This is a genomic window from Methanobrevibacter sp. UBA412 (genome assembly GCA_002495685.1).
In the GTDB taxonomy this organism is placed as follows: Archaea; Methanobacteriota; Methanobacteria; order Methanobacteriales; family Methanobacteriaceae; genus Methanobrevibacter_A; species Methanobrevibacter_A acididurans.
Window position 1 is genome coordinate 238807 of the sequence record DAGJ01000021.1, and the last position, 57671, is coordinate 296477.

General features: G+C 26.9%; 54 protein-coding genes and 5 tRNA genes (2 of these 59 only partly in view). 34 read left to right on the forward strand and 25 right to left on the reverse strand.

The window, feature by feature from the left end:
• Positions 1-173 carry the start of a DUF447 domain-containing protein gene (locus BP997_RS06625; protein WP_413825118.1) on the reverse strand. 460 nt of this gene lie to the left of the window's left edge, so only the first 173 of its 633 coding nucleotides appear in the window; the start codon lies at positions 171-173; its stop codon lies beyond the left edge, outside the window.
• Positions 174-373: 200 nt separating this feature from the next.
• On the opposite strand from BP997_RS06625, the gene BP997_RS06630 reads away from it, so the two are divergent.
• The gene (locus BP997_RS06630) at positions 374-1381 is read left to right on the forward strand and encodes an SIS domain-containing protein (protein WP_413825115.1); all 1008 of its coding nucleotides are present in this window, start codon (positions 374-376) and stop codon (positions 1379-1381) included.
• A 124-nt stretch (positions 1382-1505) separates the two neighbouring features.
• Here the strand turns inward: BP997_RS06630 and BP997_RS06635 are convergent, their stop codons facing one another.
• The 4 genes from BP997_RS06635 to BP997_RS06650 form a co-directional block, all read right to left on the reverse strand.
• Positions 1506-2075, reverse strand: a complete 570-nt coding sequence (locus tag BP997_RS06635; RefSeq protein ID WP_413825113.1) for an Hsp20/alpha crystallin family protein — start codon at positions 2073-2075, stop codon at positions 1506-1508.
• A 146-nt stretch (positions 2076-2221) separates the two neighbouring features.
• Positions 2222-3244, reverse strand: coding sequence for an NOG1 family protein (locus BP997_RS06640; RefSeq protein WP_413825110.1), 1023 nt, complete (start codon positions 3242-3244; stop codon positions 2222-2224).
• 165 nt (positions 3245-3409) lie between these two features.
• Positions 3410-3976, reverse strand: coding sequence for a TIGR00296 family protein (locus BP997_RS06645; protein ID WP_413825108.1), 567 nt, complete (start codon positions 3974-3976; stop codon positions 3410-3412).
• Between the two features lie 25 nt (positions 3977-4001).
• The gene (locus BP997_RS06650) at positions 4002-5372 is read right to left on the reverse strand and encodes a TldD/PmbA family protein (RefSeq protein WP_413825105.1); all 1371 of its coding nucleotides are present in this window, start codon (positions 5370-5372) and stop codon (positions 4002-4004) included.
• A 337-nt stretch (positions 5373-5709) separates the two neighbouring features.
• Here BP997_RS06650 and BP997_RS06655 point away from each other — a divergent pair, with 337 nt between their 5' ends.
• Positions 5710-6924 (forward strand): GMC family oxidoreductase N-terminal domain-containing protein, encoded by a 1215-nt coding sequence (locus BP997_RS06655; protein WP_413825102.1) that lies wholly within the window; start codon positions 5710-5712, stop codon positions 6922-6924.
• Between the two features lie 22 nt (positions 6925-6946).
• On the opposite strand, the gene pyrI is transcribed toward BP997_RS06655, so the two are convergent.
• From pyrI to hisA, 7 genes are all read right to left on the reverse strand, one after another.
• Positions 6947-7408 (reverse strand): aspartate carbamoyltransferase regulatory subunit, encoded by a 462-nt coding sequence (gene pyrI, locus BP997_RS06660; protein WP_413825099.1) that lies wholly within the window; start codon positions 7406-7408, stop codon positions 6947-6949.
• A 114-nt stretch (positions 7409-7522) separates the two neighbouring features.
• Positions 7523-8752 carry a preprotein translocase subunit SecD gene (locus BP997_RS06665; RefSeq protein ID WP_413825096.1) on the reverse strand — a complete coding sequence of 410 codons (1230 nt, stop codon included), beginning with the start codon at positions 8750-8752 and terminating at the stop codon, positions 7523-7525.
• The gene (locus BP997_RS06670; RefSeq protein WP_413825094.1) at positions 8749-9591 is read right to left on the reverse strand and encodes a protein translocase subunit SecF; all 843 of its coding nucleotides are present in this window, start codon (positions 9589-9591) and stop codon (positions 8749-8751) included. The genes BP997_RS06665 and BP997_RS06670 overlap by 4 nt, the downstream gene beginning before the upstream one ends.
• 329 nt (positions 9592-9920) lie before the next feature.
• Positions 9921-10412, reverse strand: coding sequence for a flavodoxin family protein (locus tag BP997_RS06675; protein WP_413825296.1), 492 nt, complete (start codon positions 10410-10412; stop codon positions 9921-9923).
• Between the two features lie 51 nt (positions 10413-10463).
• Complete coding sequence (gene argC, locus BP997_RS06680) at positions 10464-11483, reverse strand: N-acetyl-gamma-glutamyl-phosphate reductase (protein ID WP_413825091.1); 1020 nt, start codon at positions 11481-11483, stop codon at positions 10464-10466.
• Between the two features lie 141 nt (positions 11484-11624).
• A complete protein-coding gene (locus tag BP997_RS06685; protein ID WP_413825293.1) occupies positions 11625-12068 on the reverse strand; it encodes an adenylyltransferase/cytidyltransferase family protein in 444 nt (147 codons plus the stop codon).
• Between the two features lie 10 nt (positions 12069-12078).
• Positions 12079-12825 carry a 1-(5-phosphoribosyl)-5-[(5-phosphoribosylamino)methylideneamino]imidazole-4-carboxamide isomerase gene (gene hisA, locus BP997_RS06690; protein ID WP_413825088.1) on the reverse strand — a complete coding sequence of 249 codons (747 nt, stop codon included), beginning with the start codon at positions 12823-12825 and terminating at the stop codon, positions 12079-12081.
• A gap of 133 nt (positions 12826-12958) precedes the next feature.
• Between hisA and truA the strand changes: the two genes are divergently transcribed.
• A complete protein-coding gene (truA, locus tag BP997_RS06695; RefSeq protein ID WP_413825086.1) occupies positions 12959-13828 on the forward strand; it encodes a tRNA pseudouridine(38-40) synthase TruA in 870 nt (289 codons plus the stop codon).
• A gap of 55 nt (positions 13829-13883) precedes the next feature.
• Here the strand turns inward: truA and BP997_RS06700 are convergent, their stop codons facing one another.
• A complete protein-coding gene (locus BP997_RS06700; protein ID WP_413825084.1) occupies positions 13884-15005 on the reverse strand; it encodes an acyltransferase in 1122 nt (373 codons plus the stop codon).
• 332 nt (positions 15006-15337) lie between these two features.
• Here BP997_RS06700 and wecB point away from each other — a divergent pair, with 332 nt between their 5' ends.
• The 4 genes from wecB to BP997_RS06720 all read left to right on the forward strand — a co-directional run bounded on the left by wecB (position 15338) and on the right by BP997_RS06720 (position 19589).
• Positions 15338-16663: a non-hydrolyzing UDP-N-acetylglucosamine 2-epimerase gene (gene wecB / locus BP997_RS06705; protein ID WP_413825082.1), complete on the forward strand. Its 1326-nt coding sequence runs from the start codon at positions 15338-15340 to the stop codon at positions 16661-16663.
• A 71-nt stretch (positions 16664-16734) separates the two neighbouring features.
• Positions 16735-17814, forward strand: a complete 1080-nt coding sequence (locus BP997_RS06710) for an ATP-grasp domain-containing protein (RefSeq protein ID WP_413825080.1) — start codon at positions 16735-16737, stop codon at positions 17812-17814.
• A 28-nt stretch (positions 17815-17842) separates the two neighbouring features.
• On the forward strand, positions 17843-18865 hold the full coding sequence (locus BP997_RS06715; RefSeq protein ID WP_413825078.1) for a hydantoinase/oxoprolinase family protein: 1023 nt from the start codon (positions 17843-17845) through the stop codon (positions 18863-18865).
• A 28-nt stretch (positions 18866-18893) separates the two neighbouring features.
• Positions 18894-19589 (forward strand): hypothetical protein, encoded by a 696-nt coding sequence (locus BP997_RS06720; RefSeq protein ID WP_413825076.1) that lies wholly within the window; start codon positions 18894-18896, stop codon positions 19587-19589.
• 380 nt (positions 19590-19969) lie between these two features.
• Here BP997_RS06720 and BP997_RS06725 read toward each other — a convergent pair whose 3' ends face one another.
• On the reverse strand, positions 19970-20536 hold the full coding sequence (locus BP997_RS06725) for a CDP-2,3-bis-(O-geranylgeranyl)-sn-glycerol synthase (protein WP_413825073.1): 567 nt from the start codon (positions 20534-20536) through the stop codon (positions 19970-19972).
• 429 nt (positions 20537-20965) lie between these two features.
• Here BP997_RS06725 and tes point away from each other — a divergent pair, with 429 nt between their 5' ends.
• From tes to BP997_RS06765, 8 genes are all read left to right on the forward strand, one after another.
• The gene (tes, locus tag BP997_RS06730; protein ID WP_413825070.1) at positions 20966-22483 is read left to right on the forward strand and encodes a tetraether lipid synthase Tes; all 1518 of its coding nucleotides are present in this window, start codon (positions 20966-20968) and stop codon (positions 22481-22483) included.
• 65 nt (positions 22484-22548) lie between these two features.
• A complete protein-coding gene (locus BP997_RS06735; protein WP_413825068.1) occupies positions 22549-23535 on the forward strand; it encodes a beta-ribofuranosylaminobenzene 5'-phosphate synthase in 987 nt (328 codons plus the stop codon).
• 37 nt (positions 23536-23572) lie between these two features.
• Positions 23573-24061, forward strand: coding sequence for a homoaconitase small subunit (gene hacB, locus BP997_RS06740; protein ID WP_413825065.1), 489 nt, complete (start codon positions 23573-23575; stop codon positions 24059-24061).
• Positions 24062-24196: 135 nt separating this feature from the next.
• Positions 24197-24823, forward strand: a complete 627-nt coding sequence (locus BP997_RS06745; protein ID WP_413825063.1) for an HVO_0476 family zinc finger protein — start codon at positions 24197-24199, stop codon at positions 24821-24823.
• A 38-nt stretch (positions 24824-24861) separates the two neighbouring features.
• A complete protein-coding gene (locus tag BP997_RS06750) occupies positions 24862-26139 on the forward strand; it encodes a tRNA (N(6)-L-threonylcarbamoyladenosine(37)-C(2))-methylthiotransferase (protein ID WP_413825060.1) in 1278 nt (425 codons plus the stop codon).
• A gap of 465 nt (positions 26140-26604) precedes the next feature.
• Positions 26605-26805, forward strand: a complete 201-nt coding sequence (locus tag BP997_RS06755) for a histone family protein (RefSeq protein WP_409198691.1) — start codon at positions 26605-26607, stop codon at positions 26803-26805.
• Between the two features lie 322 nt (positions 26806-27127).
• Positions 27128-27199, forward strand: a tRNA-Val gene (locus BP997_RS06760).
• A gap of 3 nt (positions 27200-27202) precedes the next feature.
• Positions 27203-27276, forward strand: a tRNA-Phe gene (locus BP997_RS06765).
• Positions 27277-27455: 179 nt separating this feature from the next.
• Here BP997_RS06765 and deoC read toward each other — a convergent pair.
• Positions 27456-28208, reverse strand: coding sequence for a deoxyribose-phosphate aldolase (deoC, locus tag BP997_RS06770; protein WP_413825058.1), 753 nt, complete (start codon positions 28206-28208; stop codon positions 27456-27458).
• 106 nt (positions 28209-28314) lie between these two features.
• Positions 28315-29985 (reverse strand): tRNA uridine(34) 5-carboxymethylaminomethyl modification radical SAM/GNAT enzyme Elp3, encoded by a 1671-nt coding sequence (locus BP997_RS06775; RefSeq protein WP_413825056.1) that lies wholly within the window; start codon positions 29983-29985, stop codon positions 28315-28317.
• 135 nt (positions 29986-30120) lie between these two features.
• Between BP997_RS06775 and BP997_RS06780 the strand changes: the two genes are divergently transcribed.
• The 4 genes from BP997_RS06780 to BP997_RS06795 all read left to right on the forward strand — a co-directional run bounded on the left by BP997_RS06780 (position 30121) and on the right by BP997_RS06795 (position 31848).
• The gene (locus tag BP997_RS06780) at positions 30121-30429 is read left to right on the forward strand and encodes a PRC-barrel domain-containing protein (protein ID WP_413825054.1); all 309 of its coding nucleotides are present in this window, start codon (positions 30121-30123) and stop codon (positions 30427-30429) included.
• Positions 30430-30465: 36 nt separating this feature from the next.
• Positions 30466-30768, forward strand: a complete 303-nt coding sequence (locus tag BP997_RS06785; RefSeq protein WP_413825051.1) for a DUF2098 domain-containing protein — start codon at positions 30466-30468, stop codon at positions 30766-30768.
• Between the two features lie 137 nt (positions 30769-30905).
• Positions 30906-31406 carry a DUF308 domain-containing protein gene (locus BP997_RS06790; RefSeq protein WP_413825048.1) on the forward strand — a complete coding sequence of 167 codons (501 nt, stop codon included), beginning with the start codon at positions 30906-30908 and terminating at the stop codon, positions 31404-31406.
• Between the two features lie 133 nt (positions 31407-31539).
• Positions 31540-31848: a hypothetical protein gene (locus BP997_RS06795; protein ID WP_413825575.1), complete on the forward strand. Its 309-nt coding sequence runs from the start codon at positions 31540-31542 to the stop codon at positions 31846-31848.
• 49 nt (positions 31849-31897) lie between these two features.
• On the opposite strand, the gene BP997_RS06800 is transcribed toward BP997_RS06795, so the two are convergent.
• From BP997_RS06800 to cbiD, 4 genes are all read right to left on the reverse strand, one after another.
• Positions 31898-33967 (reverse strand): DEAD/DEAH box helicase, encoded by a 2070-nt coding sequence (locus tag BP997_RS06800; RefSeq protein ID WP_413825572.1) that lies wholly within the window; start codon positions 33965-33967, stop codon positions 31898-31900.
• A gap of 116 nt (positions 33968-34083) precedes the next feature.
• Positions 34084-34554, reverse strand: a complete 471-nt coding sequence (gene moaC, locus BP997_RS06805) for a cyclic pyranopterin monophosphate synthase MoaC (protein ID WP_413825570.1) — start codon at positions 34552-34554, stop codon at positions 34084-34086.
• Positions 34555-34627: 73 nt separating this feature from the next.
• Positions 34628-35725, reverse strand: a complete 1098-nt coding sequence (locus BP997_RS06810) for a glycosyltransferase family 4 protein (RefSeq protein WP_413825568.1) — start codon at positions 35723-35725, stop codon at positions 34628-34630.
• Between the two features lie 30 nt (positions 35726-35755).
• Positions 35756-36859, reverse strand: a complete 1104-nt coding sequence (gene cbiD, locus BP997_RS06815; protein ID WP_413825565.1) for a cobalt-precorrin-5B (C(1))-methyltransferase CbiD — start codon at positions 36857-36859, stop codon at positions 35756-35758.
• A gap of 126 nt (positions 36860-36985) precedes the next feature.
• On the opposite strand from cbiD, the gene BP997_RS06820 reads away from it, so the two are divergent.
• Positions 36986-38446: a sodium-dependent transporter gene (locus BP997_RS06820; protein WP_413829044.1), complete on the forward strand. Its 1461-nt coding sequence runs from the start codon at positions 36986-36988 to the stop codon at positions 38444-38446.
• Positions 38447-38481: 35 nt separating this feature from the next.
• Here the strand turns inward: BP997_RS06820 and BP997_RS06825 are convergent, their stop codons facing one another.
• Positions 38482-39243, reverse strand: a complete 762-nt coding sequence (locus BP997_RS06825) for a nitroreductase family protein (RefSeq protein WP_413825560.1) — start codon at positions 39241-39243, stop codon at positions 38482-38484.
• Positions 39244-39380: 137 nt separating this feature from the next.
• On the opposite strand from BP997_RS06825, the gene BP997_RS06830 reads away from it, so the two are divergent.
• From BP997_RS06830 to BP997_RS06855, 6 genes are all read left to right on the forward strand, one after another.
• Positions 39381-39454: transfer RNA gene (locus BP997_RS06830), tRNA-Gly, on the forward strand.
• 2 nt (positions 39455-39456) lie between these two features.
• A tRNA-Gly gene (locus BP997_RS06835) sits at positions 39457-39530 on the forward strand.
• A 280-nt stretch (positions 39531-39810) separates the two neighbouring features.
• Positions 39811-40851, forward strand: a complete 1041-nt coding sequence (locus BP997_RS06840) for a hydroxymethylglutaryl-CoA synthase (RefSeq protein WP_413825557.1) — start codon at positions 39811-39813, stop codon at positions 40849-40851.
• 36 nt (positions 40852-40887) lie between these two features.
• On the forward strand, positions 40888-42048 hold the full coding sequence (locus tag BP997_RS06845; RefSeq protein WP_413825555.1) for a thiolase domain-containing protein: 1161 nt from the start codon (positions 40888-40890) through the stop codon (positions 42046-42048).
• A 182-nt stretch (positions 42049-42230) separates the two neighbouring features.
• Positions 42231-43235, forward strand: coding sequence for a M48 family metallopeptidase (locus BP997_RS06850; protein ID WP_413825552.1), 1005 nt, complete (start codon positions 42231-42233; stop codon positions 43233-43235).
• Between the two features lie 500 nt (positions 43236-43735).
• Positions 43736-44194 (forward strand): GNAT family N-acetyltransferase, encoded by a 459-nt coding sequence (locus tag BP997_RS06855; protein ID WP_413825550.1) that lies wholly within the window; start codon positions 43736-43738, stop codon positions 44192-44194.
• Positions 44195-44233: 39 nt separating this feature from the next.
• Here BP997_RS06855 and cobQ read toward each other — a convergent pair whose 3' ends face one another.
• Positions 44234-45784: a cobyric acid synthase CobQ gene (gene cobQ / locus BP997_RS06860; protein WP_413825547.1), complete on the reverse strand. Its 1551-nt coding sequence runs from the start codon at positions 45782-45784 to the stop codon at positions 44234-44236.
• Positions 45785-46230: 446 nt separating this feature from the next.
• On the opposite strand from cobQ, the gene lonB reads away from it, so the two are divergent.
• The 7 genes from lonB (at position 46231) to BP997_RS06895 (ending at position 52774) form a co-directional block, all read left to right on the forward strand.
• Positions 46231-48111: an ATP-dependent protease LonB gene (lonB, locus tag BP997_RS06865; RefSeq protein WP_413825578.1), complete on the forward strand. Its 1881-nt coding sequence runs from the start codon at positions 46231-46233 to the stop codon at positions 48109-48111.
• Positions 48112-48283: 172 nt separating this feature from the next.
• Positions 48284-49183 carry a ribose-phosphate diphosphokinase gene (locus BP997_RS06870; protein WP_413825545.1) on the forward strand — a complete coding sequence of 300 codons (900 nt, stop codon included), beginning with the start codon at positions 48284-48286 and terminating at the stop codon, positions 49181-49183.
• A 37-nt stretch (positions 49184-49220) separates the two neighbouring features.
• The gene (gene hypA, locus BP997_RS06875) at positions 49221-49601 is read left to right on the forward strand and encodes a hydrogenase maturation nickel metallochaperone HypA (protein WP_413825542.1); all 381 of its coding nucleotides are present in this window, start codon (positions 49221-49223) and stop codon (positions 49599-49601) included.
• Between the two features lie 36 nt (positions 49602-49637).
• A complete protein-coding gene (gene hypB, locus BP997_RS06880) occupies positions 49638-50297 on the forward strand; it encodes a hydrogenase nickel incorporation protein HypB (protein ID WP_413825539.1) in 660 nt (219 codons plus the stop codon).
• 58 nt (positions 50298-50355) lie between these two features.
• A complete protein-coding gene (locus tag BP997_RS06885; RefSeq protein ID WP_413825536.1) occupies positions 50356-51390 on the forward strand; it encodes a DUF354 domain-containing protein in 1035 nt (344 codons plus the stop codon).
• Between the two features lie 71 nt (positions 51391-51461).
• Positions 51462-51534, forward strand: a tRNA-Ala gene (locus BP997_RS06890).
• A gap of 157 nt (positions 51535-51691) precedes the next feature.
• Entirely contained in the window at positions 51692-52774 is a 1083-nt protein-coding gene (locus BP997_RS06895; RefSeq protein WP_413825533.1) for a hypothetical protein, read from the forward strand.
• A gap of 236 nt (positions 52775-53010) precedes the next feature.
• Here the strand turns inward: BP997_RS06895 and BP997_RS06900 are convergent, their stop codons facing one another.
• Both BP997_RS06900 and BP997_RS06905 read right to left on the reverse strand, forming a co-directional pair.
• The gene (locus tag BP997_RS06900; RefSeq protein ID WP_413825530.1) at positions 53011-53802 is read right to left on the reverse strand and encodes a zinc ribbon domain-containing protein; all 792 of its coding nucleotides are present in this window, start codon (positions 53800-53802) and stop codon (positions 53011-53013) included.
• Positions 53803-53844: 42 nt separating this feature from the next.
• On the reverse strand, positions 53845-54324 hold the full coding sequence (locus tag BP997_RS06905) for a hypothetical protein (protein ID WP_413825527.1): 480 nt from the start codon (positions 54322-54324) through the stop codon (positions 53845-53847).
• A gap of 67 nt (positions 54325-54391) precedes the next feature.
• Here BP997_RS06905 and BP997_RS06910 point away from each other — a divergent pair, with 67 nt between their 5' ends.
• The gene (locus tag BP997_RS06910) at positions 54392-55969 is read left to right on the forward strand and encodes an MnmC family methyltransferase (protein ID WP_413825524.1); all 1578 of its coding nucleotides are present in this window, start codon (positions 54392-54394) and stop codon (positions 55967-55969) included.
• Positions 55970-56068: 99 nt separating this feature from the next.
• Here BP997_RS06910 and BP997_RS06915 read toward each other — a convergent pair whose 3' ends face one another.
• A protein-coding gene (locus BP997_RS06915; RefSeq protein ID WP_413825521.1) for a DUF2070 family protein crosses the window boundary here: on the reverse strand, positions 56069-57671 show its 3' portion. Its footprint extends 215 nt past the window's final position; 1603 of the gene's 1818 nt are visible here — the last part of the coding sequence; its start codon lies beyond the right edge, outside the window; it ends in the stop codon at positions 56069-56071.

Genomic DNA, 57671 nt, shown 5'->3' on the forward strand with positions numbered 1-57671 from the left:
ATATTATTTAAAGTTGTACTTCCTTGAAAGATATGATTAACAATTTGGTTTGTTCCTTTAACTATTGTCCCAAAAGGTGCAGCATTTTGACTACCATCATTATTTTTACTAGTTAAGATTACTTCGTATTGTTGCCCATGATTCATTCCAATATCTTTAAGAGTCATTACCATATTTTTTCAAACCTATAAAATTTTCATAAAATATAATTAATATTTTGATTAATAATACTTTTATAATTTTTTAAAACTTATATAATTTAATTACTTTTTTATATTAGTTACTACAAAAATAGATTATAATATTATTAAAATATATTTAAAAATACCACCATTACAAATTTTTAAAAATTAATTATACTGAAGGAATATTTATGGTTTATAAAATGCGTACAGAACTGTTAGAACAACCCAACGCTTTAAGAAAAACTTTTAAAGAAGAATCTTCTAACATGAAAAGAATTTCAAAAGAGTTAGAAGATGTGGATAAAATATATTTAGTTGGTTGTGGAAGTTCATTATCTACACTTTATTCAGTTCGTGATGCTTTAGGTATGGTTTCAGATTTCCCTGTAGTTGTTGCTACAGGTTATGAATTTACTTATAGTAAAAATTTAGGCGATCAAAATGCCGCTGCAATTTTCGCATCACAGTCAGGAGAAACTGCTGATACTTTAGCTGGTTTGAAAAAAGCTAATGAATTAGGTTTCAATACTATTTCAATTTCAAATGAACAAAATAGTTCTATGTTAAAAGAAGCTAAAAATCCTATTTTAACTAGAGGAGATAAAGAAGAAGCTATATTAGGGACTAAAACATATGTTACACAATTAGCTTGTCTTTATTACCTTTTATTTGCATCATCTAATTATGAGAAAAAAAATGAAATATTAAATGATTTAAATAGATTACCTGATCTAATTGAAGAACTATTAAAAACAACTGAAGAAGAAAATAAAATATTAGCTGAAAAATATAAAGATGAAGATATCTTTTACTGCTTAGGTGGCGGACCTAATTTTGGTTTAGCTTATAAATTAGCTATGACTATGCTTATGGAAGGAGCTATTAAACATGCTTGTCCTTTATATGCTGCGGAATTTCGTCATGGTTTAATTGAAAGAGCAGAAAAAGATGTTCCTATGATATTTTTGGAAGCTAATTATCCAGTAGATGCTTTAACTGAAAAGGCAATAAATTTTTCAAATAAATTGGAATGTAAAACTATCACATATAAATTAAAGGATTATGCAAATATTAATGATTTACTTGCACCTCTTATTTTAGTAGTTCCTTTAGAATGGTTTGTATATTACCTTGCTCACTTTAATGGTGAAAATCCTGGAAGTACTAGACATATAGGTAAAGTTCGTTATGAATAAAAAGTTTTAAACTTTTTATTTTTAAAATCTTTTTTTAAATAAAAATTAATAGTTTACAATTAAAAAAATAAGAACTATTTTTTAATTAAAAAAATAGTTAAAAAAAATTTAATTTTATATTTGTTTATTCTAAATCAACAGTATATTTTTCTTCTTGAACTTTAGGAATTTCTAAGAAGATTGTACCTGCATTTGTTTTTGCAGAAATTTCTTTTATTTTTATTTTTGCAGGTAATCTAACTGATCTTTTAGCTTCACCAGTTTTTCTACCTTTAATTAAAAATTCAGGTTGAACATCAGATGGTTTTTCAATGTCTTCAAGTGTTGATGGGAAATTTGCTTTAATTGTAATTTCATTTTCAGATGCTTCTATTTCAATTTGGTCTTTTTCAACACCAGGTAAATCTACTTTTAAGTAATAACAATCACTTACATCTATTAAATCTAAATCAAGTTTGGAAGGGGTTGTTTCTTTATAATCTTGGATTTTTCCATCCATAGTTTTTTGAACTCCTCTAATACTTACCATTAAATCTTCCATGGATTTTCCAAGGTCTGTAGATACTCTATCAACAACATTTTTACCTTTTTCAGCTCTTTTTTCTGCTCTTTCTTTTCCAGTATTAATATCTTCTTTTACTTTTTCTCTGTGAAGATGTGGTTTTTCTTCGTTTTGTTGTTTGTTTTCAACCATTAAATTCAACTCCTTTAAAATTTTATTATAATTTTATTTTATATTTTTATCTATTAAATTTTTTTGCATTATATTAAGTAACTTTAAGTTACTTTATTATATTTAAAACTTTTGTTTTATTAATTTTCATAATTTAATAAATTTATTTAGTAATCATCATTGTTTCGATTAATTTTTTTGACAGAATCAAAAACTTTTAATATTTTATCAATACCTTCTCCTTCGGATGCAGATATTAATAATGGATTTTCATTCATTTTTATAAATTTATCAATATAATCAAATCTATCAGAACCAGTTTCATATTCAGCAATATCAATTTTATTAAATAAAACAATTATTGGGGCACTGAAAACTTTTTGAATTTCTGTTAATAAATTATTTTGATGTTCTAAAGTATAACCACAGGTTTCAGATGCATCAAAGATGAATAAAATAGCATCAGCTAAATCTTCAAGAGCAACCATAGCATTCATTTCAATATCATTCATATCACTAATAGGACGATCTAATAATCCAGGAGTGTCAATAATTTGGATATGTTTCCAATTTCTTTCAATATGTCCAATTTGAATTCCTTTTGTAGTAAATGGGTAATCAGCAATTTCAGGTTCTGCATCTGTTAATTGGCGAAGTAAAGTTGATTTTCCTACATTTGGGAAACCTGCAATTACAATAGTTGTAGCATCAAAATCGATAGTTGGCATATTACGTAATTGGCTTTTAGCAAAATCTAAGAAATCTAAATCTTTACTAATTTTTTTAGCTACACTAGCAACACGACCATAAGCTTGACTTCTAAGTTGTGAAGCCTTCTCTGGAGGGTATCTTCTAATTTTTTTAGCATAATCCTTTTCTAATTGAGTTATAATGCCATATGCCCAATTTAAAGCACCTAATGATTTTTTCAAATCATCAATACCTACAGTTATATCAATATAATCTTGGTAAAATATAGGTAACTCTTCAACAGTTGGTGTTCGATCATTTATCATTTTTAATCGATCTTTAATTACTTGGCATGCAGTTACTACTCTAACTTCTTCAATTCGTTTAGGTTTTAATCTTCTAGGCATTTTTGATGATCTAACTTCATCAGCAGCCTTTTTCCCTCTTCTAAATCCTTTATCTAAAAGTTCATCTGGAGTAGGGATTGTTGGTATCATCATAATTATCACTAATAATCTTTTCTGTAAATATTTATTAAATTTTGTAAAAATTTTTTATTTCATAATTTAAAATAATAAAAAATAGTGCTTAATATTTAATTATGTTTTAAATATATATAAAATTAATATAAAAAAATAGAATTTTAAAAAAATTTTAAAAATTTTTTATTCTTTAAAAATTTCTCCTTGAAATTTAAATATTTTAATATTAACGTCTTTTTTCCAAGTATCTGGATACAAACCTGCTTTAAGGCAAGTATGTGATAAAAATTCTTCTTTCCCCATATTAAATTCTGTTGCTACTTGTGGTAAAAGTAATCCACTATTAAAACCTTTTTTAATAATTAACCCATCTTCACCTAAATTAATTTTTTCAGGATATTCTGAACTTTTTAAAACATTTATTAGTTCAGGTTTTGTTAAAACTGTAATTTCTAAATCAATCTTTTCTAATTCTTCTTTTTTAAGCACAGGAAATCTAGGGTCTGCTGTTGCTGCAGATATAGCTACATCAATAAGTGCTGAAATTAATGGCTTAATTGGTTCAGGATAACCGATACATCCTCTTAGCTCTGAATTTTCATTTATTGTACAAAAAACTCCTAAATCTTCTTTTAAATGTTCGGGACAATCTTGAGGCATATCCATTTTTACATTATTATTTATCTTATCTTCAATAGCTTTTCGAGCAATTTTTAATAAATATTTTCCATCATTTTCACTTATTGTCATTTTTATCAAGCCCCTTATAATTTTTTTAATTACTGCCTCCAACCATAGCATTCAATATTCTAGTGTTAGGACCACCATCTCCAACAGGAGCAATTTGACCATTCTTTCCACAGAATCCAACACTAAATTTAAAATCATTACCTATTGCATCAACATTTTTTAAGGTTTCTAAAATATTTCCTGATAATGATACATCTCTTAATTCTTGACCAATTTCCCCATTTTCTATTTTATATGATTCTACAGCATTGAACTGGAATATTCCTTTTCCTGTATCTACTTGACCTCCTCTAGAACCTTTTAAATAAATTCCTTCAGGTATATCTTCAATCAATTCTTCAAATGAATGATCTCCAGGTTCCAAATAAGTATTACTCATTCTTACAATAGGTTGATCATTAATTGAACTTCTTGCATTACCACTAGATTTCATTCCTAATTTTGAAGCAGATTCTCTTGAAGAAAGTAATGAAACTAATTCTCCATCTTTAACTAGTTGATTTTTATGAGTTTTCACACCTTCTACATCATATTCATAATATCCAAAACCATCCTTATTTGATGGATCATCATAAATATTGATTATATCAGATCCAATTTTATCCCCTAATTTTCCTTTTAAAACAGAATCATCTTGTAAAATTAAATCTGCTTCACTTGCATGACCTAAAGCTTCATGGATAAATACACCAGTTAACTCATTATCCGTAATTATTGGAAATTTTCCAGAAGGCGCAGTACTTGCATTTAAAAGATTTGTAGCTTTTTCCCCTATTTTTCTTCCAAAACTTTCAATATCAGCATTTTTTAGTATTTCATAACCTTTTGCTCCTCCTAAACTTCCATGTCCAAATTGTATTAAATCTCCAGATGATGCTACTGTGTTTAACCATAATCCAATTCTAGTTTCATCTTGTATAATTTCAGTACCTTCACTTGTTACAATTGCAGTTTCAGATTCACTATCTTGATAATTTACGGTAGTACTTATGACTTTACCTACTGATGCGCTTTTATTTGCATCTGCCATTAATTCTTTTTTTTCTTCAATATCTACATCGTTTACTGATATTTTTCTAGGAGTTTTAACTTTATCTTTAACAATATCTGCTTCAGATAATTCAACATCTCCTTTTAAAGATTTTGAAATTTTTATAGCTGTTTGTGTAATGTCATCTAATTTGTTTAAATCATTTGTATAAGCAAATCCCCAAGCTCCATTATTTAGTACTCTTATTCTTGCACCATTAGATATTCCAGTATTAATTTCTTGAATTTTATTATCTTTCATTATAATATTAGTATTATTCCCAGTTCCTGCACGAATATCTGCATAATCTACTTTATCTTGAATTTTAGCTATTATTTTTTCAAAAATGTCTATTTTTGTTTCCATTTTCTACCCACTTTTTAATTTTTATTATTATTTATAACTTTAATTTTTGTTTTTTCTTTTATTTCTTATTTTTTCTTAAGTTTTTTATTAATTTAATTTTTTCATTTACAAATAGTATTCTCTTAAGATTATATATATTATTAATTTAATTTTATATGTAAATAAAATTTTATATATTATAAAAAAAGATTTTAATTTTTCTAATTATTTGTTTTGTTAATTTTGAGTTTGTTTTTTTTAGAAATGTTTATAAACATAATTAATAACAATAGTTATATAGAGATTTTTTTAAACATATAAAAAAATATTATTAAATATAAAAACTTGGAGTGAAAAAATGGTTATAATAATTGGATCTGGGGCTGGAGGAGCTATAATTGCAATGGAATTAGCAAAATCCAATATACCAGTCACAATAATAGAAAAAGGACCATACATAAAAACTAAAGATGCAATCAATTACTATGATAAATCATATGAAAATATGGATTTATTAAAAACAACATGTGTTGGAGGATCCACAATAGTCTCAGCAGGAAATGGAGTAAGAATCTTAGAAAAAGAATTCAAAAATATTGGAATTGATTTATCAAATGAATATAATCAAGTTGAAAAACTTCTTAACATCCATGAAATGGATGATGACCATATAGGCAAAGGAACTCAAAAATTCATCGATATCTCAAAACAATATGGTTTTAAAACACAAAAAATGCCTAAATTTATAAGAGATTCAGAATGTAAAATTTGTGGAAAATGTTCATTTGGGTGTCCGCAAGATGCTAAATGGAGTTCAAAAGATTTTATTGATATAGCTATTAAAAATAATGCAGAATTATTAACAAATACCGAAGCCACAAAAATAATAATAGAAAATGGACAATTAAAAGGAGTAGAAATTAAAAAAGATAATAAAACAAGAATCATAAAATCTAAAGAAATAATACTCGCAGCTGGAGCTATAAATTCTGCAATAATACTTCAAAATTCAGGAATAAACGCAGGAAGAAAATTATTCATAGATCCATTTGTAACTGTAGGAGGATTATTAAAAGATATTCATTATAATACAGAAGTTCAAATGAATGCTTTAGCCATAGGAAATGATTATATTTTATCCCCACACTTTTCTACATATGCTGCATCATTCCTTAAAGAAAATGGTTATGATATTGAGAATAAAGATATATTAAGTATAATGGTTAAAATTCCAGATGATGGACTTGGAAAAATAGAAAATGGGAAAGTAATCAAATATAATTCTATAAATGATATAAAGCGTTTAGCTGAAGGTTCAGCTGCTGCGGGTGCAATATTAACTACAGCAGGAGTAGATCCAACAACAATTACTTCAACCGTTTTTAGAGGAGCACATCCTGGAGGTACTGCTGCAATTGGTGAGGTTGTTGATAAAAATCTTCAAACCAATATAACTGGTTTATATGTAGCGGATGCAAGTGTTATACCTTGGTCCCCTGGAAAACCCCCTATATTACTCATATTAGCTTTAGCATTAAGATTAGCAAATCATTTAATTGAAGAATATTCATAATAAAATTTTTTCTTTATTTTTTTTAAAATAGTTTATTTATCTCTTCTTCATTTATTATTCTTTCACAATAATGGCATCTAAGAAGTAAAGGGTCTTTTTTTATAACATAAAACTTACTTTTTATTGGTTCTGGAGTGTTACTAATACATTTAGGATTAATACATTTAATGATAGATTCTAATTCATTTCTAAGAGTAACTTGAGCTTTAGAAATAATTTCATAATCTCTTATAATATTTATAGTTGCATTAGGTGAAATTAACGCAATTTGATCTAATTCATCATTATCTAATTCTCTATTTTCTATCTTAACAATATCTTTTTTACCTCCATCACCAGAAGAAACATTTATTGCTAAAGAAACATTAGATTCTCCATCAGGAAGTCCTAAAATTCTCATTACATATAATGATTTATTTGCTGTAATGTGATCAATTACAGTACCATCTTTAATAGGTTTAACTTTAAGCTCAGGTTTTATCATAATAACATCTATATAAAATAATTTATTTAAAATTTATGAAAAAAAGTATTAATCTAATAAGATTAGTTTTAAAAAAATATTTAAAAAAAAAGAAGTTAAGGATAATAAATATCCTTAAGCTACGAAAGATTCTATAAATTTAGCATATGCAGGTCTTGTAATGAATACTCCAATAAGTACACCTAATATTGTGGTAAATGCAAAACCAGCAATAGTACCTATACCACTACTACCTCTAGCAAATCCAATATATGTTAAAGGTAACATAGCTGCAATTAAAGTACCTGCAGAAGCAAATATAATGAATAATGCATTTTTAACATTCATTCTTGCTCGAACATGTTTATGTTTTGATTTATCAGATTGATGTGTAAGTACTTCATCCGTGATAATAATTTGATCGTCAATACCCGTACCAACACTTGCAATTAAACCCGCTATTGCAGCCAAATCAATATTCCAACTAATTAATGATGCAACACCTAAAACAATCAGCACTTCTGATAAACTTGTTATCATTATAGGAACAACTAATATTGGTTTTCTATACCGAATATACACAATTCCACTAATTACTAATATTGCTAATAACCCTGCAATACATGTACCTTCTAAAAATTCCTGACCTAATTCAGCGGAAATCGTATTTGAACCAACAACATGAACTTTGACTGGTAATGATCCTGTTTTAAGTACAGTATAAACCGTATTTGCTTTAGATTGGGTTTCTTGAACAGTATCTTCACTACCCGTAACCTCTAAATCGGTAACAGGTTCACCAGTAGCTAATTCTGCAGATAAACTTGGAGGATCATTATCTATAGGTTTACCATCTAAGTACATTACTACCTTTTGCCCAGATTTACCTTTAGCCACATCAGCAAAATGTTTAGCTCCATCTGTTGTCAAAGTAAATGGCACAATCCAAGAAGTTTCTCCTTGTACTTTATAACTATCAACACTCGCAACATCATTTCCAGTTAAAGCTGTTTGATTATCAATTTTAGCAGTAAATACTCCAGGATTACCAATCAAACGCTCAACTTCAGAAGGAGACTTACCAGCCATTTCAATAATTACTCTTTGATCTCCACTTTCACGAACTTTTACATCTGAAACTCCATATAAATTAAGACGTTTATCAAGAACAGTTGTGACAGTTTTCATAGTACTACTATTAACTGGTTCATCTAATTGTAACTGGATGGAAGATCCACCTTTTAAATCTAAACCTTCATCAATTCCTAAAGCCGCTACACTAATTATACTAATTAAAATAAATGCAATTAACAGAATTACTTGTTTATCTCTCAAAAACTCTTTAATTTTCTTCTTGTTTTTCATTCTGATCTCTCCAGATAAACTCTTAAAATTGTTAAATTCATACACCAAGTTGTAAGTATATCAGCACATAGGCCTAAAATAAGTACAGATGAAATACTAGTTAATGTAGAAGCTTCAGGTATTAAAAATGCTGTAACAATATATAATACAACCATAGCAGATATAGCTGATATTGACATTGTTAAACCAGTTTCCATAGCATCACTTGCTCTTTTAACTACAGTTCCGTCATGTCTTTTCAGTAATCGAGTAGTAAGTAAAATATCTGTGTCAACACTGTAACCAATAAGCATTAATAATGCACCAACAGATGCTATACTTAAAGGTATTTTGAATAAAGCCATTCCTCCAATAGCAATTACAATATCGCATAATGCTGCAAGAATAACCGCAACAGAAGGCACAGGCTCTCTAAATACAATAAATACAGTTATTGCCATAAATATAAATGCAAATAATAATGCCCAATAAACTTGACCCATTGCTTCTTGACTTAATACTGGCCCAATTGCATTAAAACTCGCAACTTTTCCATTATCTCCTAAAGCTGAAGTAAATGCCGTATCGTTAATACCATTACTTATATCAACAGTAACTTTCTTTGAATCGGCTCCATTACTATAAACACTAATATCAGAGGTATTTAAACTATCGGATAATTGAGATTGCAAAGCACTTGGACTAATATTACTAGTTAATTGAACTTCTGCAGTGGAACCTCCTTTTAATTCAATACCTTGATCAACACCTACAAAAGCAATAAGTGCTAATGCTATAATAGTTATAATTATTGGAACGAAAATTACTTTTTTGTAAGATTCCATAAATTTTTCAAACATTTCTATTCATAACCATATAATTTTTAAAACTAATTTTTTCTAATAAAAAAATAGTTAATATATTTTAATTTAAAATTAATAATTCAATAATTATAATAAAATAAAGTGTTTAATCTTATTAAAAATCAATTATTAATTTTAAATTGTTTTATAATGTAATAATCTAGCTGTAATTTAAAATAAATTAATTATAATGAAAATCTTTCATATATGTTTAAAGTTAGATTATAAATATATTATATGAATAAAGATTTAAAGTTTTGTATAAAACTTAAAAAATAATAAAAATAGATAATTTTTAAAATATAAAAAATTAGTATATATAAATTTTAACTGTAAATACTTAAATCCAATAATCTTGCAATATTAAAACTATCATCTGCAATTTGATTTAAATTTTTATCTTTAGTTTTAAGAGTAAAAGTTTCTATTACACGCCCACCTCTAACTTCTACCTTTTCACTCATTCTTTTAATAGCATTTTTGCCGCCAGAATTGGACATAGTAGCGAATAAAACAACATCTTTTCCTTTCAAATCTAATTTATCTATTAAAGTAATTATTGCAGGAACTGGATTACTAGCCCATGTAGGAGTTCCAATATAAATCAAATCATAATCAGAAATATTAATATTAGAAGGAGTAATTTCAGTTTTACTTTCCCTAAAAGCATCTATACTAGAACTAAATTTACTAAAAAATCCACTTCGTTTCTTAATATCTTTAACTCTAATAATATCACTAGATAATTCATGTGCTAAAGTTTCAGCAACTATTTTAGTATTTTCACTTTTTGAATAATATATAATTAAAGTTTTCATGCTTTCATGTTCCATTTTTTTTCTAAATTTTCAATAATAAACATCAAATATTTAAGGGTGCATACCATAAGTTTCTAAACCTTCAGTTTCATCAAATCCACATAAAAGATTCATATTATGGATAGCTTGACCAGAAGCCCCTTTAACTAAATTATCAATAGCAGATACAATTACTAATCTGCCAGTTTCATCAATCTCAAAACATCCTATATGAATATAATTAGATCCACGAACAGAACTTAAACGTGGCATTTCTCCTTCGTCCATAATTTTCACGAAAGGTTCATCTTTATACTGGTTAATATAAATATCACGTATTTCTTCACTACTAATATCATTATATTCATCTTTTAAAAAACTATGATTTGTAGTTAAAATGCCTCGAATCACAGGAACTAAATGAGGAGTAAAAGATACTTTAACATCAGAAAATAATCCTAATTCTTGCTGAATTTCAGGCATATGTCTATGACTAGTTACTTTATAAGGGTTAATATTATCTCCAATATTCGGATAATGACTTGATTCTGTAGGTTTAATACCAGATCCACTAACTCCAGATTTACTATCAAAAATACATCTACTTAACATTTTTGCTTTTGATAAAGGAAAAGCAGATAATATGGATCCAGTTGTGAAACATCCTGGATTAGCAACAAGTTTAGCTTTTTTAATCTCTTTTCTATGAATTTCTGGAAGACCATATACAGCATTTATTTTACCAGTATGTTTAAAACCATACCATTTTTCATAAATATCATAATCATTAAATCTGTAATCTCCACTTAAATCAATGACTTTAGCACCAGTATCTAAAAGTTCTGGAACAATCTTCATTGAAGCTCCATGGGGGGTTGCTGTAAAAACAATATCAGCATTAATATCACTTAATTTTTTATTACTAAATTTTAAACCAGTATCCCTAAGATTAGGATGAACTTTATGTAGAGGGATGTTATCATATTTTCTAGAAGTAATATCTGTTATTTTCACTTCTGGATGGTTTAATAAAAATCTAATTAATTCTCCACCAGTATATCCACTTGCCCCTATAATAGCTACGTCTATCATTTTTTTTACACCAATAAAATAATAATTTATATTATGTTTTATTTTATATAAACTCTTTTTCTTTTGATTAAATTAATATATCGCAATGTTTTTGTATCATAATTTAAAATTTAATTAATTTTAATAGATTCTTTTTCAGAGTTAACAATCTTTTAAATTTTCTTTACCATAATTTGTTTCTTTAATCTTTTTTATAATTTTACAACTACTATCTAAATCTGCTTTATGGTAACTTTTTACTTTTTTAACTTCAATATTTAAATTCCTATCCTTCAAACTTTTTCGAAGTTTATCTAAATCAAAATCTTGATCTGCACCTATAGCTATTATGTCAGGTTTTATTTCTTCAACTATTTTAAACATATCTCCATCATGCCCAAGGTAAGCTTCATCTACGGGTTTTAAATATTTCACCATTTCTAATCGTTGTTTCTCATTTATAATAGGTATTCTTTTTCGTTTTTTAACTGTTGAATCTTTAGCTACTACAACTACTAATTCAGCATTCTCGCCACCTAACTCTTTAGCTTTTTCTAAATATAAACCATGACCTGGGTGGATTATGTCAAAAGTACCACTTGCCATTACTTTCATTTTAGAATTCACCTTTTAAACTTTGATATTTTAATGCATCATCTATTTTGATTTTATCTTTATACAATGCTGAACCTATTACAATACCCTTAACTCCAGTTTTAGATAATTTTTTAACATCTTCTATTGTAGTTATCCCTCCAGAGTAAACAATTGGAATATTTACAGATTTTACTAATTTTAATATAGGGTCTATGTTAAAACCATTAAGTAAACCTTCTACATCCACATTTGTGAATAATATACTTCCAGCACCATATTCTTCAAATTCTTTACTAATTTCTGTAGCGGTTTTATTAATCTTTTCTTGCCATCCTTTTATAACAACTTTAGAATTTTTACTATCTAAAGAAATCATTATCCTATCTGCACCATATTCTTCAGATAATTTGGTTATTGTTTCGGGGTGTTTGATTCCCATTGTGCCAATAATTAATCTTTCAATATCTAAATTAAGTAAATTTTCAGCATATTCAATACTTCTTATACCTCCACCTAATTGAATAGGAACATTTACTTCATTTAATATTTTTTTAATAGTTTCAATATTAGTTTCACCATTTAAAGTCCCATCTAAATCAATTACATGAACAGTATTAGCACCTTTATCTTCCCAATACTTTGCAACTTTCTCAGGATTATTAATCACTACTTGTTCGGTTCCAGGTTCGCCCTGAACTAATTGAACACATTTTCCACCTTTAATATCCACTGCAGGCATTATTAACATTTCATCTTTTTTAAACATATTAAAAACCATTTATTTAAGAAAATTTTAATAAAAAAATTTTAATTTTTAAATAATATATACTACTTTAATATTTAAAAGGTATGATATATATTTATAATTACAAAAAAATTTTGCAAAGGATTTAATAAAAATGAAGAGAACAGCATTAAAAATTGGTTATATTGGTACAAATTTTCATGGATTCCAAAGACAACCTAATCTTAGGACAATAGAGGAAGAACTTATTAATACTTTGCAAAGATTAGAATATTTTGATGATTTAAAAAAAGCAAGATTCCGTATTGCAGGTCGAACAGACAAGGGTGTTCACAGTTTAGGTAATGTGATTAGTTTTCAAAGTGAAAAAGAAGTACTTGTAAATCAAATCAATACAAATCTTCCAGATGATATTCAAATATTAGGAAAAGCTCCTGTACGTTTTGGTTTTAAACCTCGTTATGCTCAAATGAGACAATACCGGTATGTTTTATTTGATTCAGATTTAAATATGGATTTATTACATCAATGTGCAGATATTTTTAAAGGAACACATAATTTTATAAATTTTTCAAAAAGAGAACAAAAAACACCTATAAGAACTATAGAAGATATAAAGATTTCAACACCATTATTCAATGAAGAATTAAAATTTAAAAATAATAATTTAACTAATTTAAATAATTCTTGTTCCCCCATATTTATCGATATATTTGGAGAAAGTTTTCTGTGGAATATGGTACGTAAAATGATGAGAATCTTTGTTTTAGTAGGTAAAGAAAAATTATCATTAGAACAAGTTGAAAGATTATTAAATCCAAAAATCAATGAAGAAAAAGCATGTATTAAAGTTATGGATGCTGATCAATTAATCTTAATGAATATTCAATATGATAATATAAATTTTTCAAATGATGATTATGCTATTGAAAGATTTAAAAGAATATTAACAAAAAATCTACTAAATTATCAACGGAACTATTCTTTAACTGAAAGTATAATTAATTCATTAAATGATATTTAACAAATTCAAGCTTCTTTAAATATATTAAAATAATTAATAAATTATTATAGTTACATTAAATATAATCGTTAATATAAACTAATGGATTTTTTCTAACTACTCCCACTAAATTTTTTAAATAGGGAGTTTTACTAAAAATTAACATGATAAGATACGGAATTATGAAAGCTATAAAGAAACATATCCAAGACATGTAATAAAAATTACTTGGAGTAAAATATACTTTCATTATTATTCCAATTATAAATTCATACATAAGAAATATTCCTATAGTTATCTTAGATAAATGCATTAAAAATTTATAATATAATCTGTTTTTATTTTCCTTTTTATAGATACTTGTTGCATTTTTCAAGAATATGAATAAACCAGCGGATTGTAAAATCATATAAACACTATAACGATTGAATATAGTTATATCATTACCGGGACTAATTGCAGGTGATAAAATTGGTAATAATATGCTCATCAATATAAATAAAACTAATCCAAAATTTTTATTGTTAAATATCTTCCATCTAGTATTCATTAAATAGTAACCTAATATAACAAATCCAATAGGTCCCATAAAATAATTAATATATAATGCTAAATCTATATTGAATGTACTTTTTAATAAGCAAACTATTAACCAAATAACTAAAAAATATTCTGCCTCTCTAAGAGGAGTATTCTGAACCCAAGATTTAAGTATAGGTAAGAAAAGGTAAACCCCAAAAATTAACCACATATAACTATATTGAGTTGAAAACCAAGATTGTGCAAAGAATACACTTTTAAAAAGATCATAAAAACCGAGAACAGTAAAAGATTTTATACCGAAAAAATTCATTAGTTCAGGGTGGAATCCACATATTATTATAACAAGTACTGTAAGTAGTATTGAAAAAAATATTAAAGGAGTAGCCATACCCCAAAATCTATCTTCTAAAAATTCTCTTATTCTCCAATTTTCTTGCAAAAAACTTCCAACTAACATTAAAAAAAGTGGAACTCCAAAATTAAATGAAGAATTTCCAATATCTGCAAGTAACCAATTAATATTTGCAAAATTAGGTGTTGCTGTCATCACTGGAGGGTATATGCATACATGTGAAAAAATTAAAGATATTATAGCAATAGGGGGTAAAATTTTAAAAAAATTGTTTGATAATAGTGGTTCCTTTACTTTTTCCATGCTGTATCAACTCATTCTAAAATTAAAATTAGAGTATTATTTAAAAATTAATATTTTTAGTTAATTTATTAAAAATAGTTATTATATAATTTTTTTATCAAACTTATTTATAACTTTTTTGCTCTTTTTTACAATTTTTGTCAAAAAATTAGGATGATTTTAGTTTGAATCTTATTTTTATTTTTAACATAATTTATTAATATTTTAAATTCACTAAAAATGTTAAATTCATTATATTTAAATGATTTAAAATTAAAATTAATCAATAATTAATAAAAAATATTATAAAAAATTTATAAATTAATAATATTTTTTTTCATTGGAGATAATTTATGAAGATATCTATTGTACTTGGAACAAGACCTGAAATAATTAAAATGGCTTCTGTTATGGATGAAATAATAGATCGAGGTCATGAATTACTTTTAATTCATACAGGCCAACATTATGATAAAGAAATGTCTGAAACATTTTTTAAAGATTTAAAATTACCTTTACCAAATTATAATATTCATGTAGGATCTGGATCTCATGGTAAACAAACAGGTAAAATGATGGAAGGAATTGAAAAGGTTTTAATTAAAGAAAAACCTGATATTTTACTTGTTCAAGGAGATACTAATGCAGTACTTGCAGGAGCATTAGTAGCAGTTAAATTACATATACCTGTAGGCCATGTAGAAGCAGGTCTTAGATCATTTGATGAAACAATGCCTGAAGAGATTAATCGTAAAGCAGCGGATGTTTCATCTAAATTATACTTTGTTCCTACAGAAGAATCTGCAATTAATTTAATTAGTGAAGATATTTCTCGTAAACGAGTATTCATAACAGGGAATACAGTAGTTGATGCATGTTATAGAAACTTGCAGATTGCAGAGAATAGGGACATTTCTGAGTATGAAAAAGAATTAGCAGATTTAGATATTGATAATATGGATAATATTCTCACATTAACAATGCATAGAGCAGAAAATGTTGATGTGAAACAACGATTGAACAGTATAATAGATGCACTAATCGAATTAAAAGATATGAATATAATTTTCCCAATCCATCCTAGAACTCGAAAAACACTTGAAAACTTTGGATTATTAGAAAAACTTAATAAATATGATCATATTCATATTATAAAGCCTGTTGGTTATTTAGATTTCCTTGTTCTATTATCTAAATCAACTTTAATCTTAACTGATTCTGGGGGATTACAAGAAGAAGCTATAACTTTAAATATTCCAGCATTAACCTTAAGATATAATACTGAAAGACCTGAAACAGTTTCTGCAGGAGGTAATATTCTTGTAGGTTCTGATAAAGATGTAATTTTAGATAATGCTTCTAAAATTTTAAATAATCCAGATTTTGCAAATAAAATGAAAAATGCTAAAAATCCATATGGAAAAGGAAACACAGCTAATGAAATTTTAACTTGTATAGAAAAATTTTATAAAAATAATAAATTAGCACTAGTTTCACCTGATAAAGTCATGTCAACATTTAATAGGGAAATGAAATTAATCACTGAAGATGTTACAGTTAAAGAATTTGAAGATAAATATAATGCATTAATACAATTTGTTTTCAGTGAAAATGCAATTTTCCCAAGTGATGATTTAAATATTAAAAATAAATTCATATTATATAAAATTTATAGTTAAGTAATTTTATTATTTAACTCAATTATTTTTACCTATTTTTTTTAAGAATATTATATAAAAGAGTAATTTTTATGGTGAGTAATTTAAGTAATTGTGATGAGAATTCAATTCTACTTTTTGAATATTTTACCGCAAATGGAATAAATGATATGTCAATTATATCTGAAGCTACTGGTATGATTAAAGAATTAGCTGATGACTTAAAACATTTAGATATTTACCTTATAGTTTCTAAAAAATTTAAAAATTTATTTGAAGATCTAGACGTTAAAATAATATTTATTAACGAACCATTAATTCATTGGTTAGAAAAGAATGCTTGTAAATTTAAAAAATCGATTTTTATAGCAGATGAAGAAGATGAACATCTATTTAACATAACAAAAATTCTTGAGGATAATCATCTTAAATTATATTGTTCTAATTCAGAAAGTATCATTACTTGTACAAATAAATATTTAACTCATGAATTGTTAAAAAATCTTGTAAATCAACCATTAACTTATAAAATTAAAATTGATTCATATTCCAATTTCAAAAATGAAATTTTAAGTATTTATAATGAATTCAATAAATATAAGGATACTAAATTAATTATTAAGCCTATTAATGGTGTGGATTGTGAAAGAGTATCTTTAATTTCGAAAAAAGATGATTTAATTAATTTTAATAATATTTACCCTAAAGGGACAACTGTTCTTATTCAAAAATATATAGAAGGGTACTCTTGTAGTGTAAGTCTCTTAACTGATGGGGATCATGCAATTCCTTTAAGTTTAAATAAGCAGAATATCTTATTCGGTAAAAAAGATATTTCTTATAATGGTGGGGAGCTTCCATTTAATCATCCATTAAAAAATCAAGCTTTTAAACTTGCAACTGATGCTGTTGAAACCGTTAAAGGCCTTAAAGGTTTTGTTGGTGTGGATTTAATTTTAGGGGAAGAAGTAACCTTTTTAGAAATAAATTCACGATTCACTACACCTTATGTTGGATTAAAAAAACTAGTAAATTTTAATATAGGAGAAACAATAATTAATTTATTAGATAATAAAATTAATATTCAAAAATTAAAAGAAAATATCTTATTAAATGGTAAAGTAAAATTTACTAAAGAAGAAAATGAATTAAAAATTGAAGAATTTAATTAATATTTTTAAAATACGAGGATTATTATTTATGAAAGTAGCAGGTTTTGATATTGGTGGAGCCAATACAGATTTAGCAATAATAGATTTTAAAGACAATGAAATTAAAGAGGTACAAACAGATTTTGAATACCTTCCTATGTGGCGTAAAAGCCAAGAGTTAGGCGAAACTCTTGTAAGATTAATTGAAAATATTTGTCCTTTGGATGAAATTGATGCTGTTGGTATATCTATGACTGCTGAATTAGTTGATGCATATTCAACTAAAAAAGAAGGAGTTTTAGATGTTATTAACAAATCAGAAAAAGAATTCAATGTTCCTGTAGGTATTGTTGGTATTGATGGGATGTTAAGCTCTTCTGATATTAAAAAACAACCGATTAAAGCTGCAGCTGCTAATTGGGTGGCTACTGCAGAAATTGCAGGTATTATGGAAGAAGACTGTGTGTTTGTTGATACTGGAAGTACAACTACTGATATAATACCAGTTAAAAATGGTTCAGAATGTGCTAAGGGACGTTCTGATTTTGAAAGATTAGCAACTGGTGAATTAGTTTATACTGGAACACTTAGAACAAATTTATCCAGTTTCTTAGATAAAATACCATTTGATGGTATGGAGTATAGAGTAGCATCAGAGTTATTTGCAATTACAGCAGATGTTTATACAGTTTTAGATTTAATTTCCCCTAATGATTATGTTTGTGATACTTGTGATGGTCAAGGTAAATCTAAAGAAGAAGCAATGAGAAGAATTTCTAGAGTCTTATGTGCAGATTTAGATATTTTATCTCCTGAGGATATTGTTGAAATTGCACAATATATTCATCAAGCACAAGTTGCACAGATTGCTACTGCTTTAGATGAAGTTGCTTCAAGAGAAAATTTAGACATTGTTATAACAACTGGTTTAGGTAAAGATATTCTATGTAATGAAGCGGCTTTAAGTTTAGATTTAAGAGTTAAACCTATGGATATGTTATTGTCTGATGAAGAATGTGTTGTTGCTCCAGCTATAGGAACTGCTATAATGATGGAAAAATTCATCAGTTAAATTTATTTTTTTGAGGTGGTGATTTGATATGGGAAAAAAGAAAAAATCAAATCTTTTAAAATGGTTATTGATTTTAACAGTAATAATACTAGTTGTTTTTTCTTTTATTAATAATTGTCAAACTACTACTGTAGGTTATAATGATTTAGGGCAAGTTGTCAAATATAATTATTCTCATTATTCAAATCCTGATGTTAAAATTGCTGTTGTTTCTGGTATGCATTCACGTGAATCCCTACATCAATGGGTTTTACCTGAAGTTTGTAAATTTTTAACACTATTTAATAATGTTGAAGTTGATAATTATAAAGTCACTGTTACTTCAAATCCTCAAGATTTTGATATTGGTCGGGCTAATGGTGAATCTTTGGTTCATGATTATGTTGTTGATGATGTAGCTGATTCAGATTATGATTTAGTGATAATTGGTCATGATCATGAAGAAGGTTATGGTGATGGTTATTATATTGCAACACCAAGTATGGATTCTTCCTCTGTTGATTTAGCTTCTGCAGTGATGGAAAAGTTGTCAGATTTTAATTATTATAAACGAAATTCAGACAATTCTGCAAAAAGTTCTAGTATTACATCAGTTGATAATCCAATTGTAGCTACTGGTACTAATTTGTTTGTTTATGAAATACCTGAAGATGATTTTATATTATTTGCTTTTATTAATTCATATAGGTTAATATCAGAATCTTATAATGTTTTAGCTTCATAAACACTAGGTAGCTTTTAAAAATAGTTAAATCTTTATTTTTTGAAGAGTAAATCTTAAAGTTAGTTAGGTCTTTAACTGTTTTATCCTTGTTAAAGCTTAAGAAGGGGATGATTTAAAAACTTTAAGATTTCCTCTAGAAAAATAGACTTTTTATAGTAGTTGCTATTTTTCTAATTAGAAGTTTTTAATTTATATTATTTAATATTTTCTATTTAATTTTATGGCTTGTTTTTTAATTTTTTATTTTATCGATTAAATATTCAATTATTATTCTTATAAATGAATATTTTTATTAGTTTAATCATTTTTTTAATTATTAATATCTTAAGCGATTTTTAATGTTATATTTTGAAAAAATATTAGTTTTAAATGTTTAATATTTAATACCAAACATCTTTTATTCCAAGTAAATAAGCTATTGTATTGGAACTTAAATGTAAAATTAAAGTGATAAATGCTATGATTAAAACGAAATCTATACTTAAAGGCACTATGAATGATATTAAAAGAAGTGACATTATTACGAAGTCTAATTGATCTAAGAAAGGTGCAGGTTTACCACTAGAAATTCCTAAACGTCTTTTAATGAAACTTCCCACAGCATCTCCTAATAATGCACCAAAAGCAAGAATAAATCCTAAAATTAATCCATTAGGTATGCTTTGAAAAACGTTTAGAGTTATTATTCCTCCACTTATTTGGGTTAAATTAATACTTAAAAAACCCTGAATACCTCCAACTAAAGTTCCTAAAATTGTCCCGGAAATAAATCCTTTCCAAGTTACTCCGTTACCTATAATTCTATAACCATCTGAAAGAGTTTTACCTTTATCCATAGGTGTTCCTCCACCAAAAGCAAGACCACTAAGGTTAGAAACATAAGCAGGTAACATAAAATAAATTGCGATTGCACAACTAATTAAAAAATTAACTAAATTAATTACCATAATTGATTTTCCATAATAAAAATATATTTTTGTTATATTAGAATTATTCTCTACAAACTATTTAAATTAGATTGTAATATAAGTAAAACAAAATTTTTTATTAATATTTAAGTTTAAATAGTAGGAATAGTAATATATAATAAAGTTAAGATGTATTTATGTTAATCATTTACTATATAAATGATATGTCTAAACTTAAATTAATTTAAATGTAAAAATTATGCAATATAATTTATAATTTAATACAATAATCATTATTATTTAATTAATTAACATTTTTTATAAAAAATACTTTTAATTTTTTCATTACTTAAAAAATAGTAGGGTTAATAATAAAATTACTCATTATAATTAATTATTCCTATTTTTTATAAAAATTTTAACAAAAACATTTAAAAAGAAGGATTTTTAAAATTATTCGGTGATAAAATGGAAATAAAACAAACTGTTAGTTTATGCCCAACATGTCTTAAACCTGTTCCTGCAGAAGTTTATGAAAAAGATGGAAAAATATTTATTAAAAAAACATGTCCAGAACATGGAGAATTTAATAATACTTATTGGGGATCTTCTGATCTTTATGGAAAATTAGAAAAATATACTCCTCTAATAAAACCAGCAGATAATCCTCAAGTCGAAAAAAAAGGTGGCTGTCCGAATAATTGTGGAATTTGTGAACAACACGAATCAACAACAGTTTTAGGATTAATTGATGTTACAAATAGATGTAATTTAAGATGTCCAATATGCTTTGCAAATGCAGCAGCTTCTAAATCATTATATGAACCTACTTTTGATGAAATTAAAGAAATGCTTCAAAATTTAAGAAACATTGAACCAAGAGGATGTCCAGCTATACAATTCGCAGGTGGAGAACCAACTGTAAGAAAAGATTTACCTGAATTAATTAAATTAGCTATTGATTTAGGATTTTCCCATACTCAAATTGCTACAAATGGTATACGATTAGCTAAAAAAGAAGGTTATGCTAAAGAATTACGTGAAACTGGTTTAAATACAGTTTACTTACAATTTGATGGTGTTACAGAAGAACCTTATCTCGTTGCTAGAAACAAAAACTTATTATCTGTTAAATTAGAAGCAATTGAAAAATGTAGAGAAGCAGGTTTAGGAATAGTTCTAGTACCTACTTTAGTTAAAGGCATAAACGATGATCAAGTTGGAGATATCCTAAGATTTGCAATGAAAAATATAGATATCATACATGGAGTTAATTTCCAACCAGTATCATTTTCAGGAAGAACTCCTCATGAAGAAGTAGAAAAACAAAGAATCACCATCCCAGATTTCATTAATTTAGTGGATGAACAAACAAATCATGATATTATACCTGATGATTTCTACCCTCCTTCATTTGTTCAACCAATTTCACGTTTTGCAGGAGCATTACAAGGATCAGAACCTCCAGTTTACTTAAATTGTCATGAACATTGTGGTGTTGGAACATATGCATTCTTACAAGGGGATGAAGTTATTCCAGTAACTCGGTTTATAGATGTAGAAAAATTAATGGATTTATTAAACAAATATACTGATGAACTAGAAGAAGGAGGTTTTGGAAAACAAAAAAGAGTTATTGCCAAAGCTATTAAAAATGTCCCTAATGTAGTAGATTCTGATAAGACACCTGATATTTTAAATATGAAAAAAATATTACTAGATATTTTTAAAGAAAGATCTTATGAATCTGTTGGAGAATTCCATAAACACGCATTACTTGTTTCATGTATGCACTTTATGGATCCATTTAATTTCGATGCAGATAGAGTAAGAAAATGTATAATTCATTATGCAGTTCCTGATGGTAGAATAATACCATTTTGTACAATGAACTCTATTTACAGATCAGAAATAGAAAAAGAATTTTCAACCCCTCTTAAATCAAAATTACTCCAATATAATGATAAAACTTCAAAAGAAGAATAATCTTTTAAGTTTAAATTTTAATTTTTTTCAATATTTTAACAAAAAATAAAAACTTGATGATTTCAATGATGATAAAAACCCCTTCTAGATTACATATGACATTAATAGATTTAAATGGATCATATGGCCGATTTGATGGTGGAGTAGGATTAACTCTAGCTAATCCTCATTTTATATTAAAAAGTGAGGAAACTGAAAAAGGTATCACTATAGGCTTTGATGATAACATAACAAATCCTGAAATATTAGATGAATGTATTACAAAAATTTCTAACTCTGCAGAAAGAGTTATAAATCATTTTAATATTGAATCTGGTTTCCATTTTCAGGTTAAACAAGCATATTTCCCTCATTCTGGTTTAGGTTCTGGAACACAAATTTCTCTTGCTACTGGAAAATTAATATGTGAACATATTGGTCAAAATATTTTATCTCCTAATTTAGGAGCTATTGTTGGAAGAGGGGGAACTTCAGGTATTGGTACTTTCTCTTTTGACTTAGGTGGTTTCATTGCTGATGGAGGGCATAGTTCTAAAGAAAAATCAACATTTTTACCTTCTTCCGCTTCTGGAGCTAGACCTCCACATCTTATTGGACAATATGATTTTCCAGAAGATTGGAATATTTTGATAGCCCTTCCTAGTGCAGATAATAGTGTTACTGGAAATAAAGAAGTTAATATTTTTCAACATTATTGTCCTGTACCTAAAAATGAAGTGGAACAAATCTCTCATGTTGTTTTCATGAATCTTATACCATATTTATTAGAACATGATATTGAAAATTTTGGTGCTAGTATTGACATGATTCAAACAAGAGGTTTCAAAAAAATAGAAGTGAGTCTTCAACCTCCTAAACTTGTAAATTTAATGAATTTTATGCGTGATAATGGTGCTTATGGTGTTGGAATGAGTTCATTTGGACCTGTAACTTATACTATTTATGATAAAAGTAATAAAGATATAGTTAAAGCAACTGAAGAATATCTTGATGGTGACGGTATAGTTATAACAACTAAAGCACAAAATCATGGTTATGAGTTAACAAAATAAGATAAAATATTTTTTCTTACAAAAAAAGTGAAAAATTATGAAAGAATTAAAAGGTAAAGTTTGGGAATTTGGGGATAATATTGATACTGATGTAATTATCCCTGGAAGATATCTTAGAACATTCAATCCAAAAGATTTAGCAGAACATGTACTTGAAGGTGAAAGACCTGAATTCACGGCTAATGTTAAAAAAGGAGATATTATTGTAGCTAATGAAAATTTTGGTTGTGGTTCCAGTAGGGAACAAGCACCTTTAGCAATAAAAACTGCAGGTGTTACAGCTATAATAGCTAAATCATTTGCGAGAATATTCTATCGTAATGCAATTAATATAGGTTTACCAGTTATTAAAGCTAATGTAATTGCAAAAGATCAAGATATTTTATCTATAAATCTAGAAAAAGGTCAAGTAATAAATGAAACTACCAATGAAAGCTTTAATATAGAACCTTTCGAAGAGTTCATGTTAAAAATATTATCTGATGGTGGTATTGTTAATCATTATTTAAAAGAAAAAAATGAATAACTTTATCTTTTTTCTGAAAATATTAACTTATTCTTTTATAAAATCTTAAAAAATAGAAATTTCTTTTTTTAATATAATTGAATATAAATTGATTAATTAATAAATAATAAAAAAATTTAATAGGAGGTGCCAATTATGGAGTGTCCAATTTGTGGTTCTAAAACCGCTACAATACTAAAAACTAAAAAAATTAACTCTAAAAAAAATTCTCGACGTGAATTATTATTAAAATGTGAAAATTGTGGTCAAGTATACAATGAATCAATCATAGAAGAAAAACCTCAAACTTATAGGTTAGTTATAAGTGAACATGAAGATTCTTTTAAAACTTCAGTGGAATTATTCCCTGATCAAGAATTAAATGTAGGAGATTATTTACAAACAAATTTTGGAAAAGTTGAAATTACTTCTTTAGAAACTACTCAAAGAAGAGAAAGTCATGTTAAAGCTCGGGATGTTAAAACTATTTGGGCGAATTCAAAAGAGATTCCTGCAAGATTTGGAATTAGTGTTGATTTACATGGTAAAGTAGCATCATTTAAAGTTGAAACTGTACGTGACTTTAAAATTAGTGTTGATGATGTATTTAAAATTGACAATTATATTATAAATGTTTATATGATTAAAACTGAAGATCGTAAGACTAGTAAAGGATTTGCTAAGGCAAGAGTTATTAAACGTGTTTATGGTCGGCCAGTTAATTTAAAACGTTATGATTATGATTTAACAGAGAGTATTGTAAGTAAAAAAGCATTAGAATAAAAATATTTTTAAAACTTTTTTTAGAGGTTTGAATCTTAATGAAAGTATATATTGAAACTTATGGATGTACATTTAATCAAGCTGATTCTCAAATTATGGCAGGAAATTTGATAGAAGGTAATATTGATATTGTAAACTCCGCTGAAAAAGCAGATGTCATTATAATCAATACTTGTTATGTGAAATTACCTACAGAAAGTAAAGTAATTAACAAAATAAAAAATTATCAAACAAAGTTCCCTAATAAAAAAATTATTATTAGTGGATGTATGGTTGAGGTAGATCCAAAAAAATTAAACGATATAGGTCCTAACTGTTCATGGATTGGACCCCATCAATTAAATAAAACAGTCCCTATTGTTAAAAAGGCCTATGATGGTGAAGTAAGTCGTGCTTATGGTTTATCAAAAGATTCTAAAGTGGGTGTTCCTAAATTATCGGAAAATCCTTATATTCATGTAATACAAATATGTGAAGGATGTTTAGGTGCATGCACTTATTGTTGTACTCGATTAGCTAGAGGTCCATTAAATAGTTATCCAATTAAAGATATTGTTAATGAAGCTAAACAAGCAATTAAAAACGGTTGTGTGGAAATAGAGTTAACAGCTCAAGATACTTCAGCTTATGGTAAAGATACTGGTGAGAAATTTTCAGATTTAATACGAGCAGTCGCTTCTTTAGATGGTAATTTTAGGGTTCGTATAGGTATGATGAATCCTAAAAATATAGGTGATGAAATTGATGATCTCATTGAATCTTTTAAATTAGAAAAAGTTTATAAATTCCTTCATTTACCAATTCAATCAGGTAGTAATAAAGTATTAAATGAAATGAATCGTAATCATACTGTGAATGAATATAAATATATTGTTGAAAAGTTTAGAGATCAAATTCCTGAATTAACCCTTGCTACTGATATTATTGTAGGATATCCTACAGAAACTGAAGAGGACTTCAAAGAAACTGTGGATTTAGTTAAAGATTTAAAATTTAGTATTATTCATATAAGTAAATATCATCATAGATTAGGGGCTATTTCTTCTAATCTTAAAGAGATTCCATCTGATATAATGCATAGACGTTCTAAATATTTGACTAATATTAAATATGAGATCACTGAAATGGAAAATAAAGAATTTTTAGGATCTGATGTTGAAGTATTAGTTGTTGAAAAAGGACGTAAAGGAGGTTTTATTGCAAAGACCAATTCTTATATTCCAGTTGTTGTTGAAGATGTAAAATTAGGATCTTTTGTTAATGTTCATATTTACGATGTGACCGGTACTTATCTGCTTGGAAGATTAATTGAATAATTTTTTTATACATTTTAAATTATTTAATTTTTAACTTTAATTAAAATTATTAGCTTAAATGATTTTTAGCTTTTTGTTTTACTTTTTTTTAAAAATTTTTTATCATATTTCTTTTTTAATATCTAATATTATTTTAATTTTTTTTTAAATTAATCTTTATAGATTTTTAATTTATTAAATTCGTTTGATACTATATTTTTTATTTTTGAATTGTTTTTATTCTTTTTTTATCTTTTAATAGCTTTTTAATCGTTTTTGTTTGTTTGTTTTTCAGGTGTTTTTAGGTTCTTAATTTGATATTAATTACTAAAAATTTGTTGATTTTATTGATATTCTACTGTTTAATAATCATTATAGAATTAATATATTTTCATGTTTATTTCATCTATATAGTGGGTTAACAGTTCTTAAAAAAACAATACCTTTATATACTAAGTAAAACAACATTCAATTGGAGGTGAAAATATGAGTGAATTACCAATCGCACCTGTAGGCCGTATATTAAAAAACGCTGGCGCACAAAGAATTTCTGATGATGCAAAAATCGCATTAGCTGAAGCATTAGAAGAACAAGGTGATGCAATAGCTCAAAAAGCTGTTAATTTCGCACGCCACGCTGGTAGAAAAACTGTCAAAGCTGAAGATATCAAATTAGCTATCAAATAAGTTTTGTGACATGTTTTAAAACTATTGGCCAGTTTTGGCCAATTATTTTTTTTATTCAATTAATTATATCAGAATATTTGCTGTAAATTTATTTTATTAGTTAAATATTTATTATTTATTAATGATTTAAGAAAAGGCATGATTTTATTGATATTCAATATTCATGTTTATTGTTTATATTTTTCATACACACTAAAGCGAAGTGTGTATTAACCTTAACTGGTTTCCATGCTTATGTTAATAAATTTTATTCAAAATTTTTGTAAAAAATTTTTTAAATAGAAACTTTTATATATGACTTTGAATATAGTTTAGTAAGTAGGGACCGGTGGTCTAGGGGTATGATACCTCCTTGACGTGGAGGTGATCACGAGTTCAAATCTCGTTCGGTCCATGTGCCATAGTAGTTCAGAGTGGGAGAACGCCAGACTGAAGATCTGGATGTCGCTGGTTCAAGTCCGGCCTATGGCATTCTTTATTATCTAATTTTTTTATTAATAACTTAATTATATAAGTTATTTTTTTTAAATTTTAATTATTGCTTTTTTATTTAAAAATAGTTAAAAAGAGAAATAGTATTTAATTTTTATATTTTGGTTTTTTATCAAATAGCTTTTTTATTTAAAAATAGTTAAAAAGAGAAATAGTATTTAATTTTTATATTTTGGTTTTTTATCAAATATTCCAGGGGCATTTTTTTCAGTATTAGAACTTGATAATTTTAATTGATCAATAATTTTTGGTCCTGAAGAAGTACCTATTCTATCTGCTCCTGCAGCTATTACTCTGTTTAGTGTTTTGAAATTATTTATTCCACCTGATGCTTTAATTTGTTTTGATGGGGCATATTTTCTTATTATTGTTAAGTAGGTTACTAATTCGTTAAATTTACATGCTCCACTAAATCCGGTATTTGTTTTAATAAAATCTGCATTAGTTTTTTCGATTGTTTTTGATATTTCTTTTATTTCAGTTTCATCGATTAATGTTAATTCTATTATTACTTTTAATATATGGTCCCCAATAGCTTCTTTAACAGCATTTATATCCTCTTGAATTAGTTTGTAATCTTTATTTTTTAGAGCAGGAATATTTGTTACCATATCTATTTCATCTGCACCATTTATTATTGCTTGTTTTGCTTCAGTTACTTTAGATGTTGTTGTTCCAAATCCTAATGGGAAGTCAATTACACTAACAATTTTTATATTTTCGTTTTTTAGTTTTTCGGATACATATTTTATATATGTTGGTCCTACTACAACTGCATAAAATCCATATTTTTTTGCTGTTTCTATGAATTCATCTATTCCTTTTATAGATGCAGTATTGTCTAAAAATGCATAATCAATGTATTTAGCTATTTCATCTTCAGTTTTTAATCGTAATAGGTTGTTTTCCATTTTTTCACTTTCTTTTTTCTAATGTTTTTTATATTACTTATTGTTAGTAACTACACTAACATATTTATTTGTATATTATATAAATATTTTCTTTAAATCATAAATATTAAATTAATTTTTTTGCCATGTAAGGACCTTTAGGTTCATAACCAAATTTCCGATAATAGTTTCTAGCACCTATACCACTTGTAACAATAAGTTCATTTTTTCCTTTATCAATACATAACTCTTCTGCACGCTTAATTAAACGCTCACCAAAACCATTATGTTGTCCAATTTTATTAGCTTTCTCTCCAATTTTTAACATGTTCCCATAAACATGAAGTTCTCTTAAAAGTGCACTATCTTCACCAATCTCACTACGATGAACCTTATTAGAAGGCATACGTAAACGTAAGAAACCAGCTAAACTTTCTTCATTATTATCTTCAAATGATAAAAATGTTTCTTCACCCTCAACAGCAGTATAACTTTCTTCAAACAATCTAAAATCTTCAAAATCATAATTTTTATCTTTATGACCAATTTCTCTGCAACGAATACATTTACAATTAATACCTTCCTCATCTAATCTATTATAAACTAACTCTCCTAAATTAGATTTTTTAACACCTGCTTCAATAAGCGTAGAAGGAATATCTCTTTGAATACGCATAGTACGAACCCATTTTGGAAGAATCTTCTTAATTTCAACAATTAATTCAACAGCTTCTTCATCAGTATAAGGTTCATAACCACCATCTTTCCAAAGATCATACAATTCACTACCTTTAGTTACAAGGCAAGGATAAATTTTTAACATATCAGGTTTGTAAGAATCATTTGTAAAAACCGTTTTAAACATTTCAAGATCTTCTTTTTGTCTTTGGAACAAACCAGGCATTAAATGCATGGCAACTTTTAAACCAGAATCTCTTAAAACACGATTAGCTTCAATTGAATCTTTTACACTATGTCCTCGTTTCATTTTTTTATAAATTTCATCATGTATTGTTTGAACTCCAATTTCAACTCTAGTAGCACCCATATTTAACATTCGATCTACATGTTCTTTTTTACACCAATCCGGTCTAGTTTCAAAAGTCATCCCAACACAACGAACCTTTGAAATTTCATTAGCTTTTTGAACATCTTCTAAAATAACATAATCAGTAGGAGCAAAAGTCTTTAAAATATTATTAGAATATAAAGGATCTTCTTTAATAATATCTTTTGTAATATCTTTTAATTTCATACCCTTTTCAATATTTTTAAGCACAATACCAAAATCTACCATTGCTTTTAAACATTGAGAGACAAACCAAGTTTGATAAGATAAATCTGTAGATGGAAATGTTCCACCCATTATAATTAGTTCAATTTTGTCTACTGGATGTCCTATACTATATAATTGTTTGATTCGATTAAATGTTTGGATATATGGATGATACTCATACATTCTACCTCTAAGCGCAGCTGGTTCTTCACCTGTGTAACTTGGTGGGGCAATATCACTTTTTGGACAGTAAAAACATCTTCCATGCGGACATTCATGAGGATGACACATTACAGCTACAACAGCAACTCCTGAAAGAGTTCTAGAAGGTTTTTTTCTTAATAAACCACTAATACTTCCTTTTTCTTCTATTGTTGCTGTTTCAAGGATATCTGCATTACTCATGAATTTGTTTAGTTTTAAATCTCTGCAAAGTTGTCTTTTTTCAACTTCTAAATCACGTCGAGTTTTAATTTTCCCATTTTTTATGTCCTCAATAATTATTCGACAAGCTTCTTCCATATAATTTATTCTCCAAAAATTTATAAAAATTAATTAATAAATCAGTTAGATTTATATATTTTTTCATACTATAATTTTTATATCTATAATATTAAATAATTGTTTTATATATTAATAAAATATGAGGTTAAAAAAATGAGAGTAAAAAAACTTTTAGGAATGCTTGCTTTAGATGTTAATGCTAAAGAAATAGGAAAAATCAGTGATTTAGATTTTGATTCAGAAACTGGAAAAATTAATCAAATTGCAGTTACATTAAAAAAGAATATATTATCTAATGATGAATTATTATTTGATTATGCTGAAATTAAGAGCGTTGGAGATTATGTTTTATTAGATACTACAGTAACTAAAGAAAACCCAACTGTCGAAGTAGATCCAGAATCTGAAACTGAATCTCAAAAAGAATCAGAACAAGAAACTGAAAAAGTAAACTTAGATTAAGATTAAATCTTTTATTAAATAGGAGTGTTTGAAAAAATGGAAGCATGTGACATACGTGGAGAAACTGTTTCTATTGGTTCTTATGCACGTTATGGTGGAACAGGGACAGTAGGTCAAGTTTCTGATATAAAAACAGAAAATAATTCCACTTGGGCAAAATTTAATGAAAATTCTTTATGGTACTCTTTAGACACTATAGAAGTAATTAATAAAGATGATATTAAAAAATATGCTCATGATGATAAAAATAGAGTAGAAAAAGTTAAAGATTTGAAGAATAATGTTAAAGAAGACGCTGTAGCTAATGCTATGGATGTTGATGCTTGTGGAGCAGGTTAATTTTTTATTCAAATTTTAATAATTTTTTTACTACTTTTTTTAAAATTTTTTTAGACTTAAATAATAATATTTATCTTTTAAACCTTACATAATATAAAATGTTTATAAATATTTTAAATTTGTGAGGTGAAAATATTATGCAAAATAGACAAATTGTAGGAATTATTGCAGTTATATTAGGTATTCTTGTAATGGTTTTCCCATATGTAAGTACTATGTTAATGTCATTTTTAGCAGGTTTTAGTTTACTTATTTTAGGTTTATACTTCATTATTGGAGGAGCTGACTTATGGGGTTTTTCTAAAGGAATATCTGCGACATATATAATTTTAGGGATTATCGGATTTATTTTTGGAATTATTTTAATAGGTAATTTAAATTTATTTGGTGATCTAATTGGATTATACTTCTATATTATTGGAATAATGTTAATAATCGCTGGTATTTTAAGTTTATTTGCTAGAGTCCATCCTATTACTAAGGGTTCTGCAATTGTAATGTTAATTTTAGGGATTATTACAATAATTTTAGGTGTATTCTCCATGGCAAGTCCACTTTATGTAGCTATTATTTTAGGAGTAGCATTAATCGTTGATGGTATTGCTATTTACTTAAATGGAGATGAATTTATAGGATAAAACATTTTTTAAGTTTTATCCTTTTTTTTTTAAAAAATAGATCTGTTCGCATAATAACAAATTATATATATTTTAAAAAATATATTATAATATAAAGATTTTATCCAAAAAAATCTTTAGGAGTTAAAATAAAATGAAAAGTAAAATATTAATTTTGTTGGTATTTATTGCAGCAATAGGATTACTCATAATTTCTCCAGCATCTGCACAAGATGTATCAATTGCAAAATCACCAGATAACGGTGCAATAATGGGATCTTGTCAATGTAATGATCATTGTTTAAATTCAGGACAATTTTTAGACATTAACTGTTCCAATCAGAATGGGGCAGATATAAACACAACTAAAACTTATTGTAACACAGTTTATAATTACCCACAAGATTATCCTATGGACCATTACATACCATACAACTATCAACAAAATCAAAAAATAGATTAAATTAAATAAAGTTTTTAGAAAAAAATTTTCTAAAAACTATTTTATTTCTTTATAATTCACTAAATTCATGAATTTTTTTAGCTAAAGTAGGGCCAATACCCTCAACTTTTTGTAATTCTTTTTCACTAACAAATCTTAAATCTTCACCGAATATATCAACTAAGCTTCTAGCACGTTTTCTACCTAATCTTTTAACACCTAAAACTAAAGGAATAAGATCCTCTTTGATACCATAATACAATCTTGCAGATAAAATATCTAAATCTTTGCTAAAATTATATTTTCCTAAAACTTCTAAAGTGTTTTTTGTAAAACGAACAAGCATACTAGCTTCATACGCAGAACGTCGAGTACTTGCACTATAAACATGATAAGCATTTTCAATTTGAAATTCATTTTTTTCATTAATCCATTCAACTAAACTTACACAAGTTGCTTCAGGATTACCAATATCAACAGCAAATAATCCTAAACTAGATAATTTTTCACGTACAGGATCTTTACTTTTTCTACCTTTAAAAGAAATCAATGGTAAATCTGGAGTTTCTGATAATGCATAAATAAGTTCATAAGAATTAAATTCTTCAATATGAGAAGCATATTCCTTAATTTTAACAGCAGTTTCAACAGCATAATTAGACTTAGCAATTAAATTACCAAAATCAGTGGCTTTTAAACCATTAGGAGTAGCCATTAAAATACCATTTTGTAATAGGAACTCTAAAGAAGATTGTATCTCAAATTGTAAACTATCTGAAGCAAAAAGACTCATACTAGGATTATTTTTCATTTGAAATCCATAAAAAGTCATTTCAAAAAATTCCTGTAACTCGTCGGGTGTTTTAGATAAATTTGATGCAACTTGGGAAATTATTTGTTTAAGCACAGCATCTTTATTTTCGATTAATTTAGAGTTAGTATGTTCTACTAATCCATGAACATATCTTTCCTCTAAATCCATAGCTTCATCCATTGATTTAGCAATTAAATATGAGTATCCAACAGTATCATATTGAGGTCTACCTGCTCTACCTGACATTTGCAAGTAATCAAATACAGGAATATTTTGCGGCCCTCTAGATGTCCAACGAGTATAATCTCTTATTGCAACATATTTACTTGGTAAATTCACACCATACATTAAACTAGGTGTTGCTGCAATCATTAAAATATTTCCAGCTCTAAATTCATCTTCAATAATCTCTTTTTGCTCATTAAATAAACCTGCATGATGAAATACAGCCCCATTTTCTGCAGCTTCAGCTAAACGAACACAAGTACTTGTAGGTTTAGATCCTTTCTTTTTAGGAACATCTAATAATTCATCAGCTACTTTCTTGAATTTTGCTTTCTGAGTTTTAGAAATTTTTTTCTTCATTTTCCCAGACACATAAGTAGCTAAACTTTCAGTAAATCTTCTAGTTGAAACAAAACTTAATGCTTGTGAATTTTCTTCTAATGATTTTTCTATTATTTTAACTATGACATCATTCTTATTTTTAGTATTAAACATTTCAGTATTTAATACCTCTTTATTTAATGGTACAGGACGATAATCATGTTCAATTACTTTTGCATTTAACCATCCTTCAATTTCATCCATATTCTCTAAAGTTGCAGATAATGCAATAATACGAAGATTTGGATTAATTTTTTTAGCTCTAGTGATTGCACATTCTAAAGTCGGACCTCTTGAAAATTCCCCTATCATATGGAATTCATCAATAATAATTGTATCCACTTCTCGAAGTGTGTTCCAAGAAAAACGAGTTAAAGCATCAAATGATTCAAAAACCATTACAGATAAATCTGAACTTCTAGGACTTCTACCAATTGTAATACCATGTTTTTCAAATTTTTTAAATTCTTTAATTTTTTCATTTTGTATAGAAATTAATGGAGCAGCATAAACTGCTTTGCCTCCATTTAATATGGTTTTTAATGCAGCCATAACTCCTAAAACAGTTTTACCACTAGCTGTGGGAATAGCTATAATCGTATTTTCTTTATCATCCAAATATCCAGATTCAATAACTGCTTTTTGTGCAGGATTAAATTCTTTAATATAAGGATAACAATCTTCAAGTATTTCTTTAATGTTTTCTGGAATATTTTCCATTAATTTCTCTCCAAAAATAAAATTTTAATAAATGTTTTTTCTAAATTTAGTATATTATAGGATTATATATTTTCTTTTTTCCTTAGCATGTGAAAAGTATTAAAATATATTTTTTATTAAATTTTTTCCTTTTTTAATACACAGATATCACTAATTTTAGTATTAGGGTACTGACCATTTTCATCTTTTTCTACAGCTTTAACCATATCCCAAATTGTGAGTAAAACCACACTAACACCAGTTATAGCCTCCATTTCAACACCAGTTTGCCCTGTAGTTTTAACACTAACAGTAGTACTAATCTCACTATCTTCAATATTAAAATTTATTTCAATGCCACTGATACTTAACGGATGACATAAAGGTATTAAATTAGAAGTATTTTTAATAGCATTTATACCTGCAACTTGAGCAGTTGTTAATACATTACCCTTTTTAATTTCAGCATTTTCAATCATTTTAATTGTACTTTTTTGAAGATGAATTTTACCAGTAGCTATAGCCATTCTTCTTTGTAATGGTTTATCTCCAACTTCAACCATATGAATCCCATCTTTAGTAAGATGAGTAAATTCTTTTTCTTTCATTTTAATTACCTATTATAACAAAATAAAAATTATTATTATATTTCTTTAAAATTTATAAATAAAGTATAAATATTTAATTTAATTCTTTGTATGGAATTTCAACTTTTGAAAAATCAAAAGATCTGTTTCTTGCATTAGAAGCAAATTTATTATATAAATTTTTATCATTTAAAAGTAAATCAATTTTTTCACTTAAATCATCACTATTATTAGGATTAATAAGCAAACCTACGTCATCCGTAATGATTTCACGAATTCCACCTACATTACTACCAATTATAGGTTTACCGCATGCTAAAGCCTCAATAAGAACTAAACCAAAACTTTCACTATAAGAAGGTAAAACTAACATATCACAACTAGGAATAATTTTTTCTATATCTCCACGAGCACCTAAAAAAATCACATCAGTTATACCTTCTTTTTTCACATAATCTTTTAAACTATTTAATAAAGGCCCACTACCTACAATGACTAATGTTGAATCATTATTTAATTTATTTTTAGCTTCAATAAGTGTTTTAACATTTTTCCTTTTAATTATATTCCCTACAAATAAAATTATAGGTTTATCAGTATTTACATTATAATTATTTTTTAATTCATCTTTAAAATTATACTTAGTATTAGGTTTGAAACGTTCAATATCTACAGAATTCCAATTAATACTTAATTTATTTTCTAATCCTTTAATATTTGTTTTAAGAATTTCTTTTTTAAGTGCTTGGCTAACTGCTAAAATATGATTAGCATTTTTTAAAACTCTTTTAATTATAGGGCGAATATAAAAATGTTTTGCATATAATTCAAACATATCTGACCCATGAGCAGTAACATAAGTTGTAATATTATTTTTTTTACCTACTTTAGTTGCAGCATAACCTGCAGGGAAAAGATAATGGCCATGAATAATATCAATATCTTTTTCATGAACTAATTTATTTAAACTTTTTTGAGCATTAATACCAAATAATAATCCTCTAAGGCCTGGAATATTTATTCCTTTTGTCCCAATTACATGTATTCCATCAATATCTTTAATATCTTTATGGGGATAAGTTATTACATAGACTTCATGGCCTTGTTTAACTAATTCTTTAGATAATGTATGAATATGGACTCCTACTCCCCCAATATGGGGAGGAAATTGACCAACCATTGCTATTTTCATTTATTAATCATCTCATAAAAAATTTTATACTTATTTAATTAATTTATTATCATAATTTGTGTTTAAAATATTTCCTTCCATATCTACAATGATAACATTTAATTCTAAATCAAATCTATTTAAACATTTTCTTTTAATAGCATATACAATACTATTTAAAACTCTTGTATCTAATTTTTCTTTTTTTAGAATATTTATAATTTCCTCAGTAGTTTTTGCCTCAAAAATTTTAACAATAACTTCTTTTTCACATCCAACTAATGCAGTATGTGCAGCAAATATTTCACATCTACCATCAGCTACGGCATGTTTAGTGTTAAATATACCACCGGCTAGTTTAACAAGCTTACCAATATGTCCAAATAATGTAAAACTATTAATTCCTCTTTTTTTAGCTTCTTCAAACATAAATCCAATAAAATTTCCTGTTTGAATAATCTCCTCTTTTCTAATATTTAAATCTTTTAATGCTAGTTTTTCACCAATATTACCTGGAACAAATACTAAATTTTCCACTTTTTCTGCAATAGCTACATCAATTTGAGTTACAATAGAATTTTTATAAGCAGTATTATCCATGGATCTTGCAATACCTGTAGTTCCAAGAATACTTATGCCATTAACGATTCCAAGACGTGGATTCATAGTTTTACTAGAAATTTCTTCTCCTTTAGGTATGCTTATTATAACTTTTGCAACTTTATTTGATGGTAAAATTTTTTCTAAATTTTCCTTAATCATTTTTTGAGGTATGGGATTTATTGCAGCTTCTCCTACTGGGATTTGCAAACCAGGTTTAGTAATTATTCCAACTCCTTTGCCTCCATAAATTTGAATATTTTCCTCAAATTGATCTGTTTTATCATATAATTCTACAGTACTCACAATATCCAATCCTACAGTGACATCTGGATCATTATATGGATATTTCACACTTGAACTTTCAGCTTTATTCTTGGAAAGTAACTTACAAGATTTAATTATAATGTTTAATGTTTTAATTGGAGTTATAATATCTACATTTTTAATATTAAGTTTTTGATTTAGAACCTTTTGTAAACTAGCTAGTGCTGTAGCTGTAGCTAAACTTCCGGTAGTTACTCCAGTTTTTATTTTGGCTTCTTTTTGAATCATGGTAAAAAAATCTTTTATTTTATTATTTTAATTATATATTTATTATTTTTCATATGATAAATTATTTATTAAAAAAAGTAGAAAATATATTTATTAATTTTATAATTTATTTGGGAAAATTTGGACATGTCAAATGATAAAAAAGTGCCTGTGTGGGATAATAATTTTTCTTTCTTAATGGCAATGATTGGTGCTGCTATTGGTTTAGGGAATATTTGGAGATATCCCTATGTAGCTTATAGTAACGGTGGGGGGACATTTTTAATTCCTTACTTATGTGCTATTTTTATTTTAGGATTACCTTTCTTATTCTTAGAGTATAGTGTAGGATTCAAATTTAAAACATCTTTATCTGAAATATTAAAAAAAATTAAACCTAAATTTGAAGTGATTGGTTGGTTTGTTGCTTTAATATCTTTTTTGATTTTGTGTTATTATGTGTGTATTATTGGTTGGGATTTAATTTATATAATTCTAAGCTTTTTTAAAGGTTGGGGTTCTAATCCTTCTGCTTTTTTAACAAGTTCATTGTTACATAGTCAAAATGGTTTTCTTGGATTGAATTATATTGTATGGCCTGTTGTTATTACTTTAGTTTTTATTTGGTTTTTAATTTGGATAATTTCTCGTACTGATTTAAATTCTGGAATTGGTAGAGTTACTAAGTTGTTAATACCTTTACTTGTCATCATGATGGCTATAATTGTGATATATTCATTAACTCTTCCAGGTTCTAATATTGGTTATTCTAACTTGCTTAAACCTCAATGGAATATGTTACTGTCACCATCCGTATGGCTTGCTGCTTTTGGTCAAATTTTATTCTCTTTAAGTTTAGGAATGGCAGTAATTACATCTTATACTAGTTATTTACCTGAAGGTTCAGATTTAATTAAAAATGGTTTTATTGTAGTGGCATCTAATTGTAGTTTTGAAGTTTTTACTGCATTTGGAATATTTTCTATTATAGGTTTTATGTCTTTTTCACAGGGAATACCATTTAATCAGATTATTACACAGGGAGTTGGTTTAATATTTGTCGTATTCCCTACTGTATTAAATATAATGGGTAATTATGCATATATAATAGGGCCTCTGTTCTTTTTATGTATATTTTTTGCAGGAATTACAACTACTATATCCTTTTTAGAACCACTCTCTTTAGCAATAAATCGAAAATTTAATATAAGTAGAAAAAATTCTTCTGCATTACTCTGTTTAATTGGTTTTGGAATATCTTTAATATTTGCTACTGGATCTGGTAGTTATTTACTAGAAATTTGTGATAGTTTTTTAAATCAATTTGGAATTTTATTTGGAATAATTTGTCAATGTATAATATTTGGTTGGTATTATAAAATTGATGATTTATTAAATGTTTTAAATAATAATTCTAAATTAAATATTGGTAAATTTTGGAAAAATATTATAAAGTATGTTATACCTATAATTTTATTTATAGTGTGGATTACTGGTTTATATAATTTATTTACCTCAGGAAACATTAATTATATAATAATACAACTAATTCTTGCATTGATAATAATTATTGTTCCAATTATTTTGACAATATTACCCGAGCATTAAAAAAATTCATTACTTAATTTTAAATTTTAATTTTTTTATTCAATGTTTATTGTACATATTTGGGAGTAATCATCTAATTTATTCTTTAAATCATCAAAATTAATTGTATATTCTTTATTTTCATTTTTTATCCCTAAACATAAACATAATAATCCTATGCCTGCATCGATTTGATTAAAGTTATTCATACCTATTCTTTTATCAATAAATGAAGGTTTTTTACAATAATAATCTATAGAATTATTATTAAAATAAACATACCATGGTTGAGTATTACTTGCTGAAGGGGCATATTGTAAGCTTTCGATTATTCTCATTGTTAAATCATTATCTTCAATATGGTTAAAATTACTTATTTCATTTAAAGGTTTTCTTATAAACTCTTTTTTATCTTTTCTATGTATTTTTTCTTCTGTTTTTCCGAATGCAAGAACAATTCCATATTTAAGTTCACTTAAATTTTTTAATTTATTCTTTGCACGTGGAATACCTTCCCAACAAGCTCCTATATTATTTTTTGAAAAGTAAAGATCTAATTGTTCAAGTATGAAACCTATATTATTCAAACCGGAATTTGAATTTTCAGAGAATGCTGCAATATAATAAGGAGCAGGTTTCATATAAATAGTATTTAAGTAATCACTTGTTATAATTTTGAATTCAACAGGTGTTTTATTTAATCTTTCTGCATTTTCTAAAATTTCTTTTATTTCTTCAATATTTAAATCAGAATTCATATCATAATTCCGAATAGATTTTCTATAAAATATGGAATCATATAAATTATCATTTAACATAAATTTTTTCTTCCTACTTTTTATGAAATAAATTTCAATATTTTAACTTATTTTTATACATATATAAAAGAATTGAAAATTTTTCCATAAGATTTATATATGATGAAAACCAACACTTTATTGTTGTATGTAATTTAGCGGTGTTAGTCCAGCCTGGTTAAGACTCTAGCCTGCCACGTTAGAGACCCGGGTTCAAATCCCGGACGCCGCATTGCAGCCGTGGTATAGTCTGGTTATTACTTGGGCCTTCCAAGCCTACAACCCGGGTTCGAATCCCGGCGGCTGCATTTACTATTTTTAAAATTAATATTTTATTAAAATATTAATTGATATATTTTTTATCTAATTTTTTAAACCTTAAAATACATTATTTTTTAGATTTAATAAACTTTAAATTCTTATTTTGTAAAAAACAAAAATTATTTATATATAAAAATTTTAAACTATTATTAATATAAATTAATTAATAAAAATTTTAAAATTAAAGAATTACTATTTTAAAAAAAATTTTAAAATTGTGTTGATAAAAAGATTTTTAAATAAAAAAATATAAATGGTTGTGATTTTATGGCTGGAATTGTTGGATATGGAGCTTATGTACCTTCATATAGAATCAAAGTAGAAGAAATTGCAAAAGTATGGGGAGACGATCCAGAATCTATATCAAATGGGTTAGTTGTTAATGAAAAATCAGTTCCTGCATCAGATGAAGATACTGCAACAATTGCAGTAACTGCAGCAAGAAATGCATTACAAAGAGCTGAAATTGATCCACAAAATTTAGGCGCAGTATATGTTGGGTCTGAATCTCATCCTTATGCAGTTAAACCAACTGCAACTATAGTGGCTGAAGCTATAGGAGCAACTCCTGAATTAACTGCTGCAGATTTAGAATTTGCATGTAAAGCCGGAACAGCAGGTATGCAAGCTGTAATGGGTGAAGTTGATTCTGGTATGATTGATTATGGATTAGCAATAGGTGCTGATACATCTCAAGGAGCACCTGGTGATGCATTAGAATATACAGCATCTGCAGGTGGAGCTGCTTACATCATAGGTAAAAAAAATACAATAGCTGATATAGAAACTACATATAGTTTCACTACAGATACTCCGGACTTTTATAGAAGAGAAGGTCAACCTTATCCATCCCATGGTGGAAGATTTACTGGAGACCCTGCATATTATAAACACGTATTTGGAGCTGCAAAAGGTTTATTTGAAAAAACAGATTCAAAACCTGAAGATTATGATTATGCAATTTTCCACCAACCTAATGGAAAATTTTATATTAGAGCTGCTAGAAAATTAGGATTTACACCTGAACAATATAAATATGGTTTATTAACTCCAAATATTGGAAACACTTACTCTGGAGCCGTTCCATTAGCATTATCAAATGTATTGGATAAAGCAGAACCAGGAGATAAAATATTTATAATATCTTATGGATCTGGTGCAGGTAGTGATGGATTCACATTAACAGTAAATGATAGATTAAAAGAAATCCAAGAATTAGCTCCAAAAACTCAAGATTATATTGATGATAAACATTATGTTGATTATGCGGTTTATGCTAAATATAAAGGAAAAATTCGAATGGCATAATATTAAAGGGAGAAAAAAGATTTAAGGTGATATTTTATGAGAGATGTTGCAATTATAGGAGTAGCCCAAACAAAATTCGGAGAATTATGGGATACTTCATTTAGAGAATTAATAGCTGAAGCAGGACTTGGAGCTATTAAAGATTCAGGTATTTCTGGTGATGATATTGGCGCAATGTATGTTGGAAATATGTCATCAGGTTTATTTGTTGATCAAGAACATATAGCTTCACTTATTTCTGACCATATGGGTTTGAATCCAGTACCATGTACTCGTGTTGAAGCTGCATGTGCATCAGGAAGTTTAGCTTTAAGACAAGGAATCATTACAGTAGCATCAGGTTATGAAGATATAGTTATTAGTGCAGGTGTTGAAAAAATGACTGATGTTGTAGATGCAACCCCTGCAATTGCAACTGCATCAGATCAAGAATGGGAAGCTCAACAAGGAGCTACATTTCCATCATTATATGCGATGATTGCTAGAAGACATATGTATGAATATGGAACTACTAGAGAACAATTAGCAGAAGTGAGTGTTATTAATCACCACAATGCACAATATAATCCATATGCTCAATTTCCGTTTGAAATTTCTACAGAAAAAGTTTTAAACTCTTCTAAAGTAGCTGATCCTTTAACATTATTAGATTGTTCTCCAGTTTCAGATGGAGCAGCAGCTGTAGTTTTATGTCCTGCAGAAGATGCACATAAATATACAGATACTCCAATATATGTTAAAGCATCCGCACAATCTTCTGATAGTATTGCATTACATGATAGAAGAGACATGACAACATTAGATGCTACTAAAGTAGCAGCTAAAAAAGCTTATGATATGGCTGGAGTCACTGTTAAAGATATTGATGTTACAGAAGTTCATGATTGTTTTTCAATTAATGGATTATTAGCAGTAGAAGATTTAGGATTTACAGAAAAAGGAAATGGTGGAAAAGTTATTGAGGATGGCCAAACTAGAATTGATGGAGACTTCCCAATAAATCCTTCAGGAGGGCTTAAAGCAAGAGGACATCCTCTTGGGGCAACAGGTATTGCTCAAGCTTGTGAAATTTCCTGGCAATTAAGAGGAGATGCCGGTAAACGTCAAGTTGATGGTGCTGAAATTGGTATGACTCATAATGTAGGTGGTACTGGAGGTACTGCAACAGTCCATATTCTTTCTCGAGATAAAAATTAAAATTATATAAAATTAATTTTTTATTATTTTTTTATAAAAAAAAATAACTTTTTTTACTTAATTTTTTTAAAACATTATTTTAATAATAAAAGGGGGTTATTAAGATAAAAAAGAATCAAAGAAGTAATATTAATCCTTTCACAGGGAAAAATCATTTTGATATTGTAAATGATGATAAATTTTTGAACCAAGTTTATACACAATATTATAATATTATTAATCAAAGTCAATTATTAGATGATTCTCCACAAGCTCAATTAATATTTAATGTCTCCAGTAAATTAATTTATGCTGTTAATGATTATTTATTAAAAATTGGAAGGATAGATTATATTGAAAATTATTACGATTGGGAATTTCATTTAGTTTCAAATAATACAGTTAATGCTTTTTGTATGCCTGGAGGTAAAATAGTTGTGTACTCAGGAATACTTTCAATTGCAAATAATGAAGAAAAAATAGCTTTTATTTTAGGTCATGAAATGGCTCATGCTTTATTGGACCACTCTAGAACCCAAGCAAGTAATTATAAAGCTAAAAACACATTAACTACTGTAACAAGAGTTGGAAGTTTAGCTCTTGATTTTGCAGGATTAGGAGGATTAGGTGATATTACAAGAGCTGCAGTTAATGTGGCAGATATAGGTTCTGAATATTTATTAATGAAACCTTTTGGAAGATCACAAGAGTTAGAAGCAGATAAATTAGGCATGATGATTATTTATTTAGCAGGTTATAACATTAAAAACATTCCCTCATTTTGGCAAGATATGAGTAAACAAAATTCTAATGCACATGATTTTTTCTCAACACATCCCTCAGATCAAAAAAGAATTGATGCAATGAAAGAAATTATTTTTGAAATTGACAACCAAAAAGACTTTTATAACACTCCTATATTAGCAGATTCCTCAAATTCAAAAGAGTTTATTAATTCAAAAAATACTTCAATTAATCAACAAAATTATGCACCTAAAATAATGGAGGAATCTAATTCAAAAAACACATTAAATAAAATTGATAATCAAGTTTATTGCCAAAATTGCGGCCATTCTGTAGATATTGATGCCCATTTTTGTACAAATTGTGGCCATGAACTTAATGAATTATTAAAGTGTCCTAATTGTGGCACAATAATAAATAATGAAGATCTATTTTGTTCTAATTGTGGATACTCTTTAAAATAATTTTCATAAAAAATTATAGATATTAATTTTTAATAATTACTTTTCCCAATTTTATTGTAAAAAAATTCTAACAAAAAACTTCTTTTTAATTATTCATTCAATAATTTATATTAATTAAAACCTTATTTTCAATTTTTAAATAATAATTTTTTATATTTTTTAATTTAATTTTATATTTTCACTATTTTTTTTTAAATTATCCTTGATTAGTTCCTTTAAACCTTTTACTATTATAATTATTCATTTATTTGGTGTATTCTTGATTTTTCATTATCTAATTTAAAAACTATTGTATTTTAATATTATATTAGTTATTTTATTTAATAATTAAATACTTTTGTTTATAATACTCCTAATTTCGGAATGTTTATTATTTCCATTTAATATTTTCGATTCAAAGTTAATTTCAGATTAAATACATTTGTTACTTCTTCAATGTTTTATTTATTTGAAACAAAAAAAGGATAAACTTTATTTATATGAAAAATTAATAGTTTTTCATGTTAATATTAGAAGCTACAATTTCAGATTTGAGATCAATACTTGAATTGCAATATTTGGCATATCAAAAAGAGGCTGAAATTTTAGATGACTACGAACTTGATCCATTAAAAGAAACTGAAGAAGAAATTGAAGAAGCATTCTTTAATGGAGTTATTTTAAAAGCTATTGATGATTTAGGTCATATTGTAGGTTCTGTTAGAGCATTTAAAAAAGAAGATACTGTTTTTATAGAAAGATTAATAGTTGATCCTAATTTAACTGGAAATGGGATAGGATCAAAATTATTAGATGCTGCTGAAAAATTATTACCTAGTAAACGTTATGAATTTTTTTCTTCAGATATTATTTCACATAATTTAGATTTTTTCAGAAATAATGGATATAAAGAGTTTAAAGCAGAATTTATAAAACCTAATGTTCGTGCTGTATACTTTGAAAAATTATCAACTGATTAAGTTTCATAACTCATTTGTATTGTAAATACAAATTTTTTTTTATTCAAATAATAATTTATCAATATAATTCATGTCAACATTTTCTTCAACAATTTTAGCTAATTTTTCAATATTTAAATCTTTATTTGTTTCATAAGGATCTAATCCATTATTAATAGGAATCCCCTTTTGTTTTCTAATATAATTTAAAAATTCTCTTCTAAAATTGTAATTATGGAATATTCCATGGAAATATGTTCCAATAACATTTTTTTCTACTGCACCATCAAATGTACTGTTTTCATTGTTACCTATGCCTTTTTTAATTTTTAATAATGGCAATGATCCATTTAGTATTGTTGTACCTTCATGTAATTCATAACCAGTTATTTTTTCACCACCTATTTTATTAAAAATTTTTCCAATATTATCCTTTTTATTGTTTCCATAATTTTCAATGATTTCATTTGCAAGAATTGCTTCGCTTTGTTTTACTACTTTTTCCTTTCTTTCAAATTGGCTATCTATATTTAACAATCCCAAACCTTTTATTGTTCCTTTTTGAGATTCTTTATTGAATTCATCATAAATATTATTCCCAAGCATTTGATATCCTCCACAAATGCCAATGATTGGTATTCTTTCACTTAATTTTATGATTTCATCTGCTTTTCCACTATTTTTTAATTCAATTGTATCCAAAATTGTGTTTCTTGTACCTGGAATTATTAAAGCATCCACATTTCCAATTTCTTCATTAAGATCTATTAATTTTAATCCAACATCTTCTTCAAATTCAAATGGATCTATATCTGTGAAGTTAGCTATTTTTGGAAGTTTTATTACACCTATAGTTATAGGTTTATTTGATTTAAATTTATGTTCATATAAACTTGCAGAATCTTCTTCAGGTAACTTTAAACTATGATCATAAGGTAATACTCCTAATATAGGAGCATTTATGATTTTTTCTATTTTTTCTATTCCTGGTTGTAATATGTTTAAGTTTCCACTAAATTTATTTATTATTACAGCTTTTAATCTTGATCTATCATGGTCATCTAATAATTGGAATGTTCCAGCTATTGATGCAAAAACTCCTCCTCTATCTATATCTGCTACTAAAATGACATTAGCATCAGCAATATGGGCTATTTCCATATTTGCTATATCTTCTTTACGCATATTTATTTCAGCTGGAGATCCTGCTCCTTCTATTATTATAATGTCATTTTTTTCTTTTAAAATATTTAATGATTCGTTAATTGCTTTCAATGCATATTCTCTGCAATTGTGTTGGTAGTCATAAAAATTCATATCTCCTATTGCTTTTCCCTGAATTATTACCTGTGATGTGAATTCCCCTTTAGGTTTTAATAATATGGGGTTCATATGAACACTTGGTTCTATTTTTGCAGCATTTGCTTGCAAAACTTGTGCGATTCCCATTTCTTTATTTTCATATGTTGTGAATGAGTTCAATGACATATTCTGTGATTTGAAAGGTGCTACTTTGTATCCTCTATTTGCATATATTCTACATAGTGCTGCTGTTACTACACTTTTTCCTGCATTTGATGAGGTACCTTGAATCATGATACATTTTGTCATAATATTTTTTTCCTTTTATAATTTTAGTTATTTTTTTATTTTTTATATTTATTAAAGTTAATTTTTATTAATTTAATTTGTTTTGATTTTTTTATTAATGTTTGGAACAAAATTTATATGATATAAAATAGTTAAATAAATATTGTTAAAAACTTAATTAATATTTTTAATTAATCATTTTTATTAACAGTACCAAAATATTAAACTTACAAAAATTAATTAAATTCAATATGTTTATATACATTTAAATGTAATTAATAAATAGAAACTTTAAGTAACAAAAATTTATTAAAAACATTAAATGTAAAACAGATTAAAACTCGAAAAAACAGAGGTTTACCATGAAATTTGAAGAAAAATCAACAACTGATTTTGTTGATGAAAAAGTAGAAGCAGAAAAAGAACAATCTGAAGAAGAAAAATTTGTTCCTTCTACAAATAAACCTATGCTTGACTATGAGAATATAGGCAATACTGGTGACATAAATGTACCGCCACTTTTAATAGACCAAGTAATTGGGCATGAAGAATCAGTAGAAACTATTAAAAAAGCAGCAAAACAAAGAAGAAACGTTCTCCTTATCGGAGATCCTGGTGTAGGAAAATCAATGCTTGCAAAAGGAATGGCTGAATTATTACCACCTGAAGTATTACAAGATATTTTAGTATATCCTAATGCAGAAGACCCTAATAATCCAATCATTAGACCAGTACCTGCAGGTGAAGGTAAAAAAATCGTAAAAGCAAACAAATCTAATGCAAAAGTTTATGAAGAAAAGAAAATGATGTTAGTAATGTTTGCAGTAGCTGCTATATTTGCTTTAGGTTTATACTACCAAAAAATATTTGAAGCAATAATAGCTGTACTATTAATTATATTTATTGCAATGCAAATTAAACCAAAAAACACAACATTATCTCCAAAATTATTAGTTAATAATGGAGATAGAAGATTTGCACCATTTATGGATGGAACTGGATCACATGCAGGAGCATTACTTGGTGATGTAAGACACGATCCATACCAATCTGGAGGGTTAGGAACACCTGCACATGAACGTGTAGAAGCGGGTATGATTCATAAAGCTAATAAAGGTGTTTTATACATTGATGAAATTGGAACAATGTCTACTAAAACTCAACAAGAATTATTATCTGCAATGCAAGAAAAAAAATATTCTATCACAGGACAAAGTGAAAACAGTAGTGGGGCTATGGTAAGATCTCAATCTGTTCCATGTGATTTTGTTTTAGTTGCTTCTGGTAATATTAAAGTATTAGAAGGAATGCACCCAGCAATGCGTTCAAGAATAAGAGGATATGGTTATGAAGTTTTCATGAAAGATTCAATGGAAGATACTTTAGAAAATCGTAAAAAATTAGTGCAATTTGTAGCACAAGAAATTAAAAACGATGGAAGAATCCCTCAATTCAAACCAGATGCACTTGATGAAATAATATTAGAAGCAAAACGTAGGTCTGGTAAAAAAGATTCATTAACACTTAAACTTAGAGATTTAGGTGGATTAGTAAGAGCTGCTGGAGATGTTGCAATTGAACAATCAGCACCATTTGTAACAGCTGATCATGTAATCACTGCTAAAAAATATTCTAGAACTTTAGAACAACAAATGGCTGATATGTCTATTGTTCAAAGAAAAGAATACAGTATGTTTAACCCTAAAGGTGGAAAAGTCGGTATGGTTAATGGTTTAGCAATTATCGGTGATAGATCAGGTATAGTATCACCAATTGCTGCTGAAGCTGCACCAGCACAAAGTAAAAATGAAGGGAAAATTATAGCAACAGGAAAACTTGGAGAAATAGCTAAAGAATCTGTACAAAATGTAAGTGCATTAGTTAAAAAATATACAGATAAAGATACCTCTGATTATGATATTCATGTTCAATTTATTCAAACATATGATGGTGTTGAAGGGGACAGTGCTAGTGTATCTATAGCTGCAGCTGTAATAAGTGCAATCGAAGATATACCACTTGATCAAACTGTTGCATTAACAGGTTCTTTAAATGTCCGTGGAGATGTAATGCCTATTGGTGGAGCAACAGGTAAAATTGAAGCTGCTGCAGAAGCTGGAATAAAAACTGTTTTAATTCCAAAAAGTAATATGAAAGATGTTATGATAGAATCTAAGTATGAAAAAATGATTAAAATTATTCCAATGAGTACTCTTAGTGATGTTCTTGAACACATTTTAATTAATGGTAATAAGAAAGATAATTTAATTAATCATATTAAAAAACTTGGAAATCATGTAGCTGAAAACATACCAGAAAGTACTATTAAAACTCCAAATGCACATTAATTAAATATTTAGTTATAATTTTTTCTTTATAACTATCTTTTCTATTTTTTATTTTTATTTTATCTCAATTTTTTTATTTTAATTTAATTATTATTAAAAACCTTATTATAATATGAAGATTAAAATATATTATAGTTATATATTAAATAATATTATTTTTCATGGTGATAAATTGATAATTGGTGGTTCAGCATCACAAAGTTTAGCTGCTAAAGTAGCTGAAGAATTAGGGGACATTATATGTCCAATAGAAACTAAAAAATTTCCCGATGGGGAAAGATATCTCAGATTTAAAGAAGATGTAGAAGGCGAAGAAGTTACAGTTATCCAATCTACAGGATTTCCTCAAGACGAACATTTAATAGAATTATTATTTTTAATAAAAAATTTAAAAAGTTTAAATGCGAAAAAAATTAAAGTTGTTGTTCCATATTTAGGTTATGGTAGGCAGGAATTAAGATTTAAACCAGGTGAAGCGATTTCTGCACAATTTGTTGCAGAATTAATTGAAGATTCTGGGGCTGATGAATTTATAAGCATTAATCTTCATGAAGATAGTGTGAGAGAATTTTTCAATATTCCTACATTGAATTTATCTGCTATGCCTCCTATTGCTGATTATATTAACACTATTACAGAAGACCCAATTATTATTGCTCCTGATAAAGGGGCTTTAGGTTTTGCTGAAGAAATTGCAAAAATTTTAAATTGTAATTGTACTTACATGAGCAAAGTTCGATTAGGTCCAGATAAAGTTGAAACTCGAATAGTTGATGTTGAAGATTCTACTGAAACTAATTCTAAAGTAGGAATTAATGCTGTTAAAAATAAAGAAGCTGTTATTATTGATGATATTATTGCTACTGGAGGCACTATTGTTAATGCAGTGAATATTTTACAAGAATATGGTGCAAAGTCTGTTAATGTTTGTTGTGTTCACCCAACATTAGTCAACGATGCAGTTATAAAAATTTATGCTGCAGGTGCAAAGAATCTTGCAGGTACAGATACATTGAAATCTGATGTCAGTTGTATAACAGTAGCTAAAGTTATTGCAGATGCAATAAAATAAAAATTATTTATAAAAATATTAAAAGGAATTAATTAAAATGCATGAATTATCAATGGCTCAAGGAATTTTCACTACTGTAATGGATACTGCAGAATCTAATGATGCTACTGAAGTTACTAAAGTTATAATTGAAGTTGGCCGATTAGCTATGATTAATCCGGAACAAATCAGTTTTTTATTAGATGTTTTGAAGGAGAATACTATAGCTGAAGATGCTGATTTTGTTATTAATGAAATCCCTGTTGAAATAGAATGTCAAGAATGTGATTATAAAGGGATTGTATCCCTTGATGGTTTAGATCATTATGCTCCTATTATTAAATGTCCTAAATGTGAGACTCCACGAATACTAATTTTAAATGGTAAAGATATAATAGTGAAAAATATTGTAATTGAAAAACCTGATGAAGATGAATAAATTAATTATTTAAAAATTTTTTTAGGAGGATATAAAATGCATAAAGTAGCAAGTGTTGAAGTAGAAAAAAATATTATGAAAGCTAATGAAGCTATAGCTGAAAGAAATAAAAAGTTATTAGAAGATAATAATATTTATTGTGTTGATTTCGTAGGTGCTATCGGTTCAGGTAAAACTTCTTTAATTGAAGATATCATAGAAAATGTTGATGAAAATATTGGAGTAGTTGCTGGGGATGTAATTAGTAAATTCGATGCTGAAAGAATTAAATCTCATGATGTTCCAGTTGTAGGTTTAAACACTGGTAAAGAATGTCATTTAGATGCACATCTTGTAGAACACTCTTTAGAAGATATGCCTTTAGATAAAATTGATTGTTTATTTATAGAAAACGTTGGAAACTTAATTTGTCCTGTTGACTTTGCATTAGGTTCTCATATGAGAGTTGTTGTAGTAAGTGTTACTGAAGGTGATGATACTGTTGAAAAACATCCACTTATTTTCCAAAGTGCTGATTTAATTATTATTAATAAAATAGATTTAGCAGAAGCAGTTGGTGCGGATACTAATAAAATGGTTGCTGATGCTAAAGGATTAAATCCCAATGTTAAAATTATAACTTCTAGTTTAAAAGAAGGTAAAGGACTAGATGATATAATTGAAGCTATTAAAGAACAAAAACCTGAAAATTTATAAGAAATTTTCTGTTATTCTAAATTTATTAATATTATTTAAGTAATTAGGTGGGTTTTCATTGAAAATTTGGATTGATATATCAAATGCTCCTCATGTTCGCTTTTTTAAGGATGTTATTAAATATTTAATTGATGAGGGAGAAGATGTTATTGTAACTACTCGTCAATTTGGTGATATTCATAAACTTATGGATATGTATGGTATTGATTATATTAGTGTAGGGAAACATGGGGTTAGTTTAAAAGATAAGCTTAGAGAGAGCACAACACGTGTAACTGATTTATTTGATATTATTGCAGATGAAAAAATTGATGTAGCTGTTTCTAAGCATAGTATAGAACTTCCTAGAATTAGTTTTGGTTTAGGTATTCCTAGTTTGTATATTTTAGATAATGAGCATGCTGTTGCTGCTAATAAATTAACTCTTCCTTTATGTGATCGGATTATTGCTCCTAAAATTATAGATGTTTGGAAGTTAATGGAATATGGTGCAGATCCTAATAAAATTTTACCTTATAATGGGACTTCTGAATTGATGCATTTTAAGAGTTTTAACTATAATGATGATATATTTGATGATTTAGGTTTAATTTTAAAGAAAAGTAAAACCATATTTATGCGTCCAGAACCTTCTCTTGCTAGTTATTTGGATGCAGATTGCCGCAAATCTGTGTTGTCTCCTATTGTTGAAGTATTAAAAGAATATGCTAATATCCTTGTTCTTCCAAGATTTAAAGAACAATCTAAAATTTTTGAAGGTATTGATAATGTGACTATTTTGGAACCTCCAGTGGATACTAGTAGTATTATTAAAAAAGCAGATTTAGTTATTGGTGCTGGGGGTACTATGAATAGGGAGGCTGCTATTCTTCAAACTCCTGTTATTTCTTGTTATCCTGGTACTTGCTTGTCTGTAGATAAATTTTATATTAATCAAGGTTTAATGTATAGGTCTAATAATCTTGATGATATTATTAATAAAGCTTTGAGTTTTATTGTTAATCCTCATGAACCTATAGATGTTAACCACGATGACTTATTTAAAATAGTACTAAATAACATTTATGATTTAGGTAAAAATGGAAAACCATAATAATGTTTTTAATTATTTTATTACTTTACATAAATTTTAAGTAGTAATAAATTATTAATGTTATTATAATGGGGCTGGTAGCTCAGATGGTAGATCGTCGCCTTGGCATGGCGGAGGCCCCGGGTTCAAATCCCGGTCAGTCCATTTAAATATTGAAGATTATTTATACTGTAAAATGAAAATTAAAAGAATAATTTTTGTTTTATAATGAAAAAATTTAATATTATAAATAAACTCATATTATAAAATTCAAAAGTAAATTAGTTAATTAAAAAATATTATAATATATGTGTGATAAAAAATGGCGTTTATAGCTCAAAATCATTTTCAATTTATATTAGAAATAGCAGCAATAATATTTGCAAGTATGATATTTATAATTAACTTAGTGCCATTATCACTAAGTATTGTAACATTCTTGTCTTTATTCTTAGCTATAGTATTCACTTTACTATTTGCAGGTGATATTGCTTTACTATTTCTATCGTTTGGTCAACATGAATTTACACATACATTTGGACCGATAGCTTTACTTGCTATAATAACCGCTCTAGCTTCATTAAAAATTATGGAACGTTCAGGAGTAAATGTACAAGGGCTTAAAAGACTTGTATACATATTACTTGCTCTAATAACTTTATTTGGAGGAATGATGCATAGATCCTTCTTAATATTATGGATTCTTGGTTTATTCATAGGATATCTTATTATATCTAAATCTTTCCGAGAAAAATCATTTTTAACCATAAAAAGAGTATTAATATTTTTAGGATTAGGTGTTGCAGCATTTGGTTTAATGGAATTATTAGCAAAAGTATCTGGAATGCAAGTATTCAGTCCAATGTTACGTATTAATCGTCTTGAAAATAACAGTCTCTCAAGTATTCAAATGGTACTTCATAATACAAATCTAATTGGGCATGTTCAAAATTCATCATATTGGGGATCACAAGGATTAGGTTTTGCAGATGGGTATATAAGTTTACCAATGCAATTCATCTTATTATTTGGATTACCTTTCCCAATGTTCTTTGGTTTATTAGTATCTAAAAAAGATATTATTGATTATATGCTTCCAGGAACTTTCGGATATGCATATGATTTTGGATATTTAACGATGATTGCCTTAGTTGCATTTGTGGTAATAACGTTGATTGTTGGATTAAAAATTTTACAAAAATACCGTGATAAGCGTGAAAGAAAAAATAAAAAATATTTAGGTAAAGAAGTATTATTGATTGGATCATTAACTGCATTCACTACCCAAGCAATTATTGGTTTATTTGTATTTAACAGAACTATAAATGGAACGGCATTATTAACATTTATTGTTTTAGCTTCTTTAGTATGGGGAAATGTTGTAACTCTTAAACGAAGCAACTAAATCTTCATACACTTTTTACTTTTTTTCAAAATTAAAATACATTTTAATTATTTATTTACTAATTCTTAAAAAAATTTACAATACTTCATTTTTTAATTTTCTATAAAAAATATTTTAATAATAAATCCTTAATATTTGATTTTTCAAAAAATTTAAAAAAATTCTTTATTCTATTTTAAGTTTAAAAATTAAAAAAAAAATAAAAAGTATTTAAAAAAAATTTCAAATTAATTTTCTTAGATTAATAATCTTAACAGATAATATGTATTATCATAATAGTAAGATTGGTTTATCATTGAATTTATTGTTCCTATTATACTCATGAAAATTATTATAAATAAAAGTACTGGAATTATTATCATTATCATAATTTCCACATCTGAAAATGATCTTCGTACTGGTAATTCTGGTTGTTCTTTTTTCCATAATTCATTTAATGATTCTTGTATGTTAATAAGTACCCATATTTGAAGAAATGGTAATAAAATCCACACTATTAAATTCCCACCTGAAGAATATGAAGGGATATTTTCAAGTTTTAATTTTTTTTCATATTGGTTAAAAAGTTCATATATAATTATCCAATTTACTATAGGTATTAATAAAAGTATAGTGAATAATACAGGACTAGTGTCCTCATGATAATACTCTTTTAAGGATGTGCTATTTTTATAATACCAATAAAAAGTATATAATCCTCCAGTCAATATCATAAGTAATGCTAACCTACGTATAGGTATTACATTTGATTCTTGCAGCATCCCTACATTATAATGTGCATTTTGAGGATTCGCACTGTTCAAAGAATTTCCACACTTTGGACAGTAATTGGAGTTTCCATTAATTTGGTTCCCACATTGAGTACAAAAACTTTTAGTATTTTTCGTATTGCTTTTTATAGAATTCACATTTTTCTGTATCTGTGGAGGATTTATTTGTGTAACATTTATTTTTGCTCCACAATTATAACAAAACTTAGTGTCCTTTTCAACAATGGTTCCACATTGTGGACATTTTTCTTTTTCCATTTTCATCATTTTCCTAAAAAATTTTTTTATTAATTTTCAAAATCATGTTTGAATTTGATTTTTTAATTCCTCTGGTTTTTTTATCTGTATATTATGTATTTGATATTGATTCATTGTTTCATCAAAACTTATATAATCTTTATATTGATAAAGTAATGTATTAATTGTGCAAATATCTATTCCAGTTTTCTCATAAATTTCAATATTTGTAATAGGTGTTTCTGAGTCTAATAAAACATTTAATATTGTATTATGTATTTGTTTATAAGCATCTAGTTTACTTATTAAATATTTTAACCCTTTAAGACTTATTTCTACTGATTTTAAATCACCCTCTTTACTAATCCTTAATTCAACAAATTCTTTTTCAGCTAATTTTTTTAATATTTCAATGTTTTCGTTTTCACTGGTGTCTAAATCATATGTTAAGTTTATAAATTTCATGTATCGTATTCTTTTTGGTCCATTATCTTTTTGGCACATATTGTAAAGTATTTCTAATATTTTCAATTCAGAATCCATAATATCTTTTTCTCCCTTAAATTTTTTTGTTAATGTTTATTATGGATGTTTTCTAAATATATCTTTTATGACATATCTTGATGAATCCAGAGTAATAAATGATACAATTTATGATAAAATAAATGAATACTTTAAAAAAGAAAATGAATTTCCTAATAGATATAATAGAGTAACTTTTTTTAACAATAATAAAGATTATTTTTACCAAACTGAAGATACATCTTACAGTATAAAATCAAGGGAAATCAACAATAAAATAGAAATTCTCCACACAAAAACAGGTGCAATATCAGAATCTTTTGAAAAATTTATTAAACCAATGAAATTTAACTATCAAAAAGATATTCATGTATTAGATATTTGTGGAGGAATTGGATATAACTCAACAGCCATGATACAAGATTTCATAGAACACGCCTCACCTAATACAAAATTAGTAATTGATTGTGTTGAAATAAGTAAAGCTACACTTGCTGCAGGATTACTTGTACCCTCACCAATATCTGCCCATGATATAATGAAACATGCAATTGAAAACAGTTTAATATATGAAGGTTATATTGTAAATCCAAAAGAAAAAACACCTATACCTAAAAGTATGGAGATAAATATTTACATAGCTGATGCTCGTTGTACAATAAAACAATTACCTAATAATTATTATGATGCAATATTTTTAGATCCATTTAGTCAAACAATGTCACCAGAACTTTTTAGTTTCGAATTCATTAAAGAATTTCGAAGAGTCATAAAACAAGAAGGATTAATAGCTACATATACTAGTTCATCACCAGTACGATCTGCATTTATAAAAAATGGATTTCATGTAGGTTTAGGTCCAATTTATGGTAGAAAACAAGGAGGAACACTAGCATCCCCCAGTTCTTTTATGTTAAATGAATCCATTCCTAAAGATGATGAAATAAAAATTGCATTATCTGATGTGGGAATACCTTTTTATGACCCTAACTTAAATTGGTCAACACAAGAAGTTACGGAAAATAGACAAAAATTAAGACATAAAGAAAGACATCATACATTAATTTCTAGTGCTGTTAAAACAACAACTTATTTAGGTAAAGAACCTAAAAATTCAGCACTAAAAAGAAGAATGGAACGAAACTTAGCTAAAATTGGAATACCTGGACTTAAAAGTAAAGAAGCATTTTATTTAATAGAACCAGAAAAACAATATAACTTAAAGTACTTGGACAATAATAATTCTAGAACACGTATACTTGAAATACATAATCGTTTGAATAAAATTCTTAAAATGAATAATAATCAACTTAATGCATATAAATGTATGAAATGTGGTTTTAGTTGGCCACAAAATTCTAATATGGGATATAAATGCCCTCAATGTGGTTCATTTCATATAAACAAAATAATAGATAAAAAACATAGAAAAAATCGTCCAATTACAGGAAATCCAAATAAAGATTACCGTCATCATCATCGTTTATACAATAATGATGATTTTGGGGCACATATGCACCATAAAAAACATAAACATCACCATAATCATCTATGGTTATATAATATAGATAATTTTGGTCGAGGATTAAATCATTGGTCTAATCATGGACATAAACATTTTCATGACTATGATAGACATAAAAATCATCATAAACATCATAATTAACTATAAAATGTTTTTTTTTCCATTTAAATTTTTTATATTTTTTTAAAATTAATTATTTAACAATTTAAAAAAGAAAAAAATAAATATGGTTTTTTTATTTTATAAAAAATAAATCCATATGAAAACAAATATTAATGCTGTAATAAATATTAATGGTGCCATAATTTTACTAACAGCTACAATTGAACTTATTGTGGATATTAATTCAGTACTGTTATTTGGCCCAAAAGTTTTTAAATTTTTAATTTTATTAATATCGGTTCCTGCTTCAACAGGTTCAAGATCTTCTAAAGCAGTTAATATACTTTCACGTAAATATTCTATGATTTTACTTTTTTCAGAGACTCCAATAGGATTATATCCATTAGCTAATGTATTCACTGAATGAGTATCAGTAGTTAAAACTTCTAATTCATCTATAGGTAAATCATTTAATTCTTTAAGTATTGTTTCCCTAAAACCTAATTCCATATTGTTACTGTCAAATAATGCTATTGCGGTTTTTTGTTCTCCTGCTTGAATAACCATTACTTTAAGTGCACTGTCACCTACACCATTGTTTTTATCTAAACCTTCCATCGGATTATAACTTATTCCAACTTGTAATGGATAATTTCGTTCTAAGTTTTCAATCTTTTTAACAGTATCTAATAATTGGAATACTTCAGGATTTCCAGGTAATACTCCTCCTTTTTCAGCATTAAAACTATTATGACAATCAACAACTATACTATTTTCAATTTTACAAGTTTTTTGACTTTCAATAATCATTGATAATCCAATACTAAATTCAATATCATCACTACCTGAGGGTGCAAATGTTGAAAGCATGATAATTCCATCATTAAAAAATTGAACTCCAATATTTGCTTGTTTTTCTGAGTATCTGACAAATTTACTACATTTATTAGAATAGTTCATTTTTGCCAAGCTTTCATTAACAGCATCTTTAATTTTTTGTATTTCATTAACACTTACTGGATTGAAATCATGTGTTGATGGTCCATGAGCTACCATTGTGAAGTAATCATATTCATTAGCAAGTATTGTTGGCATATTAGCTCCACCAATGTCTCCAATAGGTCCCGGATGTACGGATGGGCTGATAAATAATGCTTTAATATCACCATTCATGTTTTTAAAACTTAATGTGCCCACTATTGTGTCAATTTCTTCTCCTGAAGTATCAAATAAGTTTTCTAAGTATGATGATCCTTCATTCATATGTGCAATAAAAAAACTTAGTAAATCTAAGGCACCAAATCCAAGATTATTCTTCATTGGATTTTCAACTACTTTCATAAATGAGTAAATAGCTACTAAAAATACTAAACATGCTATAATAACTTTTAATATTGTTCCAAAAATTCCTAGTTGGAAAACTATTTCAAGATTACCTAAAAATGTCACTACAATTAACATACTTATAATTAATAAAGGTTGAACTAAACTAATAATAAATGATTTTAAAGGCCCAATATGGCTGGTTCCCCATAACACTAAAAAATTCCAAGCAAAAATTAATACACAGCCAAATAATATACTATTTACAAATAGGTCCATTTTAAGAATTATTCCAGCAATTAATCCTAGTACAGATATTAAACATAATATCACCATACTAGTAAGAGAAAGAAACATACTATGTTTCCTTTTAAGATTAATACCTTTTAATAAATAAACCCATTGTTGGTCTGTAGCA

Bases quoted from the DNA above. Each gene is read 5' to 3' on its own strand.
- BP997_RS06810 (WP_413825568.1), bottom strand. From the start codon at position 35,725: ATGAAAATAGCAATGGTTGGTCAATTTCCTCCCCATATTGGGGGAGTA.
- BP997_RS06700 (WP_413825084.1), bottom strand. From the start codon at position 15,005: ATGGAAAAAGTAAAGGAACCACTATTATCAAACAATTTTTTTAAAATT.
- BP997_RS06685 (WP_413825293.1), bottom strand. From the start codon at position 12,068: ATGGCAAGTGGTACTTTTGACATAATCCACCCAGGTCATGGTTTATAT.
- cbiD (WP_413825565.1), bottom strand. From the start codon at position 36,859: ATGATTCAAAAAGAAGCCAAAATAAAAACTGGAGTAACTACCGGAAGT.
- truA (WP_413825086.1), top strand. From the start codon at position 12,959: ATGAAGAGAACAGCATTAAAAATTGGTTATATTGGTACAAATTTTCAT.
- BP997_RS06840 (WP_413825557.1), top strand. From the start codon at position 39,811: ATGGCTGGAATTGTTGGATATGGAGCTTATGTACCTTCATATAGAATC.
- BP997_RS06755 (WP_409198691.1), top strand. From the start codon at position 26,605: ATGAGTGAATTACCAATCGCACCTGTAGGCCGTATATTAAAAAACGCT.
- BP997_RS06795 (WP_413825575.1), top strand. From the start codon at position 31,540: ATGAAAAGTAAAATATTAATTTTGTTGGTATTTATTGCAGCAATAGGA.
- BP997_RS06745 (WP_413825063.1), top strand. From the start codon at position 24,197: ATGGAGTGTCCAATTTGTGGTTCTAAAACCGCTACAATACTAAAAACT.
- deoC (WP_413825058.1), bottom strand. From the start codon at position 28,208: ATGGAAAACAACCTATTACGATTAAAAACTGAAGATGAAATAGCTAAA.
- BP997_RS06640 (WP_413825110.1), bottom strand. From the start codon at position 3,244: ATGATGATACCAACAATCCCTACTCCAGATGAACTTTTAGATAAAGGA.
- BP997_RS06900 (WP_413825530.1), bottom strand. From the start codon at position 53,802: ATGGAAAAAGAAAAATGTCCACAATGTGGAACCATTGTTGAAAAGGAC.
- BP997_RS06670 (WP_413825094.1), bottom strand. From the start codon at position 9,591: ATGTTTGAAAAATTTATGGAATCTTACAAAAAAGTAATTTTCGTTCCA.
- moaC (WP_413825570.1), bottom strand. From the start codon at position 34,554: ATGAAAGAAAAAGAATTTACTCATCTTACTAAAGATGGGATTCATATG.
- cobQ (WP_413825547.1), bottom strand. From the start codon at position 45,784: ATGACAAAATGTATCATGATTCAAGGTACCTCATCAAATGCAGGAAAA.
- BP997_RS06630 (WP_413825115.1), top strand. From the start codon at position 374: ATGGTTTATAAAATGCGTACAGAACTGTTAGAACAACCCAACGCTTTA.
- hypB (WP_413825539.1), top strand. From the start codon at position 49,638: ATGCATAAAGTAGCAAGTGTTGAAGTAGAAAAAAATATTATGAAAGCT.
- BP997_RS06710 (WP_413825080.1), top strand. From the start codon at position 16,735: ATGGTGAGTAATTTAAGTAATTGTGATGAGAATTCAATTCTACTTTTT.
- tes (WP_413825070.1), top strand. From the start codon at position 20,966: ATGGAAATAAAACAAACTGTTAGTTTATGCCCAACATGTCTTAAACCT.
- BP997_RS06635 (WP_413825113.1), bottom strand. From the start codon at position 2,075: ATGGTTGAAAACAAACAACAAAACGAAGAAAAACCACATCTTCACAGA.
- BP997_RS06675 (WP_413825296.1), bottom strand. From the start codon at position 10,412: ATGAAAACTTTAATTATATATTATTCAAAAAGTGAAAATACTAAAATA.
- hacB (WP_413825065.1), top strand. From the start codon at position 23,573: ATGAAAGAATTAAAAGGTAAAGTTTGGGAATTTGGGGATAATATTGAT.
- BP997_RS06785 (WP_413825051.1), top strand. From the start codon at position 30,466: ATGGAAGCATGTGACATACGTGGAGAAACTGTTTCTATTGGTTCTTAT.
- BP997_RS06825 (WP_413825560.1), bottom strand. From the start codon at position 39,243: ATGTTAAATGATAATTTATATGATTCCATATTTTATAGAAAATCTATT.
- BP997_RS06910 (WP_413825524.1), top strand. From the start codon at position 54,392: ATGACATATCTTGATGAATCCAGAGTAATAAATGATACAATTTATGAT.
- BP997_RS06855 (WP_413825550.1), top strand. From the start codon at position 43,736: ATGTTAATATTAGAAGCTACAATTTCAGATTTGAGATCAATACTTGAA.
- BP997_RS06735 (WP_413825068.1), top strand. From the start codon at position 22,549: ATGATGATAAAAACCCCTTCTAGATTACATATGACATTAATAGATTTA.
- BP997_RS06780 (WP_413825054.1), top strand. From the start codon at position 30,121: ATGAGAGTAAAAAAACTTTTAGGAATGCTTGCTTTAGATGTTAATGCT.
- BP997_RS06845 (WP_413825555.1), top strand. From the start codon at position 40,888: ATGAGAGATGTTGCAATTATAGGAGTAGCCCAAACAAAATTCGGAGAA.
- BP997_RS06895 (WP_413825533.1), top strand. From the start codon at position 51,692: ATGGCGTTTATAGCTCAAAATCATTTTCAATTTATATTAGAAATAGCA.
- hisA (WP_413825088.1), bottom strand. From the start codon at position 12,825: ATGTTTAAAAAAGATGAAATGTTAATAATGCCTGCAGTGGATATTAAA.
- BP997_RS06665 (WP_413825096.1), bottom strand. From the start codon at position 8,752: ATGAAAAACAAGAAGAAAATTAAAGAGTTTTTGAGAGATAAACAAGTA.
- BP997_RS06725 (WP_413825073.1), bottom strand. From the start codon at position 20,536: ATGGTAATTAATTTAGTTAATTTTTTAATTAGTTGTGCAATCGCAATT.
- BP997_RS06775 (WP_413825056.1), bottom strand. From the start codon at position 29,985: ATGGAAGAAGCTTGTCGAATAATTATTGAGGACATAAAAAATGGGAAA.
- BP997_RS06655 (WP_413825102.1), top strand. From the start codon at position 5,710: ATGGTTATAATAATTGGATCTGGGGCTGGAGGAGCTATAATTGCAATG.
- BP997_RS06645 (WP_413825108.1), bottom strand. From the start codon at position 3,976: ATGACAATAAGTGAAAATGATGGAAAATATTTATTAAAAATTGCTCGA.
- hypA (WP_413825542.1), top strand. From the start codon at position 49,221: ATGCATGAATTATCAATGGCTCAAGGAATTTTCACTACTGTAATGGAT.
- BP997_RS06720 (WP_413825076.1), top strand. From the start codon at position 18,894: ATGGGAAAAAAGAAAAAATCAAATCTTTTAAAATGGTTATTGATTTTA.
- wecB (WP_413825082.1), top strand. From the start codon at position 15,338: ATGAAGATATCTATTGTACTTGGAACAAGACCTGAAATAATTAAAATG.
- lonB (WP_413825578.1), top strand. From the start codon at position 46,231: ATGCTTGACTATGAGAATATAGGCAATACTGGTGACATAAATGTACCG.
- BP997_RS06820 (WP_413829044.1), top strand. From the start codon at position 36,986: ATGTCAAATGATAAAAAAGTGCCTGTGTGGGATAATAATTTTTCTTTC.
- pyrI (WP_413825099.1), bottom strand. From the start codon at position 7,408: ATGATAAAACCTGAGCTTAAAGTTAAACCTATTAAAGATGGTACTGTA.
- BP997_RS06650 (WP_413825105.1), bottom strand. From the start codon at position 5,372: ATGGAAACAAAAATAGACATTTTTGAAAAAATAATAGCTAAAATTCAA.
- BP997_RS06790 (WP_413825048.1), top strand. From the start codon at position 30,906: ATGCAAAATAGACAAATTGTAGGAATTATTGCAGTTATATTAGGTATT.
- BP997_RS06715 (WP_413825078.1), top strand. From the start codon at position 17,843: ATGAAAGTAGCAGGTTTTGATATTGGTGGAGCCAATACAGATTTAGCA.
- BP997_RS06800 (WP_413825572.1), bottom strand. From the start codon at position 33,967: ATGGAAAATATTCCAGAAAACATTAAAGAAATACTTGAAGATTGTTAT.
- BP997_RS06750 (WP_413825060.1), top strand. From the start codon at position 24,862: ATGAAAGTATATATTGAAACTTATGGATGTACATTTAATCAAGCTGAT.
- BP997_RS06905 (WP_413825527.1), bottom strand. From the start codon at position 54,324: ATGGATTCTGAATTGAAAATATTAGAAATACTTTACAATATGTGCCAA.
- argC (WP_413825091.1), bottom strand. From the start codon at position 11,483: ATGATAGACGTAGCTATTATAGGGGCAAGTGGATATACTGGTGGAGAA.